This is a genomic window from Leucobacter japonicus (assembly GCF_001273855.1).
Classification (GTDB): Bacteria; Actinomycetota; Actinomycetes; order Actinomycetales; family Microbacteriaceae; genus Leucobacter; species Leucobacter japonicus.
The window spans coordinates 1-57275 of record NZ_JHBX01000081.1 but is presented as its reverse complement, the minus strand read 5'-3'; the positions used below and the strand labels follow the sequence as shown (position 1 = coordinate 57275).

General features: G+C 62.6%; 58 protein-coding genes (1 of these 58 running past the window's edge). 17 read left to right on the top strand and 41 right to left on the bottom strand.

Features of this window, described 5'->3' with window-relative positions:
* From AMS67_RS04330 to AMS67_RS17065, 4 genes are all read left to right on the top strand, one after another.
* On the top strand, positions 1 to 61 hold the 3' end of the coding sequence (locus AMS67_RS04330; protein ID WP_162230815.1) for an HTTM domain-containing protein. The gene continues 1064 nt to the left of window position 1, outside the view; 61 of the gene's 1125 nt are visible here — the last part of the coding sequence; its start codon lies off the left edge, out of view; its stop codon occupies positions 59 to 61.
* The gene (locus AMS67_RS04325; protein ID WP_075201225.1) at positions 58 to 1494 is read left to right on the top strand and encodes a phytoene desaturase family protein; all 1437 of its coding nucleotides are present in this window, start codon (positions 58 to 60) and stop codon (positions 1492 to 1494) included. The genes AMS67_RS04330 and AMS67_RS04325 overlap by 4 nt, the downstream gene beginning before the upstream one ends.
* 175 nt (positions 1495 to 1669) lie before the next feature.
* Positions 1670 to 2671: a glycoside hydrolase family 3 N-terminal domain-containing protein gene (locus AMS67_RS17610; RefSeq protein ID WP_075201224.1), complete on the top strand. Its 1002-nt coding sequence runs from the start codon at positions 1670 to 1672 to the stop codon at positions 2669 to 2671.
* Between the two features lie 357 nt (positions 2672 to 3028).
* On the top strand, positions 3029 to 5587 hold the full coding sequence (locus AMS67_RS17065) for a LuxR C-terminal-related transcriptional regulator (RefSeq protein ID WP_082305284.1): 2559 nt from the start codon (positions 3029 to 3031) through the stop codon (positions 5585 to 5587).
* Positions 5588 to 5746: 159 nt separating this feature from the next.
* Here the strand turns inward: AMS67_RS17065 and AMS67_RS04315 are convergent, their stop codons facing one another.
* Together AMS67_RS04315 and AMS67_RS04310 are read right to left on the bottom strand one after the other, a co-directional pair.
* On the bottom strand, positions 5747 to 7114 hold the full coding sequence (locus tag AMS67_RS04315; RefSeq protein ID WP_075201230.1) for an LCP family protein: 1368 nt from the start codon (positions 7112 to 7114) through the stop codon (positions 5747 to 5749).
* Positions 7115 to 7261: 147 nt separating this feature from the next.
* Positions 7262 to 9559 carry an RCC1 domain-containing protein gene (locus tag AMS67_RS04310; protein ID WP_053386281.1) on the bottom strand — a complete coding sequence of 766 codons (2298 nt, stop codon included), beginning with the start codon at positions 9557 to 9559 and terminating at the stop codon, positions 7262 to 7264.
* A 295-nt stretch (positions 9560 to 9854) separates the two neighbouring features.
* Between AMS67_RS04310 and AMS67_RS04305 the strand changes: the two genes are divergently transcribed.
* From AMS67_RS04305 to AMS67_RS04290, 4 genes are read left to right on the top strand one after another with little or no spacing between them, the layout of a single operon-like run.
* Positions 9855 to 10859, top strand: coding sequence for an ABC transporter substrate-binding protein (locus AMS67_RS04305; RefSeq protein ID WP_053386280.1), 1005 nt, complete (start codon positions 9855 to 9857; stop codon positions 10857 to 10859).
* Positions 10856 to 11890 (top strand): FecCD family ABC transporter permease, encoded by a 1035-nt coding sequence (locus AMS67_RS04300; protein WP_053386279.1) that lies wholly within the window; start codon positions 10856 to 10858, stop codon positions 11888 to 11890. The genes AMS67_RS04305 and AMS67_RS04300 overlap by 4 nt, the downstream gene beginning before the upstream one ends.
* A complete protein-coding gene (locus AMS67_RS04295; RefSeq protein WP_053386278.1) occupies positions 11887 to 12960 on the top strand; it encodes a FecCD family ABC transporter permease in 1074 nt (357 codons plus the stop codon). Before AMS67_RS04300 ends, AMS67_RS04295 begins: the two co-directional genes overlap by 4 nt.
* Entirely contained in the window at positions 12957 to 13793 is an 837-nt protein-coding gene (locus tag AMS67_RS04290; protein ID WP_053386277.1) for an ABC transporter ATP-binding protein, read from the top strand. The genes AMS67_RS04295 and AMS67_RS04290 overlap by 4 nt, the downstream gene beginning before the upstream one ends.
* On the opposite strand, the gene AMS67_RS04285 is transcribed toward AMS67_RS04290, so the two are convergent.
* Positions 13769 to 14182, bottom strand: coding sequence for a DUF1801 domain-containing protein (locus tag AMS67_RS04285; RefSeq protein ID WP_053386276.1), 414 nt, complete (start codon positions 14180 to 14182; stop codon positions 13769 to 13771). The genes AMS67_RS04290 and AMS67_RS04285 overlap by 25 nt on opposite strands.
* A gap of 234 nt (positions 14183 to 14416) precedes the next feature.
* Between AMS67_RS04285 and AMS67_RS04280 the strand changes: the two genes are divergently transcribed.
* A complete protein-coding gene (locus AMS67_RS04280) occupies positions 14417 to 15736 on the top strand; it encodes an MFS transporter (RefSeq protein ID WP_075201222.1) in 1320 nt (439 codons plus the stop codon).
* Complete coding sequence (locus tag AMS67_RS04275) at positions 15733 to 17235, top strand: class I adenylate-forming enzyme family protein (RefSeq protein WP_053386275.1); 1503 nt, start codon at positions 15733 to 15735, stop codon at positions 17233 to 17235. The genes AMS67_RS04280 and AMS67_RS04275 overlap by 4 nt, the downstream gene beginning before the upstream one ends.
* Before the next feature lie 22 nt (positions 17236 to 17257).
* On the opposite strand, the gene AMS67_RS04270 is transcribed toward AMS67_RS04275, so the two are convergent.
* Positions 17258 to 18331 carry an alanine racemase gene (locus AMS67_RS04270; RefSeq protein ID WP_053386274.1) on the bottom strand — a complete coding sequence of 358 codons (1074 nt, stop codon included), beginning with the start codon at positions 18329 to 18331 and terminating at the stop codon, positions 17258 to 17260.
* Positions 18332 to 18390: 59 nt separating this feature from the next.
* On the opposite strand from AMS67_RS04270, the gene AMS67_RS04265 reads away from it, so the two are divergent.
* Together AMS67_RS04265 and AMS67_RS04260 are read left to right on the top strand one after the other, a co-directional pair.
* Complete coding sequence (locus tag AMS67_RS04265; protein ID WP_053386273.1) at positions 18391 to 18831, top strand: MarR family winged helix-turn-helix transcriptional regulator; 441 nt, start codon at positions 18391 to 18393, stop codon at positions 18829 to 18831.
* Positions 18832 to 18999: 168 nt separating this feature from the next.
* On the top strand, positions 19000 to 20466 hold the full coding sequence (locus AMS67_RS04260) for an MATE family efflux transporter (RefSeq protein ID WP_156316532.1): 1467 nt from the start codon (positions 19000 to 19002) through the stop codon (positions 20464 to 20466).
* A gap of 23 nt (positions 20467 to 20489) precedes the next feature.
* On the opposite strand, the gene AMS67_RS04255 is transcribed toward AMS67_RS04260, so the two are convergent.
* On the bottom strand, positions 20490 to 21137 hold the full coding sequence (locus AMS67_RS04255) for a hypothetical protein (protein WP_156316531.1): 648 nt from the start codon (positions 21135 to 21137) through the stop codon (positions 20490 to 20492).
* Positions 21138 to 21389: 252 nt separating this feature from the next.
* On the opposite strand from AMS67_RS04255, the gene AMS67_RS04250 reads away from it, so the two are divergent.
* The 3 genes from AMS67_RS04250 (at position 21390) to AMS67_RS04240 (ending at position 23303) form a co-directional block, all read left to right on the top strand.
* Positions 21390 to 21701, top strand: a complete 312-nt coding sequence (locus AMS67_RS04250) for a DUF2853 family protein (RefSeq protein WP_053386271.1) — start codon at positions 21390 to 21392, stop codon at positions 21699 to 21701.
* Positions 21702 to 21816: 115 nt separating this feature from the next.
* The gene (locus tag AMS67_RS04245) at positions 21817 to 22659 is read left to right on the top strand and encodes an alpha/beta fold hydrolase (RefSeq protein ID WP_162230813.1); all 843 of its coding nucleotides are present in this window, start codon (positions 21817 to 21819) and stop codon (positions 22657 to 22659) included.
* 32 nt (positions 22660 to 22691) lie between these two features.
* Positions 22692 to 23303 (top strand): TetR/AcrR family transcriptional regulator, encoded by a 612-nt coding sequence (locus AMS67_RS04240; protein WP_053386269.1) that lies wholly within the window; start codon positions 22692 to 22694, stop codon positions 23301 to 23303.
* Positions 23304 to 23306: 3 nt separating this feature from the next.
* Here the strand turns inward: AMS67_RS04240 and AMS67_RS04235 are convergent, their stop codons facing one another.
* The 10 genes from AMS67_RS04235 to AMS67_RS04195 form a co-directional block, all read right to left on the bottom strand.
* Entirely contained in the window at positions 23307 to 24932 is a 1626-nt protein-coding gene (locus tag AMS67_RS04235) for an MFS transporter (RefSeq protein WP_241487986.1), read from the bottom strand.
* A complete protein-coding gene (gene glsA, locus AMS67_RS04230; RefSeq protein ID WP_053386268.1) occupies positions 24932 to 25987 on the bottom strand; it encodes a glutaminase A in 1056 nt (351 codons plus the stop codon). Before glsA ends, AMS67_RS04235 begins: the two co-directional genes overlap by 1 nt.
* 143 nt (positions 25988 to 26130) lie before the next feature.
* A complete protein-coding gene (gene arr / locus AMS67_RS04225) occupies positions 26131 to 26553 on the bottom strand; it encodes an NAD(+)--rifampin ADP-ribosyltransferase (RefSeq protein ID WP_053386267.1) in 423 nt (140 codons plus the stop codon).
* A gap of 164 nt (positions 26554 to 26717) precedes the next feature.
* A complete protein-coding gene (locus AMS67_RS17245) occupies positions 26718 to 27086 on the bottom strand; it encodes a hypothetical protein (protein ID WP_156316530.1) in 369 nt (122 codons plus the stop codon).
* Positions 27087 to 27091: 5 nt separating this feature from the next.
* On the bottom strand, positions 27092 to 27325 hold the full coding sequence (locus AMS67_RS18415; protein WP_503100487.1) for an immunity protein CdiI family protein: 234 nt from the start codon (positions 27323 to 27325) through the stop codon (positions 27092 to 27094).
* 308 nt (positions 27326 to 27633) lie between these two features.
* The gene (locus AMS67_RS04220) at positions 27634 to 27981 is read right to left on the bottom strand and encodes an immunity protein CdiI family protein (protein ID WP_156316529.1); all 348 of its coding nucleotides are present in this window, start codon (positions 27979 to 27981) and stop codon (positions 27634 to 27636) included.
* A gap of 8 nt (positions 27982 to 27989) precedes the next feature.
* On the bottom strand, positions 27990 to 28634 hold the full coding sequence (locus tag AMS67_RS17810) for a hypothetical protein (protein ID WP_053386265.1): 645 nt from the start codon (positions 28632 to 28634) through the stop codon (positions 27990 to 27992).
* A gap of 22 nt (positions 28635 to 28656) precedes the next feature.
* Positions 28657 to 29220: a hypothetical protein gene (locus tag AMS67_RS04210; RefSeq protein ID WP_156316528.1), complete on the bottom strand. Its 564-nt coding sequence runs from the start codon at positions 29218 to 29220 to the stop codon at positions 28657 to 28659.
* A 16-nt stretch (positions 29221 to 29236) separates the two neighbouring features.
* Positions 29237 to 31033, bottom strand: coding sequence for an alpha/beta hydrolase (locus AMS67_RS04205; protein WP_082305282.1), 1797 nt, complete (start codon positions 31031 to 31033; stop codon positions 29237 to 29239).
* Positions 31034 to 31327: 294 nt separating this feature from the next.
* Positions 31328 to 31621, bottom strand: coding sequence for a WXG100 family type VII secretion target (locus AMS67_RS04195; RefSeq protein ID WP_053386261.1), 294 nt, complete (start codon positions 31619 to 31621; stop codon positions 31328 to 31330).
* A gap of 184 nt (positions 31622 to 31805) precedes the next feature.
* Here AMS67_RS04195 and AMS67_RS04190 point away from each other — a divergent pair, with 184 nt between their 5' ends.
* Positions 31806 to 34268: a type VII secretion EssC family protein gene (locus tag AMS67_RS04190; protein ID WP_053386260.1), complete on the top strand. Its 2463-nt coding sequence runs from the start codon at positions 31806 to 31808 to the stop codon at positions 34266 to 34268.
* Positions 34269 to 34610: 342 nt separating this feature from the next.
* Positions 34611 to 34997: a hypothetical protein gene (locus AMS67_RS04185; protein ID WP_053386259.1), complete on the top strand. Its 387-nt coding sequence runs from the start codon at positions 34611 to 34613 to the stop codon at positions 34995 to 34997.
* Between the two features lie 36 nt (positions 34998 to 35033).
* Here the strand turns inward: AMS67_RS04185 and AMS67_RS04180 are convergent, their stop codons facing one another.
* The 26 genes from AMS67_RS04180 to AMS67_RS04065 all read right to left on the bottom strand — a co-directional run bounded on the left by AMS67_RS04180 (position 35034) and on the right by AMS67_RS04065 (position 56855).
* Complete coding sequence (locus tag AMS67_RS04180; protein WP_053386258.1) at positions 35034 to 35297, bottom strand: hypothetical protein; 264 nt, start codon at positions 35295 to 35297, stop codon at positions 35034 to 35036.
* A 2-nt stretch (positions 35298 to 35299) separates the two neighbouring features.
* A complete protein-coding gene (locus AMS67_RS04175) occupies positions 35300 to 36019 on the bottom strand; it encodes a collagen-like protein (protein ID WP_053386257.1) in 720 nt (239 codons plus the stop codon).
* Positions 36016 to 36321 carry a hypothetical protein gene (locus AMS67_RS04170; protein ID WP_053386256.1) on the bottom strand — a complete coding sequence of 102 codons (306 nt, stop codon included), beginning with the start codon at positions 36319 to 36321 and terminating at the stop codon, positions 36016 to 36018. The genes AMS67_RS04175 and AMS67_RS04170 overlap by 4 nt, the downstream gene beginning before the upstream one ends.
* Before the next feature lie 153 nt (positions 36322 to 36474).
* Positions 36475 to 37215, bottom strand: coding sequence for a CHAP domain-containing protein (locus AMS67_RS04165; protein WP_053386255.1), 741 nt, complete (start codon positions 37213 to 37215; stop codon positions 36475 to 36477).
* A 33-nt stretch (positions 37216 to 37248) separates the two neighbouring features.
* Positions 37249 to 37527, bottom strand: a complete 279-nt coding sequence (locus tag AMS67_RS17240) for a hypothetical protein (protein WP_156316527.1) — start codon at positions 37525 to 37527, stop codon at positions 37249 to 37251.
* Positions 37528 to 37542: 15 nt separating this feature from the next.
* Positions 37543 to 39444: a hypothetical protein gene (locus AMS67_RS04160; RefSeq protein WP_053386254.1), complete on the bottom strand. Its 1902-nt coding sequence runs from the start codon at positions 39442 to 39444 to the stop codon at positions 37543 to 37545.
* Positions 39445 to 40896 (bottom strand): hypothetical protein, encoded by a 1452-nt coding sequence (locus tag AMS67_RS04155; protein WP_053386253.1) that lies wholly within the window; start codon positions 40894 to 40896, stop codon positions 39445 to 39447.
* 12 nt (positions 40897 to 40908) lie between these two features.
* Positions 40909 to 41619 (bottom strand): hypothetical protein, encoded by a 711-nt coding sequence (locus tag AMS67_RS04150; protein ID WP_156316526.1) that lies wholly within the window; start codon positions 41617 to 41619, stop codon positions 40909 to 40911.
* Positions 41620 to 41959: 340 nt separating this feature from the next.
* Entirely contained in the window at positions 41960 to 42847 is an 888-nt protein-coding gene (locus AMS67_RS04145) for a hypothetical protein (RefSeq protein ID WP_156316525.1), read from the bottom strand.
* A 9-nt stretch (positions 42848 to 42856) separates the two neighbouring features.
* The gene (locus AMS67_RS04140) at positions 42857 to 45007 is read right to left on the bottom strand and encodes a phage tail protein (RefSeq protein WP_053386250.1); all 2151 of its coding nucleotides are present in this window, start codon (positions 45005 to 45007) and stop codon (positions 42857 to 42859) included.
* Between the two features lie 46 nt (positions 45008 to 45053).
* Positions 45054 to 45383 (bottom strand): hypothetical protein, encoded by a 330-nt coding sequence (locus tag AMS67_RS04135; RefSeq protein WP_053386249.1) that lies wholly within the window; start codon positions 45381 to 45383, stop codon positions 45054 to 45056.
* A 47-nt stretch (positions 45384 to 45430) separates the two neighbouring features.
* Positions 45431 to 45772 carry a hypothetical protein gene (locus tag AMS67_RS04130; RefSeq protein WP_053386248.1) on the bottom strand — a complete coding sequence of 114 codons (342 nt, stop codon included), beginning with the start codon at positions 45770 to 45772 and terminating at the stop codon, positions 45431 to 45433.
* 89 nt (positions 45773 to 45861) lie between these two features.
* Complete coding sequence (locus AMS67_RS04125) at positions 45862 to 46449, bottom strand: phage tail tube protein (protein ID WP_053386247.1); 588 nt, start codon at positions 46447 to 46449, stop codon at positions 45862 to 45864.
* A gap of 58 nt (positions 46450 to 46507) precedes the next feature.
* Positions 46508 to 46897: a hypothetical protein gene (locus AMS67_RS04120; RefSeq protein WP_053386246.1), complete on the bottom strand. Its 390-nt coding sequence runs from the start codon at positions 46895 to 46897 to the stop codon at positions 46508 to 46510.
* A 214-nt stretch (positions 46898 to 47111) separates the two neighbouring features.
* Entirely contained in the window at positions 47112 to 47444 is a 333-nt protein-coding gene (locus AMS67_RS17235) for a hypothetical protein (RefSeq protein ID WP_156316524.1), read from the bottom strand.
* Positions 47423 to 47842, bottom strand: a complete 420-nt coding sequence (locus AMS67_RS04115; protein ID WP_053386245.1) for a Gp19/Gp15/Gp42 family protein — start codon at positions 47840 to 47842, stop codon at positions 47423 to 47425. Before AMS67_RS04115 ends, AMS67_RS17235 begins: the two co-directional genes overlap by 22 nt.
* A gap of 167 nt (positions 47843 to 48009) precedes the next feature.
* Positions 48010 to 48912, bottom strand: a complete 903-nt coding sequence (locus AMS67_RS04110) for a phage major capsid protein (RefSeq protein ID WP_053386244.1) — start codon at positions 48910 to 48912, stop codon at positions 48010 to 48012.
* A 28-nt stretch (positions 48913 to 48940) separates the two neighbouring features.
* Entirely contained in the window at positions 48941 to 49423 is a 483-nt protein-coding gene (locus AMS67_RS04105; protein WP_053386243.1) for a hypothetical protein, read from the bottom strand.
* A 90-nt stretch (positions 49424 to 49513) separates the two neighbouring features.
* Positions 49514 to 50254 (bottom strand): VG15 protein, encoded by a 741-nt coding sequence (locus AMS67_RS04100; RefSeq protein ID WP_053386242.1) that lies wholly within the window; start codon positions 50252 to 50254, stop codon positions 49514 to 49516.
* Complete coding sequence (locus tag AMS67_RS04095) at positions 50254 to 51648, bottom strand: phage portal protein (protein ID WP_082305281.1); 1395 nt, start codon at positions 51646 to 51648, stop codon at positions 50254 to 50256. Before AMS67_RS04095 ends, AMS67_RS04100 begins: the two co-directional genes overlap by 1 nt.
* Positions 51645 to 53192, bottom strand: a complete 1548-nt coding sequence (locus tag AMS67_RS04090) for a hypothetical protein (protein ID WP_075201220.1) — start codon at positions 53190 to 53192, stop codon at positions 51645 to 51647. Before AMS67_RS04090 ends, AMS67_RS04095 begins: the two co-directional genes overlap by 4 nt.
* Positions 53146 to 53436 carry a hypothetical protein gene (locus tag AMS67_RS16740; protein ID WP_075201219.1) on the bottom strand — a complete coding sequence of 97 codons (291 nt, stop codon included), beginning with the start codon at positions 53434 to 53436 and terminating at the stop codon, positions 53146 to 53148. The genes AMS67_RS04090 and AMS67_RS16740 overlap by 47 nt, the downstream gene beginning before the upstream one ends.
* Positions 53437 to 53449: 13 nt before the next feature.
* Positions 53450 to 53962 carry a DNA primase gene (locus AMS67_RS17230; protein WP_156316522.1) on the bottom strand — a complete coding sequence of 171 codons (513 nt, stop codon included), beginning with the start codon at positions 53960 to 53962 and terminating at the stop codon, positions 53450 to 53452.
* A 720-nt stretch (positions 53963 to 54682) separates the two neighbouring features.
* Positions 54683 to 55036, bottom strand: coding sequence for a hypothetical protein (locus AMS67_RS04075; protein ID WP_053386238.1), 354 nt, complete (start codon positions 55034 to 55036; stop codon positions 54683 to 54685).
* A 238-nt stretch (positions 55037 to 55274) separates the two neighbouring features.
* Positions 55275 to 55553 carry a hypothetical protein gene (locus tag AMS67_RS04070; protein ID WP_162230811.1) on the bottom strand — a complete coding sequence of 93 codons (279 nt, stop codon included), beginning with the start codon at positions 55551 to 55553 and terminating at the stop codon, positions 55275 to 55277.
* A gap of 42 nt (positions 55554 to 55595) precedes the next feature.
* The gene (locus AMS67_RS04065) at positions 55596 to 56855 is read right to left on the bottom strand and encodes a hypothetical protein (protein ID WP_053386236.1); all 1260 of its coding nucleotides are present in this window, start codon (positions 56853 to 56855) and stop codon (positions 55596 to 55598) included.
* Positions 56856 to 57275 lie beyond the last annotated feature (420 nt).

The window sequence follows — 57275 nt, the reverse complement described above, 5'->3', positions numbered from 1 at the left end:
ACCAGGGGCCAGCCCGTTGCAGTTGCAGCCCGCCGCCAAGGATCTTTTGGAAAACACGTGAGTGTATCAACAGATGTCGTAGTAGTGGGCAGCGGGCCAAACGGGCTTGCTGCAGCTCTCACCGCAGCAATGAACGGGCTTTCAGTCCACATCATCGAGGCAAATCAGAAGCTAGGTGGAAACGCGCGCACTGAAGAGATGGTTGAGGGAGGCTTTATACACGATGTTGGGGCAGCGGTGCACCCGATGGCCGTGGCGTCGCCGTTCTTCAGAAAACTAAATATCGAGCAAAATGTGGAATTCATTTACCCAGAGATCTCGTATGCGCACGCCATGCCAAATGGCCGGGTTGAGTATGCCTATCGGAGCCTCGCTCGAACGCTCGCGGAACTGCCTCCGACCGATCGAAGGGCATGGGCGCGATTGTTTTCTCCACTCATGGCGAATATTGGCACACTCACCGACATGATGCTGTCGCCCCTTCAGACACAGTCGTTGAGCCCGATCCACCTACATTTCGGAGTGGGAGCCGCTCGACGTGCTCTCGGGCGAGAGCTAGGGGCGGGCCTCTCGCGGGCCGGAGCTGGCGCGCTTCTCGCCGGCGTCGAAGCGCACGCGATTGGCGCATCCTCATTTCCAGCTTCTCTGGTGGGTATCGGCCTCGCAGCTCACGCGCATTCAGGTGGATGGCCGATTCCCGTGGGCGGTTCGCAGTCGATCACTGATTTCTTGGTACAACGTCTCGCCGATCTCGGCGCCACATTCGAACTCAACCGGCGGGTCACCAGCCTGGATGAACTCCCCAAGAGTCACATCACGCTTCTCGACGTGACGCCTCACGGTTTCCTCAAGATCGCCGGAACCCGTTTGCCGAGGTCAGATCGAAATCGGCTAAAGCGCTTCACTTATGGCCCGGGAATCGCCAAGCTCGACATGACGCTTCATGAGTCTGTCCCATGGCTTGATTCTCGACTCGGCGAAGCATCAACGGTTCATCTTGCCGGAGACCAACGGTCGCTCATGCGCTCAGAACGTGCAGTCGCAAGAGGAAAAATCCCATTTGAGCCATATGTTCTACTAAGTCAGCCATCCACGTTCGATGCGACTCGGGCGCCAAGGGGGAAACACGTCTTATGGGCCTACATGCATGTTCCGCAATGGAGCAGGTTCGACCCGACTTTGGCAATCTATCAAGCGATCGAACGCCACGCCCCCGGTTTCCGAGATGTCATTCGTTCGAATCAAGTTTCTCTTGCATCCTCCCTGCCAAGAATGAATGCCAATCTGATCGGTGGCGACCTCGGTGCTGGAACCATAAATCTTCGACAAATACTGGCGAGGCCTTCACTCACGAAGTCTCCGTGGCGCACTCCTCTGCCTGGGGTTTATCTCTGCTCAGCTTCTACGACCCCAGGCCCCGGAGTTCATGGAATGGCCGGTTGGTACGCAGCGGAGACCGCCTTGAGTGATCTCATAGCGAGTGGTGACGACTAAGCGTCCATTGAGGCTGCGGCCAAAAGCACACGGTGAACATCGCGCCACATTTCCATCGAGCATCGGCCCGACCCTGCCAGCGCCTACGTCTAGCGCACAGCGATCTCGAGAACAGTAAGTCTCCAAATCGAATCCAGCCCGTGGTACGCGCATCCGCGAAAGGAAATGCACTGAAATGCAGAGTATAGGGATTCCGGAAGAGGATGCGTACGCCGTACTTTTTCCCGCATTTGAAGACCTCAAGGCGCCTCGATGGCTCGGCGCTGCAATTGAGCAAGGCACTCGGTTTTTGCTGCTCGCAGAATCGCGGCTTGAGTATCTCAACCGAGAAATGACACACGCCCGTAGAACACGCGAGAGCGTGTCTACCTTCAGCGCGTTTACGAGCGAACTCCGAAAGTTGAGCCGACATTCACTGGTGCTCGCTGTGGATCAAGAGCCTTGGGGTATTCGACGGCTACACGACCTCGTGCCAAACTACGAGGATCCAAGCAACCTAGAGGCTTTCGAGGAGAGTGTCTGTCACGTGGCCTCCACTGCCTCGTCACTCGGGATCGACTTGTTTCTTTCACCAGTACTTGACAGGCTTCGGGGAGAAAACCCATGGCTAGAATCGCGGAGCCTCGATCGAGGAACCGAGGACATCACCAATTTAGGAGCGGCATACATTCGCCTCACCCAGAAAAATGGTGTCTTTACGGCAGCGAAACACTTCCCTGGATTTCCGAAGCTCAAAGCTGATCCAGCACTCGAAGACACCTCAGTACGTTCGGGCGATTGGGACTTAGAACTTCTCGTCCCGTTCAAAGCCGCAATCGAAAGCGGAGCTCGGATAATAATGCTTGGGCCAGCGGTTGTCGCCGATGTTGACGGTTTCCAACCGGCTTCAACATCGGCGCGTACCGTCGCGGTTTTACGAAACGAACTTCACTTTCGCGGTGTCATTATGAGCGACATTCTGGATTCCCCCGCTACCAGCCGAGGCAGAAGTATTCCAGCCACAGCGATAGATGCGATTGGTGCGGGAGTCAACCTACTACTCGTTCCTGGCGGCGATCAACTTGCCGAAATAGTAGATGCCCTTTCGAAAACTGCTCGCGCAGATTCAGCCTTCAGAAGTCTCCTATTTCACAGCGCTCGAAAGGTTAAACGCCTCGCAGACTCGTCCCGTCATTGAACTTGGGTTGAATGATCGGCTGCCAGCACTTGCTGACGCAGTGATCACCAACACTTTGGTTAGTCCCCCGGAGTCCGAAACGGCTCCCTGAAGTAGTTACGCGGACTTTCCTGCCTGCCGCAGCGCCTGATACAGATCGGCGGCTGAGGCGGTGAATTTCGAACAGAAAATCATAGTCTCAACCCAAGCAAGGCACCAATTGATGACGACTGTATTCGTAATCGAGGCAACTTAGATTCGAGCGCGAGGGTGAAATCCGAGGTGAATGTTCAATATCCTCCACACATTTCCCTCGCATAGACAGGCCGGTCGAAGGAAAATCTGTCGTAAGTCGGATGCGCGCTAATTGGGAGTGTCATGCTGAGCAGAATTGGATTCACTGGCGTACCCCGAGTCTCTCGGTCGTTGCGCCGCGAGAGACTCGAGAGCCTACTCTCTAGGGGTGAAGATGCAGCCCTCGTAACCGTGATCGGTCCTCGCGGATCAGGCAAGACCACCCTGGTATCAACTTGGCTCACTGAAGTTTGGCGGGAGTGCCGCGAAGCCGACGCGACTGGGGTATGGATTTCCCTCGAAAATCTTTCGTTACACATGGAGTTAATTTGGTCGCGCGCGCTTGCTTCCTTGCGAGTTCAGATTCAACATGACGTTGATATCCTTACCCAGCTCAACGACGCACTCGACCTTGCCTCAGACTTCATGCTCGTCATTGATAATTTTGAGTTGATGCTCGACCAGAGTGCCAGCGATCAAATCGAATGGCTGCTGAGCCACAGCCCGCGACTAAGAATTTTGCTATTAACGCGCTCAGCAACTGAACTTGAACACCGCTCACGAATCATTCAAGTTGGAACGTCAGTGATTAGGTTTGAAGATCTGAAATTTACGATCGACGAATGTCAGGATCTATGCAAGTTGCGTGGATGGCCGGGAGGCCATGAAAAAGCTGCATCCATTATTGGTTACACCAACGGGTGGCCCGCCGCAGTGCGAATACTGGCTGGCAGCCGAACCTTAGACGAGTCTCTAGCAAAAGACAAGGTCTTGAAAGCCTTTATCGAGACCATCCTCGATGAGATTCGTTGCGACGAAGAACTCGCCCTGGCCCTTGAGCACGCAAGCGTCGTTTCGCCCTCCGATGTTAGCTCTCTTCGGCAGGTAATGAACGTGCCGCGCCCAACCGCCGACTCAAGCCTCCGGCGAATCGAGCGGAGCGGAACAATTGTGTGGAGAGAAGAGGGTCGAAACACGTTTGAGGTCCTCGGCCTGATTCGAGAGGCAATTTTACGGCACCTGCCGAGTCGAAAGCCCGAATTGTGGCAGAGGATGAATTCCCGGCTCATCCCGATCCTCCGCGAGCGTGGAGACGTCGTGGAAACACTGCGGGCTCTGTTGGAGATCGGGAATGGAGCAGCGATCACGGCGTTCATTGTCGACGAATGGGACTATCTTGCCGGCGCCGAGGACTCCAAGATTGATCGGCTTCTTGAAGGTCGATCGTTTCCACTCATCAGTTACTTGATCATTTTTCGGAATGGTTCTGGGGGTCGTGCGGGTTATCTTCAAGAGCTACTGCACGCACTCGAAATTGAACGCCGCCGTCATCGTGGCAAACCAGAATACAAGCTCTACTCCGCTGTACGTGTCGGGCTACTACGCGAACTAGGGCTCTTCGATGCGGCAGCGACGATCGCCCGTGACGCACTGCGCGACCACGACGTAGACGCCCCAGAAACCATCTTCATCCAGGGCCATTCAGCATGGGCATGGATGCAGCACGCGCTCGCACTTCGAGACGTAGGTCGCACCGAAGATGCGCGCCGCGCGGCGCTCATTTCCATAGATCACAGCGCTGGTACTTCAGGATATGCAGGCGTAGCGAGCCAATCCATCCTCGCCCTTATTCAGCTCGCCTCAGGTCAAGTTGAGCTCAGCAACAATGCGGTAGCCGACACTCGTCGTCGTGTTGAGAGCATGCTTCCGAAACCTGCCTACCATCTGATCGCTGAGCTCGATATTGCTTCAGGCATCGCCGCACTCGAACGATTCGATGTGTCTGGCGCAATAGTTGCCGCGGAGCGAACACGCCACGAGTACCGTTCACTTGAGGTCGTTTGGTTACGGGTGCTGCTCGATGGATGGATCGAGAAATTTCAGCTCCGTGGTTACAGCATGGTGCATAGCGTTTCGGATTTCTTGAAGACGGAAACCCCTGTTCTCCCAGCTCCCCCAGAAGCTCATGCATGGCTGAATGGACTCATTGCAGATGTGCTAATTTCCCTTGGTCGACCTCACGGCGCCGCCCGTCTGTCGGAATCGTTAACGCCGAGAAACGCTCGCGACGCTGGTCCGATGTCTCGTATTCTGCTGTTCTCAGGGGAAGAGCGAAGAGCACTTGAGGTGTGCGAACGATGGCTTTGGCGGACTGAGACCTCCGAACGAACGCGTCTTGAACTCCTTCTCACTAAGACTCTCGTAATCTTTCGAATGGGAGAAAAAGAGTCTGCTCTTGCGGTCTTGAACCTGGCAGTCGGATTGAGTGAGACCCATGGTGTCAAGATGCCCTACCTGCTGTTCCCCCTTGTGGAAATAGAGCAACTAATTCAGGAGATATCCGCACAACGTGCACCCTGGTTATTGGATGTACCAGCAGTTTTCTCGTCGTTTCGTCGTGTGCCCACCCTTACACAGCGGGAACAGATCGTATTAGAACAGCTGCGCGTCAGCTCTCGACTCGAAGAGATCAGCCGCGAGCTGATGGTTTCGCCGAATACCGTCAAAACCCAGATTCGCAGCTTGTACAAAAAGTTGGGCGTTAGCTCGCGGGCGGACGCACTTCAAACTTCTCTGCACATGGGATTGTTCCCAGAACCTTCGAGCGCTGAACACTCTGACGCTCAGATAATAGAAACTTAGCCGACACGACTGTAAGGCGAGCATCAGTGTCAGGTGAGTTCGCGGCACCCACTTGAACTCCCACACAAAAGCCAGCATTTTCATCGCCCATGTCAATCATTAGCCCAATACACGTTCGCTTTCGCCTATGACAGAACACGCAATAATCAACCCGAGCGATCAGAGCACCGTGCGCCCCTGCGAGCAGGTGACGGTGGCGGCGTTCTGGCCGGTGATGCCGTCGCCGCTCGCGGTCGCCGAGGCTTCGGCCGTCACCGAAGCGTCGGCCGCCGCGGAGGCGTCAGCGGTCACCGCCGCGTCGACGCTTGTCGAGGAATCAGCCGTCGCGTCCGCGGCAGTCGCGTCACCGCTCGCATCCGAGGTCGAGTCGGCACCGGCCCCGGCACCGGCATCACTGGCGTCGACGCCGCTCGCGTCGGCGACTCCCCCGGCGTCGGCTGAGCCCACCTGGTCCTCCGTGACGACGCCCTCACCGGTGCCGCCCACCGTGATCGGCGTACCGCTGATGAGCGCTTCGTTCAGCGCAGACGCCTGCGGTTCGAGAGCGACCAGACGCCCTTCGGCGTAGGGGTGTCGAGCTGTGGGGTACTGCACGAAGGTGATGTTCTCGAGTTCGATGTCTTGCATCGTGCCGGCGGCGGCCTGCAAGAAGGGCATCGACTGCATGTTCGACGAGAGCACCATGTTGCTGAGCGCGGCTTTTGCGAGCCCGTAGACCTTCACCGGGTCTGACAGCGTTTCGGCGCTCTTGAGTTTGCGCATGAGCGCCGACATGAAGACCTGCTGATTGCTGATGCGGCTCGTGTCGCCGCCGTCGCCCACGCCGTAGCGGGTGCGCAAGAACTGCAGCGCTTCGGTGCCCTCCAGCGTGATCTGGCCTGCGGGCAGGTCGAGGTCGGTCTTCGGGTCGACGATGGGTTGCGCGAGACAGACCTCGACACCGCCGACGGCGTTCGACATGGCGATCACCCCGTCGAACGAGATCTCACCGGCGTACGGAATATCGAGACCCGTGAGTTCCGAGAGGGTCGCCGCGACGCAGGGAAGCCCGCCGCTGTTCAAGGTCGAATTGAGTTGCTGCTCGCTCATCGCGGAGTAGTAGTCCGGTTCACCATTGGGCCCGGGGCAGCTCGGAATCGGCAGCATCAGGTCTCGCGGAAAACTCACGACCGTCGCACTCTGGTGGTCGGCGGAAATATGCAGCAGTAGATTGACGTCGTTCAGGTTGCCTTCTTCGCCATCGTCGATGCTCTGCCCTGCGCGCGAGTCGGTACCGACCACGAGCACGGTGAGCGGCCCGTCGATGGTGCCCGACGCGATATCGACCGGTTCGGCATCGGGCAGTTCGACAGTATTGATGCTCCCGACGAGACTCCACACGGCGAATGCGCCGACCGCGACCGCGCTGAGCGCAACGGTGAGGATCGTCGCGACGGCGAAACGCGCACCGTTCGCCCACGGATTGGACGCGCGCAACTGCCCGTGTCGAACCTGGTCGGTCATCGGGAGGTCTGAGGTGGGGCGCATGCTGTCCCTTCGCGTGCCGGCGAGCACTGGTCGGTCGATCGCGTGCTCCATGTCTACTTCATGGGGCGGCAGGCCCGGGAGCGCACGCGCCGGGAACGCTCGAACCCTTGGAGTTCGTCGCTCCCGGCACGCGGCAGTCGCATCGGATCACGCGCGGCGTCGACGCCCGATCAGTGCCGCACCGATACCGGTGACTACCAACAGCGCGCCGCCGGCGGCCCAAACCCCGGCGTCGGCCGAGCCGGTCTGCGCGAGGCGCGATGCCGAGGAGCTCGACGCCGTCGACGGGGTGCCGCTGTGCGCGACCCCCGAAACGGCGACCGATCCTTCGGCGTGTGAGCCGTCAGCCGCCGCCGCGGCGGCTCCCGCGCCCGAGCTCCCCGCACCGGCACCGCCATCGGCGCCCGCACCAGCACCGGCGTTAGCTGCTGCAGCTGCCCCGGCTCCGTCCGCGGAACCCTCGGCGTTCACGGCGGCGAGCGCATCGGCTGCGGCCTGATCGTCGCTGCCCGCACCGCCGTCGGCTCCTGTGCCGGCACCGCCGTTGGCATCGCTGGACGCCGCCGCGCCCGCGGCACCGGCATCCGCGGCACCCGACGCATCAGCCGCACCCGACGCATCGGCGTCGACCGCAGCATCGTCGCCCGCCTCGGCCCCGGCGACCGTGCGCGTCACGGTGACGAGCGCGGCCTGCGAGGTCACGGTGTCGATGCAGTTGGTGTAGATCACGCGGTACCAGGTGCTCTGCGACGGCGTAACGTCCAGATCAGGGCTTGTGCCGCCCGCGACGTCCGTCCACGGCCCGCCTTCGCTCAGGGCGCTCTGCCACTGCGCCGTCGGGGTGTCGTCGCCCCGCACTTCGGTGTAGAGCGTGGTCGACGATCCGGGCTCGAGCGCCGTTGACGTGGGGTGCTGCCACATCTCGGGAGCGGTTCCGTAGACGAACCCGTCTGTATAGGTCTGCGTCGAGGCGACGCCGCGAAGCTCGGTGGTGACGGTGACGTCGACCGGCCCGCAGCCGCCCGGGGTGCGCACGGTCCACACGCCGGCCACCTGCTGCAGGTCGGTTCCCGCCACGCCGCCGAAGTCGACCGCGGTGACGCGGGGGTCGCGATTGATCAGCGTCGGCACGCGACGCATGGTCGTCGTGCCGTCACCCACCTGCCCCGAAGTGTTCGCACCCCAGGAGTAGGTGTTGCCGTCGCTGCCCTGCGCCGACGCACCGAGGACGTTCGCCGAGATCGAAGTGAAGGTGATCCCGGCCGGCTGCTGCACGAGGATCGGTGCGGTGCTCGAGCTCGATCCGCCGTTGCCCAATTGTCCGAACCCGTTGTTGCCCCACGCGAAGATGCGGCCGTCGTCGGTGAGCCCGTACGACGCGCTTCCGGCGACGACGAGTTGCGTGATCGTGGCCCCGCCCGGCACGGTCAGCGCGGTCGGAAGGGTGGCATCGGTGCCGGTGGAGCCGACGCCGACCTGCCCGAACCCGTTCGATCCCCAGAGGTAGGCCAGCCCGTCGCTGCCGAGCGCTCCGACGGTCGAGCCACCGGCGCTCATCGCAGTGAAGCTCACGCCGGCTGGCATGGTCACCGGAACCGGCACGTCGCTGTGGGTCGTCGTGCCGTTGCCGAGGGCACCGCTGGAGTTGCCGCCCCAGGTGTAGGCGACCCCATCGGCGGTGAGACCGGCCGAGACCACTTCACCCGCCGTGATGGTGCGGAACGACACCCCCGCAGGCATCACGACGGGCGTCGGGGTCAGCACGTTCGCACCGCTGGTACCGATGCCGAGCCGGCCCTGATCGGAGGCGCCCCAGGCGTAGACGGACCCGTCGATGGCGCGCGCAAGCACGTGGTACTGACCGGCGACCACCTGCGTGATGCTCGGGTCGCCCGGCAGCGTGATCGCCGTGGGCACGTTCGTCTCGGTCGTCGTGCCGTTGCCGAGCTGCCCGTAGGTGTTGCGCCCCCAGGTGTAGACGCGCCCGTCGGAACCGAGGGCCACCGCGTTCGTGTCACCGGCCGAGAGCTGCGTGAAGGTGACGCTCGTCGGCATCTGCACGGGGGTCGGATCGATGCGGTCCGTGTTCGTGCCGTCGCCGAGTTGCCCGAACCCGTTCGATCCCCAGGCGTAGAGCACGCCGTCGGAACCAAGGGCGTAGGTGCTGAGCCCGCCCACGGCCACGCGCATGAAGTCGAGGCCGGTCTGCACGGTGTCGGTCACCTCAGTGCCGCCCGAGGTGGGCCCGGCCTGGGGCCCGGGATCAGCGAAGGCCGCCAGCGGACCGGCCAGGGCGGTGCCGATGGCGAGCGCCAGCGCCGCAGCGCCACCCGCCCATCGTCGTCGCACTGTGGCGGAGCCCGGCCTCGAAGACTCGGTGGCGCGGGCACTCGGGGTCTGCGGGCGAACCGGAGCGCCCGGTTGCCCCTGTCGAATGATGATCATGGTGTTGCTCTCCTTGCGTCATTGCAGTGCGCACCTCGGCGATTGCTGCGGTGCGGTGTGAGCAAGTTCCCCGACGACCCGCGTGCGCGGCCCGACCCCTCACGTTGAATGACACGGCAAATGCGCGGGATCGTGACGCGCGAATTGAAACCATTCATTTTTTGAACCCAAATCCCGCTTCGCACGCGTATGAACCGCGCGGCGACGGGCTCGCGCAACGAACACTGCACCAAAGATCAGATGAAGGTATGCTGATGCTCGCTTTGCCCCGCGATCCACTCTGGAAAGGCCCACCGTGCACCGACGCCCCCGCCTGCTCACCGCTCTCGCCGCCGCCGCGGTTGCCGCAGTCGCCCTCGCTGGCTGCTCCGGCACCGCCACCGCGCAGAGCTCCGACGCCGATGCCGCCTGGAGCTACGATTCGGGAGACGGCAAGACGTACACCGCCGATCACGTGCCGTCGCGCATCATCGCGCACGCCTACGCGGCGAAGGCGCTCATGGAGTTCGGCATCACCCCGATCGCGATCTACGCCGACGGCCCCATCACCGAAGACGTGGGTCTGCAGGGCGCCGAGTTCGACGGCATTCCCGTGATCGGCGAGGAGTGGGGCAAGATCGACGTCGCGAAGGCGGCCGAACTCGAGCCCGACCTCATCGTGGGCGACTGGTGGCCCGCCGAAGACGCGTACTCGGGCTTCGAGGGCGGCGTCGAAGAGGAGAGCAAGAAGCTCGCCGACCTCGCACCGGTCGTCGGCCCGAGCCAGGGCGACTCCGTCGTCGATCTCATCGAGGGGTACGCCGGGCTCGCTGTGACGCTCGGTGCGGATGCGCAGGCGATCGACGACGCCCGGGCCGAGTTCGACGACGCCCGAAAGAACTTCGAGGCCGCCAACGATGAGAACCCGGGAATCTCCGCGCTCGCGATCAGCCCGTGGGATGACAACTACGCCGTCGCCGTGACCGAGTACGCCCCTGAACTGCAGGACTTCGCCAGCTGGGGCCTCAACGTCATCGATCCTGAGACACCCGATCCCGACTTTCCCTACTGGGAAACGCTGAGCATGGAGAAGGCCGACACCTACCAGCCCGACCTCCTGCTCATCGACGATCGCAACGCGAAGTCGGGCGAGCAGATCCTCGCCGACGCGCCGATCTCGAAGAGCATCTCGGCCTACGCCGCCGGGCAGACCACCTTGTGGCCCGCCTACTGGATGCACACCTACAGCGACTACACGGCGCAGCTCAATCGCCTTGCCGACGTCGTGCGCGACACCGATGCCGAGGTCGGCGCCCTGTGACGCTTGCGCTGCCGCGGCGCAGCGCGTCCCTCTCGCGAAACGCGGGGCTCACCGCCGGGTTGCTCCCCGCGGCCGCGGTGCTGGTGCTGCTCGCGGGCGCGAGCATCGCCCTCGGTTCGCGTGATGTCGCGCCGCTCGATGTGTGGCATGCGATGACCGGGGCCGCTACCGGGGCCGATGCGACGGTGATCCGCGAAATGCGCCTGCCGCGCACACTGCTCGCGATCCTCGTCGGTTCCGCGCTCGCGCTCGGCAGCACCATACTGCAGGGCGTCGCCCGCAATCCCCTCGCCGATTCGGGCGTGCTGGGCATCAACGCGGGCGCCGCAGCAGCGGTGGTGCTCGCCGCGCTGGTGTGGGGCGCGATGCCGGCGGGGCGCTCGGTCTGGTTCGCCTTCATCGGGGCTGGCATCGCCACCGTGCTCGTCTACTCCGTCGCCGCCTTCGGGTCGGAGGGCGCCACTCCAGTCAAGCTCGCGCTCGCCGGGGCCGCACTCACCGCGGTGTGCGGATCGGTGACGTCGGCGATCCTGCTCGCGGATCCCGATGCACTGAACGCGCTGCGCATGTGGCAGGTGGGGTCGCTCGCCGGCCGGTACGCGCCGATTCTGCTGCAGCTGCTGCCGTATCTCGCGATCGGCATCGTGATCGCCCTCTTCGTCGGCCGACCGCTCAACCTGCTCGCGCTCGGCGACGACCTGGCGAGCGCGCTCGGGGTGCGCACGGGCCTCACGCGCGCCCTGCTCTTCGCGCTCGTCGCGCTCTTGTGCGGTGGCGCGACCGCAGCCTGCGGCCCGATCGTGTTCGTGGGCCTGATGATCCCGCATCTCGTGCGCCTCTTCACCGGGCCCGACTACCGCTGGATTCTGCCGTACTCGGCGCTGCTCGGGCCGGTGCTCGTGCTCGGGGCCGATGTCGTCGGGCGCCTGCTGCTGCCGGTCGGCGAGGTGCCGGTCGGTGTGGTGATCGGGGTGCTCGGCGCGCCCGTGTTCGTGCTGCTCGTGCGCTTCCGCAAGTCGGTGCAGCTGTGAGCGGCGTCCTGGCTCACAAGGCCGCGGAGGCATCGCCCGAACGCACCGTACGCGAGGAGCTGCGGGCGGCCCATGCGCGTGCGCGGCACCGCATCGTGGTCGTCTGCGTCTCGCTCGCGGTCGTGATCGCGGCACTGTTCATCGCTGCGCTGATGGCGGGCAGTCAGGTGCTCACCCCCGGCGAGGCGGTGGGCGGGATCACCGGAACCGGTGCGCCCTCCACCGTGTTCGTGGTGCGCGAGCTGCGGCTGCCCCGGGCGCTCACCGCCGCACTCGTCGGGCTGGCACTCGGCGCCGCCGGCACGCTCTTCCAACGCGTGCTCGGCAACCCACTCGCCTCGCCCGACTTCCTCGGCGTCAGCGCCGGCGCCGGCACCGTCACCGCCGGGGCGCTCGTGCTCGGCGGCGTCTCGGGGCTCGCACTCCCCGGGTTTGCGCTGCTTGGCGGCTTCGGCTCCGCCGCCCTCATCTACGCGATCGCGTGGCGCCGCGGGGTGTCGGAGTACCGCTTCATTCTGGTCGGCATCGGTGTCGCAACCTTCGCGAGTTCCATCACCTCGTACCTGGTCGCCCGCGCCGAATTCAGCGATGCCCGAGCCGCGCTCACCTGGCTCACCGGGTCGGTGGGCATGGCCACGCCCGAGCTCATCGCACTCCTCGCCGGAGCGCTCGTGCTGTTCGTACCCGTCGGCTGGGCGATCGCGCGCCTGCTGCGGCGCCTCGAGCTCGGCGAGGAGACTGCGCGCATGCTCGGTGCGCGGGTCGAGCGCGACCGCTTCGTGATTCTGGGGGCCGCGGTGGTGCTGGTCTCGATCGCCACGGCTACGGTCGGGCCGATCATGTTTATCGCCATGCTCGCCGGTCCGATCGCGCAGGTGCTGCTCGGCTCCGCGGGACGCAGCATCCTCGCTGCAGCCCTCACCGGTGCCGTGCTCATGCAGAGCGCCGATCTCATCGCGCAGCACGCCCTCCCCTGGCCGATCTCCACCGGAGTCGTCACCGGAGTATTCGGCGCCCCCTACATCGCCGCCATGCTCATCCGCACCGCCCGAAAGGCTCAAATCCGATGACCGTCGACCACACGCTCGAAGCCCGGGAGCTGACGCTCGGCTACGACCAGCGCACCATCGTCGACGGCCTCAACCTCGTCGTGCCGGGCGGCGCCGTCTCCGTGATCATCGGCGCCAATGCCTCGGGCAAATCCACGCTGCTGCGCGGCCTCGCGCGGCTGCTCGCGCCGAGCACGGGCGAGGTACTGCTCGACGGCGCCCCCATCGCACGCGTCCCCTCGCGCGAGCTCGCCCGGGTCATCGGCATGCTGCCTCAGTCACCCGTCGCCCCCGACGGCATCACCGTCTCCGACCTCGTCGGGCGCGGGCGGCACCCCCATCAGGGCTGGTTCCGCAAGTGGTCGACCGCCGATGAAGCGGCGGTGGCCGATGCGCTCACCGCCACGCGCACTGCCGATCTCGCCTCGCGCCAGCTTTCCGAGCTCTCGGGCGGCCAGCGCCAGCGCGTGTGGATCGCGATGGCGCTGGCGCAGGAGACCGACATCTTGCTGCTCGACGAGCCCACCACGTTCCTCGACATCAACCACCAGATCGAGCTGCTCGACCTGCTCACCGAGCTCAACGCCGCCCGAGGCACCACGATCGTCATCGTGCTCCACGAACTCAACCTCGCCGCTCGCTACGCCGACCACCTGATCGCCATGCGGCAGGGGCACATCGTCGCGCAGGGCACCCCGGCCGAGGTCGTGACCGAGCAGACGATTCGCGAGGTATTTGACCTGCCGAGCGAGATCATCGCGGATCCGCAGACCGGGTCCCCGCTCGTCGTCCCCCGGGTGCGCGCTTCAGCTCCAGAAACGGTCCCGGCTCAGCCGAGCACCGGCAGCGCCTGAATCCAGGCGCGCACCGCGCGCTCGAACGACTGCAGTGCATCATCGATCTCCGCGTTCGAAGCGAATGTGATGATCTCGCGGTTGCGGCCCGCTCGGCGTGAACGCCTGCCAACCGGCTCAACCGAGATCTCGGCGATATCGAGGCGCTCCTTCGCGCCCGTGTGCAGAATGACCTGCAGCTGATCGGGGCGTCGCATACTGAACGTCGCGAAGTCGATGGTGTTCCACGTGAAACTGGGCGCCTGCCACTTCACCGATTCGGTCACCCCCGCATCTGCGCTGAGGATCGCACGGCGCACCGAACGAGCACCGTCGGCGAGCGCGTGCGGGTGCGCCGCGAACCAGGCCTCAACTGGCCCTGTCCCTGCACCTGCGCCTTCGTCCACCATGCCTGCCCCACTCCGCGTGAATTGCGACTCCGCCGAACTCACACGAAGCCTACATCTCGCTGAGACGCCCACTTCGTGACCCATCCACCCGGCGCCCCCACCAGGCAACCCGCAGCCCGACGGGCGCTTCTCGCATGACTTTCATTCTGATATTTCGGATTCTAAAAATTCCTGCTACGCTTCAAATGTCGCGTTTTAGTATTTTGTAATATTAGTATTGATGAAAGGTTACCCATGAGCCACACGAAGCCCGCCCCGATGCGCAAGCGAGTTCGCGGACGCGTGCTGTTCATGCTGTGCATCATGTACGGAATCTCGTACATCGATCGCACCAATATCTCTACGGCCTTGCCGTTCATCAAAGAAGACCTCGGCCTCACCGACACCACTGCCGGGTACGTCATTGCCGCGTTCGCGTTGCCATATGCGTTTCTGCAGATCTTCGGCGGCGCGATCGGCGGACGCATCGGACCGCGCAAGATGCTGGCCGCCGTGGCCATCCTCTGGGGCGTCGCGACGGTCCTCACCGGGTTCAGCGTCGGCGTGCTATCGCTGATCGGCGCCCGTCTACTGCTCGGCCTCACCGAGGCCGCTGCCTTCCCCACCGCAACGCAGGCGATGAGCCGCTGGATTCCGCTCTCGCGCAACGGCTTCGCCCAGGGCATCACCCATTCGGCCGCGCGCCTCGGCAATGCACTGGCACCGCTCATCGTCGCTGGGCTCATCGTGCTCGCTGGCTGGCGGGTCTCGTTCTTCGCCGTTGCCGCATTGAGCGTTGTCTGGGCAATCGCGTGGTGGATCATGTTCCGCGACAACCCCGCTGATCACCCGAAGATGACCACGACCGAGCTCACTGAACTCGGCGACCTGCGCACCGATCGCAAGAGCACGGTCAAGGCACCCAAGACACCGTGGAAGCAGCTCGTTCCGCAAATTCTCCCCGTCACACTCGTCGACTTCGGCTACGGCTGGACGCTCTGGGTCTTCCTGACCTGGCTGCCGACCTTCCTCAGCGACTCCTACGGACTCGGCATCGGCGGCTTCGCGCTCTACACCTCCGTGATCTTGCTGGCCGGTGTGGTCGGCGACACGGTAGGCGGTGTGCTGAGCGACCGTGTCGCGGCGCGCGGCGGCGACCTGCGGCATGGACGACGCGTCATCCTCGTCATCGGCCTCGGCGGGGCGCTCATCTGCCTGACTCCGCTGCTCTTTGCGCAGAGCCTGCTGGTGGCAACCGTTGCCCTGACCCTGTCGTTCTTCTTCCTCGAACTGTGCAATGCGAATTTGTGGGCCATCCCCATGGATGTTGCTCCGCAGTGGTCGGGCGCGGCTTCTGGCCTCATGAACACCGGCTTCGGCATCGCGGGCGTCATGTCGCCGATCGTCTTCGGCACCCTGATCGACGCCTCCGGCTGGGTCGCACCGTTCGCCCTCTCGATCGGCCTGCTCGGCCTCTCCATGGCCGTCGCCTGGTTCATGAATCCGAAGCACGTACGGTCGCACGACGGCGTCATCACCGTGACCGATACTCGAAAGCAGGCACAGACCTCATGAGCGAACTCCGCATTGCCGACCTGACCCGTGTACGCGCCGAGCAGTCTCCGGCGCACCCCTACCTCGAAGATGCTCGCTCCGAGCGCAGCATCACCTATGCGGAGATCGATGCCTTGATCTCTCGATGGGTGCATCAGCTCCAACAGTTGCGCGTCGCGCCCGCCGGTGCGGTACTCATCGACGTCCGCGACCCCCTCGCATTCGCCGTCGCGCACCTCTCGGTGATTGCTTCGGGCCGCTGCGCTCTCCCGGTCGACACGAACAAACCGACCACCGAGCTGCACCGTCTCGATGATCTCATCGGCGGCGCTGCGGCGGTAGTGTCCGATGAGCGTTACGCGGCCCTGCCCGATGCGTTGCCCGGAGTTCCCGCGATCCGCGTCGATACGACGACGTTCCTCCCCAGCGCTTCCACACCTGGCGACCGCACGTGCAGCTCCGCACCGGCAGGCGACGAGGGCTCTACCGTCCTCTTCACTTCCGGGTCAACGGGGACGCCGAAGGGCGTCGGCCTCCCTGAGTCGCAGCTGCTCTTCGTAGCGCACGGTGTCGCCGCCCACAATCGGCTCACTCCCGAAGATCGCGGCTTCAACTCTCTGCCGCTCTTCCATGTGAACGCGGAGGTCGTGGGCCTCCTCGCCACGCTGGTGTCGGGGTCGACCCTCGTACTCGATCAAGCGTTCCACCGCACCGGCTTCTGGGAACTTCTCGAGGCTCGGCGCATCACCTGGCTGAACGCCGTCCCCGCGATCCTCTCCGTCCTCGCGAAGACCGGGGCTCTCGAGGTGCCGTCTCGCGTCCGGTTCATCCGATGCGCCTCCGCACCGCTCCCCGAGCCGATCCGTGCCGCTTTCTCGGGCGTGCCGCTCGTCATCAGCTGGGGGATGACCGAGGGTGCGTCGCAGATCGCTGCGACCCCGCTCGACGCCCCGGCACGACCCGGTTCCGTCGGCGTGCCGATCGGTGCGGAGGTGCAGGTCCGAGACGCTGCGGGAACTCGACTTGCCTCCGGCGAGATCGGCGCACTGTGGATCCGCGGTCGCGGCGTGGTCGGCTCCTACCTGTTCGGCCGAGCCGCTGAGCGCTTCGACGCTGAAGGCTGGCTCTGCACCGGTGACATCGGCTTCGTCTCCGCAGACGGTTGGGTCTCGCTCGTCGGTCGCAGCGATGACGTCATCAATCGTGGCGGCGAAAAGCTCTACCCTGCGGAGATAGAGGAGGCCTTGCTGAGCCATGCCGATGCGCTCGAGGTCGTGGTCGTGCCGCGACCCGACGAAGTACTCGGCGCCGTGCCCGTGGCCTACGTCATCATCGATTCCGACTCCGATCTCGATGCCGATGCGCTGCATGGTTCGCTCACCGAGCTCGTCGAGGTCCGCTTGGCACGCACCCACCGCCCGCGCGAGATCTTCATCGTCTCAGACCTGCCGCGGGCCGCGACCGGCAAGATTCAACGCAGCACGGTGCGCGACATGGCGGCGTTGACCGGAATCGCGTGACCAATCGGCCTGGCCGGCATGTTCACGTGTTGCACCCGCGCGCATCGACCGGCCAGGTTTCGACTCGTCCGTCGCCACTGACGCACGCATAGGCGTCGCTGAGGTTCACCGCGACGCACACGTGATTCGGCACCAATCGCACCCGTGTGCCGATGGGTGCATCGAGCCCGGCAATGGTTGCGTGGTGCTCGGAAAGGGCGGTGATGCGCGCTTCGGGGTGATCGAGCACCCGCCCGAATCCGGTCGCGTAGGCTCCGCGATCCGTCGCCAGCATCTTGCTGCCGGCATCCGCGATGACGTGCGCGTCGGTGCGCGAGACCACCGTCGCCAGCACCTGCACGGCGATCTGCGCAGGCTCCATCGCGCCGAGCTCCCACTGCTGGGCGTCGCCGAGTGCGTAGACCCCGGGGCGCAGCTCGGTGAGCACGTCCGCATCGGCGAATGCGGCGGAGGGCGAGGATCCTCCGCTCAGCACCGCGACATCGACGCCCGCGCCGGTCAACGATTCGGCGGCTGCGGCGAGCGCGCGTGCTTCGTCGCGGGCGGCGGCCTGCCGAGCCTCGGGGTGGTAGCTGTGCCCCGGAAAGGTGAAGGCGCCCACAACACGGAGCCCGAGCGTCTGCGCCGCGGCGGCGATCTCGCCCGCGCTCTCGGGGCGCACTCCGCTGCGGTGGTGCCCGGAGTCGACTTCGACGAGCAGCTCGAGGCGATCACGCAGCTCCGCGGGCACCGCCTCGGCGAGCTGCACGGCCGACGCTGCCGAGTCGACGCCGATGCGCACCCGCGCGAGGGTGAGCAATTCGTGCACCATCGGGCGCTTCGCCGCATCGATCCACACGGTGTAGGCGATGCAGAGGTCGTCGAAGCCCGCGCGCGCGAACACGAGCGCCTCAGAGATCGTGGCAACCGTGAGCCCCACGGCACCTGCAGCGATCTGGCGGCGGGCGATCTCGATCGACTTGTGCGTTTTCGCGTGTGGCCTCAGTGCAATGCCCTGGGCACGCGCCCACCCCGCCATGCGGTCGATATTCGCCTGGAGCACGGCCTCATCGAGCAGCAGGGCCGGGGTCGGGAGTGCGTCGAGTGCGGTGTTCATGGCGCCAGCGTAGCAACCATCGGTTGACAGTTTGAGATCTAACGGTTAGTGTTCTAACCATGAACGAACGACCGAGCTTCGATACCCCGCTCCAGCTGATGCGCTGGATCGGATGGGCGCAGCGCAAGGGCGCCGAAGAATGGGTGCGCGAGCGCGAGCTGACCCAGGAGCAGAGCTTCGTGCTCGGGTACCTGCAGCAGCAGCCGGGCGCGATTCAGCGCGACATCGCTGAGATCACGCGCACCAGTGCTGCGAGCGTCTCGAGTCTGCTCCAGGGGCTCGAACGACGCGGGCTCATCGAGCGACGCCCCGACGCCGAGAACGGCCGCACCAAACTCGTCTTCGCGACCCCCGAGGGCGTCGCCCTCATCGCCGGCTTCGCCGACGCCATGCACGCCCTCGACGACGGCTTGCTCGCACCGCTCGACCCGAACGAACGCGAGCAACTGCGACTCCTCCTGACCAAGATCACCGCGGAGCTGCCCGAGCCGACCCGCTAGCGGTCCGCACCCCCCACACCTGCTGAACCCGACCGCGGCGCTCCGAGCGTCAGGGGTCGAATCGGTGCGCCCGCACGAGCGCCCGCACCGCCGGCGCTGCGCCATGCCCGAAACCGGGCGGCGCAGCGCCGCCCGAAACGCACCCGGATCTCACAGATCGGAATCCCCATGACCACCATCGACCCCACCATCGAGCCCGTCGCGCAGACCGCCGAACCCACTCCCGACTCCGCCGCGGCCAAGAATCGCCGCATCCTCTCCTCCGCCCCGATCTTCAGCGCGCTCGTGCACCTCTGCGTGCCGATGGCCGCCGCAATGGTCGTCGGCGCCGTCTACAACGTCATCAACGCCGGCTTCATCGGCGCTCAGCACGACACGAGCCTGCTCGCCGCCATCACGTTCGGCACCCCGCTGCTCGGCCTCATCATGGCGGTCGGCGGCGTCTTCGGTGTCGGCGGCAGCACACTGATGTCGCGCCTGCTCGGCGCTTCCGAGCACGACCCTGCCCGTGCCGCCGACATCAAGCGCGTTGCCGCGTTCGCCCTGTGGGGCGCGGTCATCACGGGCGTGCTGCTCGGCGCGATCGGCCTCCTGCTCCTCGACCCCCTGGTCGCGGCCCTCGGCGCCGACGCGGCGGCGGCCACCGCAACCGCGTCTTACGTCGCCGTGATGCTCGCGTTCATGCCGGTGCTCGTCGCCGCCTTCGCGCTCGAACAGATCGTGCGCTCCGAGGGCGCCGCACGCCAGGCGATGGTCGGCATGATAATCTCGACCGTCGGCAACCTCGTCTTCGACGTCCTCTTCATCCTGGTGCTGCACTGGGGCGTGGCGGGTGCTGCGCTCGCCATCGGTCTCGGCAACGTCGCGAGCATCGTCTACTGGCTCGTCTGGCTGCACCGCAACAGCGCGAATGTCAGCTTCGCGCCCCGCTGGTTCACGCTGCGCGGCGACATCGTGAAGCCGGTGTTCGGCATCGGCGCGAGCGAACTGGTGCAGGCATCGTTCCTCATCGTCACCACGCTCGTGCTCAACCACCTCGCGGCAGCCTACGGCGACGATGCGCTGGCGGCCATGGGCGTCGCGGTGCGCATCGCACAGGTGCCCGAGTTCCTCGTCATGGGCGTCACCATCGGCGTGCTGCCGCTGCTCGCCTACACGTTCGGCAAGGGCGACGGCGCACGCCTGAACGCGGCGCTCCGCGGCGCTGCCCTCACGGTCGGCACCATCGTCCTCGTATTCTCGGGCACCGTCTTCATCTTCCGTGAGCAGGTGTTCACCGCCTTCTCCACCGACCACTCGGTGCTCGCGATCGGCCTGGTGATCCTGACCGCGCAGTTGGTCGCCACCATCGTCAACGGATTCACCGGCCTCCTCACCTCCCTGTTTCAGGCGACCGGCCTCGTCGCGCCGGCGATGGGCATCTCGCTCGCCCAGGGCGTGCTGTTCATTCCAATCGTGCTGCTGGGCAACGCCTGGTTCGGGCTCGGCGGCATCATCTGGGCGCTCACCGTAACCGAGGTGCTCGTGTTCGTCGCGGGCGCCATGCTGTGGCTCGCGAATCGGCGCCGGATCGCCTCGGGTCTCACCGAGGGCAGCCCCGAGCGGGCAGCCGCAGCGCTCGAGCCCGCGGCGTGACCCAGCCCCGGGTGCGTCGCCCCTCAGTTGCCGTACACCTCGGCAAACCCCGCCTCCCACTGCGGGGCGTCGGCCGGGCAGAGAAAGCCGGTGCCGAACACCATGATGCTCGCGACGTTGCGCTCGGCCACCGCCCGCTGATCGTCGGGAAGCGTGTCGGGCACGAGGGCCGGCAGCAGCGGTTCCGTCTGGAAGTGCGAGATGAACGTGTCGGTGTCGACCTCGTGCCCGTTGAGAATCGACGTCTCGCACGCGTCGGCGGCGAGCGCCAGGGCTGCGTGCTCCGCCTCGGGTGTCCAGGTGCCGCCCTGCGACTCGACGTAACTCCGCTGCTGACTGATGAATTCTTGCTGCTGCGGGGTGACCGCGGTCAATAGTGAGCCGTCGAGCGGCAACTGCTGGTCTCGGAAGAACTGCTCGCGCTCCGCGAAGGCGTCGCCGAGATCATCGCCGACGCCGCCACTCACCGCGTCGTCGTCTGCTTCCGGAATGGGCGACGACGCGGTGGGTGCAGGGGTCGCATCGGGGTTCGGTGACTGCGAGGCCTTCGACCCGCCACCACTCGCAAGCGCGATCATGTCGGGGAGCGAGACGCACCCGGTGAGCGCGGTAGCGCCGAGCAGCGTCGCCGCCGCCGCGAGGCCGACACGGAACTTCGGTTTCGCATGCATGCGCGGGTCCATTCTGATCGTCTGGCGGTCGAGGCCGGGTGATCCGGCACCGTTCTGGCAACCTACTCCAGCAACCGCGAACCCACCAGGGGTCGCTCGGCCGCATCCGAGATACGTCGTGCGCCGACCCGAGCCGCAACTGAATATTCACCGTCAGTCTCGCCGCAGTGCACCGAACGCCTCCATACTGATCGCGAGTACCCACTCCAATCGCGCGGCACCGACCGGCGCCGCGCCCAGAAGGGAACACCGATGAGCGCACTCTCAGACATCCGCCTCTACGCCCCCGACGCCGACGAGGCCGTGGTCGCGAAGTTCGAGACCACCTATGCCCTCGCGCTGCAGAACGCCGACGCGCGTCTCGTCGCGTTCAGCGACCCGGCAGAGCTCGCCACGGTGCGCGAGAACTTCGTGCGCGGCAAGCTCGGCGTCACCGCTTCTGACGCAGAGATCGATGCGGCCATCGCAGCCATCGGCGAGCGTGTTCCCGGTCGCCGTCAGCGCCTCACCGTCTACTACCTGCTCGCCGAGCACTACGGCAAGCTCTCCGTCTTCGGCGGCTGAGGCTGCCCGGCGGCTGTATTTGCCAACGGCGCGCCCGTCGTTCAGCACTCTTGCACCGCGGCCCACGGTGACGTGGGTGTCACAAGCGTGTCCGCGCGCGGAGTAGCCTGGAATGATGACCATCGCTCTGGCACTTGATGCACCCGCCGACCGTTCGCCCGCCGACGCCCTGTTGGCCGAGGCACGCTCGGCGCGCGCCGACGACGGCACCGAACTGCGCTGGTTCTCCCACGGCTCCGGTGAGACCGTGCTGCTGCTGCAGGGCCAAGCAACCTCAGCGCTCGGGTGGGAGCCCGTCGCGCGACGCCTCGCCACCGAATTCCGGGTGATCAGACTCGAGCAGCGCGGCATCGCGGGCACCGACCCCGGCGACCCCGATGAACTGAGCACCCGGACTCTCGCCAGCGATGCGCGCGCCGTGCTCGACGCGGCCGGCATTGAGGTCGCGCACGTCGTGGGGCACTCGATGGGCGGCAAGGTCGCTCAGTGGGTCGCGATCGATGCCCCCGAGCGGGTGCAGTCGCTGAGCCTGCTCGCCACGAGCCTTGGAGAGTCCGATGGTGAGGCACGAGATGAGGATGCATTCCGCATCATGTACGGCGGCACCCGCGCCGAACGATCGGCCCTGTTCTTCCACGAGCACTGGGCGAGCGCACATCTCACCGAGGTGCGCCAGTTCTTCACGATCGAGGGGCAGCATCCCACGCTCCGCGCGCTCAAGCGCGCAACTCAGCAGCACGATACGGTGCAGCACGCCGGCCGCATCACCGCGCCGACGATCGTGCTGCACGGCGACGGTGATCGCATCGTGCCGCAGACGTCGGCCGAACTGCTCGCCGACACGATCGCCGGCGCAGACCTGCGCGTCTTCGAAGATCAGCTGCACGGCCTGCACCTCGAGAGCGACGCCGCCATCACGCTGGTGCACGACTTCATCGCCGCAAACGCCACCGACTGAATCACCGGCACCGCCCGGTTTATACTCCGAATATGAGCCCGGAAGCGAATGAGCCGCGGGGTGACGTGCGGCAGACGCTCATCGAAGCGGCACTCGCGGTCGTCTCTGAGGTCGGAATCGCAAAGACCACCACACGTCGCATCGCCGAGGCCGCTGGCTTGCCTCTTGGCAGTCTGCACTACTGGTTCGCGTCGAAAGAAGAGCTGCTCGACGCAGTCGCCGCGCACCTGCTCGACGGCGTCTCGCACACGCTCGCGGCCGACGCGCCCCGCGAGACGCTCGCCGCACAGCTCGACTGGCTGCTCGAGAGTTCGCTCTCCCCACCGGTTGACGCGCACCTCGCGTTCTACGACATCACGGGGTACGCGATCCGTCGCGGCAACGTGCAGCTTACGCAGCGCATGCAGCAGCACATCCGCGAGAACTGTGAGCTCGCGCTCGAACCTTGGCGGCAGGCGCTCGAAGTGCAACGCCCCGGCAGCTTCGAACGATTGATCGTGCTGGTGAAGGGGTACTGCGTCGGAGCCTGGTTCGCCCACGTGACGCAGGATCGCTCGGACCTCGCCGCCAGCCTGCGCTTTCTCGGCGAGCTGCTCGGCGACATCCCGCGCACCGCTACCGCACCTTCTGCGACGGCCGCTTAGCGCTCAGGCCTGCTCCGGGTCCGGGATCTCCTCGGGTCGGTAACGCGGCAGCCGCGACGCGGGCAGCGCCGCGATCGCGCTGATGCCGGCGAGAATCAGGAAGCCGAACTTCAGCGTACGCAGCCGCTGCTCCTCGTTCAACGCAACGGCCGCCTCGACCTGCTCGGGGGTCGCCGTGGTCGAGTCGAGCGCGGCGCGCAACTCGTCGTTGCCGACGAAGTTGACGGTGTCGAGATCCACCTGCGACACGAGTTCGGCTGGCAGCTCCGGGTGATCCTGCACCGATTGCGCGACGCCGGCCGTGAGCAGCGTCACGAGCACCGCACCCATCACCGCGGTGCCCACCGCTGAAGCGAGATTCTGCGTCGTGCCGCGAATCGACCCGACGTCGCCCGCGAGCTCCTTCGGGGCTGCCGTCACGAGCACGTTGAAGACCAGGGTCACGAGCGCGCCCTGCCCGATGCCGAACACGATCAGCCCGACGATCGTCGGCACCGTCTCCCAGTTGTTCGTCACGACGAACGCGAGCCAGAGTAGCGCCGCGGTCGTGAGCGAGAACGAGAACAGCGCGATCGTTCGGGGCGCGAACCGACCGTAGAACCTGACGATGAGCGTGGCCGTGATGAACACCGTGAGATTGAACGGCATCATCGCGAGCGACGTGTCGAACGGGGTGCGGCCCTGCACCACCTGAATGTACGTCGGCAGCGTGAAGTTCACCGCGGCCTCCATCAGCACGATGATGAACATCGCGTAGATCGCCGCGCGCTCCTCGGGCCGATCGAGCACGCTGAGATCGACCAGCGGCGTCTTGCCCGCCCGCATTCGGCGTCGGGTCCAGCGGAAGAAGAGCTGCCCGAACACCACGCCCAGCACGATGAGCAGGGGGGCCGGCGACATGCCGAGCACGGTGAACGGGGCGCTCTCACGAGCGAGCAGGATCCCCCAGCCGTTCAGATTGTTGAAGCCGAGCGTGAGCATCACGATTGCGGCGCCGATCAGCACCGACGCCACCAGGTCGATGCGCACCGATTTGTTGCCCCGATCGGAGCGCAACCCGAAACTCAACAGGAAGACGGCGACCGCGAGGCCCAGCGTGATGAAGAAGATCGGGCGCCAGCCCACCAGCGTGCCCAGCGTGCCGCCGATCAAGAACGCGCTCACGCCCGAGAACGCGCGCGCCGATCCCAACGACCCCACCGCGGTCGCCTGCTGCTCTCCGCGGTAGTTTTCTGCGATGAGCGCCACGAGCGCCGGTACGATGATCGCGGCCGATGCGCCCGCCAGCACTTGGCCGCTGATCGCCCAGCCGATGCTCTGCGAGAAGATCATCAGCAACGACGACCCCGCGAACAGCACCACCACGACACGGAAGATCAGCACCCACCCGACCCGCTGCCCGAGCTTCGCCCCGGTCATCACGAGCGCCGCCACCGCAAGGCCATAGACCACGATCGTCGTGCTCGCCGTCGTCGGCGGCACCCCGAAGTCGGCGACCATGCCGCCCAGCGAGATCGGCAGAGCGGCGACGTTGAACGACATCAACACCTGAGCGAGGAAGAGGCCGATCATCGGCCCCCACGACCGACGCTCGGAGGTGCTCGTGGGGTCGGCGGTCGCAGTGCTCATCATGCCTCCGTGTCGTCGCTGGGGTGTGGTGCTGGGGCCGGGGCTGGGGCTGGGGCTGGCACTGGCGCTGGCTGCGACGCGAACAGGTTCAGGCCGAGCGCCCGCGAGAGGAACGCGCACACCCGCTGCCCGCGCACGCTGTTGCCGGCAGAGTCGAGCGGCGGCGAGAACACGCCGATCGCCCCTTTGCCGGGCGACACTGCGACGATGCCGCCGGCGACCCCCGACTTCGCCGGCACCCCGATTTCGTACAGCCACTCGCCCGAGCGCTCGTACATGCCGCACGATGCCAATACTGCGAGGGTGTCGCGAGCGACCTCGGCCGAGACAACTCGCTCCCCCGTAACGGGGTTCACGCCGCCGTCGGCGAGGGTCGCGCCCATCACGGCGAGATCGTGGGCCGTCACCGTGAGCGCGCACTGCCGCGTGTAGGTGTCGACGACGGCGTCGGGGTCGGTCTCGAGGCGGCCGTAGCCTTCGAGCAGCCGAGCGATGGCGCGGTTGCGCGTGTTGGTGCGCATCTCTGAGCGGTACACCTCGGCGTCGATCTCGAGTTCGCGACCCGCGAATCTGCTGAGCCCGTCGCGCACCCGCGCCCAGCGTTCGTCATGCGATGCCGCCGGCATGAGTGCAGTTGTGGCGATGGCGCCGGCGTTGACCATCGGGTTCATCGGGCAGCCGCCGTTGAGTTCGAGCGCCATGACCGAGTTGAACGGCAGGCCCGTGTTGTTCACCCCGACCCGGTCGTGCACCGCCTGATGCCCGATGGCCTCGCAGACCAGCGCGAAGACGAAGGCTTTCGAGATCGATTGGATCGAGAACGCATGGCCGGCGTCACCGTGCTCGTGCGCGCCGCCAGCAACGTCGACGACCGAAATGCCGAAGAGGTCGGGTGGCGCCTCGGCGAGAATCGGAATGTAATCGGCGACCGAGCCCTCGCGGTGCGATGCGTATCTCGCGTGGGCTTGCCGCACGAGGTCGTCGATGTCGGTTGGGGCCGGCAGCGCTCCGGTGAAGGCGCGCTGCGGCACGCCCTGTAGGTCGACTTCGAACATCCGGCCCTCCCCCGTCGGGTACCGAGATCACGATGTCTTCAGTAAACCTCTCCACGCATAAGAAACGCAATGGTGGGTTTCGGTGCGCGACGGTTCCTGCGGTGAGCCGAGGCTCGCGCGGGGTGGCGCGCGGGCGAGCAGAGTTAGTTCAGGATCTCCCCGCGCTGCTCGGGCGCCACGCTCACGATGCGATCTCGCCAGAACTGCAGGGCTTCTGGGGTCAGCCGTTTCCAGTCGGTGACCTCGCGCACGACTCGCAGCGGCGCGCTGCTGCGGTAGGAGCGGGTCGGGTTGCCGGGAAACTTCTTGTCGGTGACGTTGGGGTCGTCTTCGTATGTGCCTGTGGGCTCGACCTCGTAGACGCGGGGCGTTGCCGTACCGCCCGCGAGCTCGGCGGCGAGTTCTGCCGCGAGGCCCGCGCCATCGGCGACCGCGGTGAAGTAGATGTGCCGCATGATCACCTCGGGCCGGTAGTTCGACGGCCGACCTGCCTCGAGCAGATCACCGGGTTGCACGTCGGCGATCGTGCCGTGAAAGAAGGGGCCGGTTTCGTCTACGAGTGTCATGTAGGTCTCCGTTTCTGACGGGTTCGCCTGTTGCAGATTCGCCACACACGTCAATGGGGATGGGGCATGTCCGGGGTTTACACCCCAGCCTTGACAGCACCCCTCACCTTCGACTCCACAATGAGCGGTTCACTCGCATTGTCCCTCATTCACAAGCGTCGCGATCAAATGTTGTTGGAGCGAGATTCCAGATCCAGCAAGAACTTTTCAGGAAGGCGAAGTCGACAGAAACGGTCTACATCAGAAAACGCTTCCTCAAGGGCTTCAAGATTGTTCTCGATGAAGGTGTGATCTTTGCCACAAAATTCGGTTGTCGATACCGAATCACTCACCTGAAAGAAACAACTCAAGGAAGAAAACTGGGCGCCAGGGAATCCGAACCCGAAAACAAAACTTCCATAGAGAAGAAAACGGACATGACCACTTTCTTCGCCGTGATGCGACTCGTATCGCACCGTGTCCACGTACAAGGCTTTCTGACCGAAGTAGTGTCCTACGGTTTCCCTGTAGTCGAAAAGTCTTTCAATTGTCACGCTATCTACCTCCCTTGGTACGTGGCAAAGCTGGTGTCTGGGTTGAATTCATAACCGTCTTGGAGGAAGTTGTCGGGCAACTTGCTCTTCGCGGGGTCGTCCTGTTCGAACATCGAATCGGCTCGATCTCCCCACGTGAGCAGTTCGTGCACCACGCCAGTACTCAAACCGATTTCGTGACCATCGATGTTTTTAAGACCATACTTTCCCGACAGCCACAAGGCATATTGAGTCCACACTCAGCAATTGAGCGCCATTCGCCTCGCTCGACGCCGCCAATCTGGTATAGGCCCACCCTGACCCAGATACTGAATTCTGCTCACTCCCTCCGAGAGACACCGCAGTCGGCATACTTCGAGAAATACACGGGGGCTGAACCGAACGTTTCGATCAGCTTGTCGCACAACTCGTCAAACTTCATAGTGAGGACCAAGGTTTCAGACTGCGACCGCTACCGAGGTCTACGCCTGTCAGCGACTTTCGCAAAACTGTAACGCCTGCGAGTCGATGGGCGGTTCGCAAGTGTCGGATCCTGGTCCTCGGGGAATCAGCTCTCGAATGGCACGACATACCCATATCCACGAGTGGGGTGCCAGGTAGTGACTATCCATTCGTGGGGCAGCTCAGCACGAACTCGCCGAGCGAGTTCATAGCCATCTTCGAGGAAGTTGTCGGGCAGCTCGCTATTCGCGGGGTCGTCCTGGTCGAAAATCGAATCGGCTCGATCTCCCCACGTGAGCAGTTCGTGCACAAGGCCAGTACTCAGACCGATTTCGTGACCATCGATGTTTTCAAGTCCATACTTTCCCGACAGCCACAAGGCATATTGATTCCACTCGTAATGCACGTCGACCACTGGTGGTTCATCTGGATTCTCTACCTCGAAAGGGATCATGAAACTGTTCATTTTGAGAAGTTAGCCCCCACAATGTACCCGTTGTCACTAATAGTTATAGCAAGCCGCAAAGTCTTGCCCTCAAACTCGAACTCATAGATGGGGCGGTCGCCTTTCTTTCCTTGATTTCCGACAACCTTTCCGCTTTCGACTGCGGTACGAAGTACGTCAGGAATCTGCGCAGCACTGATGTTTCTTTGCGCAAACTCTGATCCATGAGCTTCGACGATGTGCGCGAGCCCGGAGGGGTTCTTTGTGGACGCCGACGTTGTACCCGTCTCAAGCCACACAATTCTGCCTTCCGGTGCCTTCATGATGGTGACAACCTTCTGTGGGCTGATCTTCACTCCATCACGAATGAGCTGATCAATCAGCTTCTGTCGGGTGACCGCAGTCCGCGCCACACTGCGTAAGCTCTTCAGCTTGCCCAATACCCCGAGCCCGCCAGCGAAGGTCAGCGCCACATTGACAGTGACGCGTCCGATGCTTTGCCCGACGTATCCATCCCAGTGATCCGCAGCGATGTCTTCGCGCCACATCACCTCAATCGCACGGGCCGGGTCCATGACAATCGCGTGGATGATGCCACCCCAGACCACGCCCAGCTGCTCCCACCACGGCTTCCCGTCGTGATCGATGAGGTTGTTGATCATGTACGGGATGACTCAACGTGACCTACCAAAGAATCGGGTCGCTCCACTTCGGAAACGGCATGTACACACCAGGCAACGACTCTTCGATCTCAAACGTGGCTTCAGGAATCCGGCCGATTACGGCGTTCAGTAGCTCGCTTTGATCTCCCCAATACGCCGGGCTAGACAAATTCAGCGAGTAAGACCCATTCGGTCGCACCGTATACGTGAAGTAGTAGCCCTCATCGGTTTCAGCACGCACAAGCCAATTTCCGAGCTGGTTTTGATGCACAGAAACAGGCCACCCCTGCGACGTGAAATACGCGACCATCGTGTCGGTATCTCGCTGCTCACCCCGAGCCCCAGGAGGCTGAATGATCTTAGAGACTTTCGTGTAGTAGCTGTTCTGATTATGAGCCCCGGGCATCGAACCCCGCTGCCCGGGCATCGTTGCGACGGGTGCGATACCTTTACTCCCCCAGATCCATATGCCAGTGTTTTGAGCTCGTTGCGCATCAGCCATCAAGTCTTCCAAATGCGCATACCGTTCACCGAACAGATCAAACCGCTGCTCCGGAGTCATGCTCGCCTCTTCTCCTTGCGTCATGCCCGCAGCATCCACGCTACTTCCCCCACTCATAGAACACGCCGTCACGGCCACCGAGCATCCCGCGATCAGCATCACCATCACTATCCGACGAAACCACATACTCATCCGCACCATCATTTCCCGCAACCACACCAGACATAAACGCCAAAGAACTCGTACCATCACTCAGGTAGCCCGTTTCAGAGCCCCAATTCAACAGGCTCCCCGAATGATCTTCAGTGAACATGCTGTGAGCAGTCACCCGGTACTCGCCATCCTCAGAACTGAACTCGGTCACACCCTTGATATCGATGGGATTCAGCTTCTTATCGCCCCAGTAACCGAAATTCGCAGTTTGATCGCCTTCAGCATGCGTCGAGTACATGTGATCAACATGAAGGTCAGAAATCTGCGTCCCGTTCTCGATGCCGGCCGACCCGTATGTCACGTAAGCGTCGACTTGATTCGTGATCAATTTCAGGGCCTGGGTAGCCATCGTTGACCCGTATGAATGAGCCAGCAACGTCATCTGATCGATACCACCATCGCGTGAAGCGTAGATACCGTCGATAAAGTCGGCGAGCCGTGGCGCTCCTGCATTGGCGCGATCCAAGTTCCACACACCGGCGTCACCCAGCGGCGTCCCGGGGGTGTGATACCCGTACCAGGTGACCACGGCATAAGAAGCATCTGGTTTCTCTTCATCGGCGGCTTCAAACAGTGTCTTCGCACCGTCGAGCGCATTGCCGATGCCGTCGACCGTTGACCCGATACCCGGCGCGTTCACTGCGACATTCGACGCCGCATCAACATCACCAAACGAAATAGCAGTCGTGAGCGCCCCATCGTGGTTGCCAAACCCCAGCATCTGCACCACTGGCGAACCTTTAAGGCCCTTCGCCTCTTTCAGTGCATCTTTCAGGGCCGCCTGAAGCGCCAGAGTCTGTGTCTCGAAATCGTCACGCCTCAGGTCACTCCCGTTAAACCCCATCAACTCATAGGCCACTTGCGGGTGCGAAATCGCATACTCCAGCGCCGCCCGAGACGCGATGTTTCTTGCCCATGCTGGCACTCCATCGACGTTCGCGAGCTTGAAAAGATCCTCAATTGGAAGCAGTCGCACGTCATCAGCCGAGAGTCCGAGCGCCTTCCATTGCTGAGCAGCCTCCTCGGGACTCAATCCCGCGGTCGTAAGCTGAGCAATGGCGGTGTCGAGTTCGCTCTTCTGCGATGACCGCACCGCGACCGACACGAGCGTGGCAAGTGAAATGTTGCCCCCCGGCGTGCCTAGCGGTGCGCTGATGGACCGCAGCACACCTGCCTGAGCGTTGATCGCGGCAGCACAACGCTGATCTGCGTGAAGTCGAGCTTGATCGCAATCACTCAGCGCTTGCTCGATAAGCTGCACTTCAGCGCGAGCGTCTGCGGCTTCCATGTTAAGTCGCCGCGCCTGCCACCTCGCATCTGGCGCATCACGGTCAACACTCGTGATCGCGACTGCGGCTGCGCGAACTCGAACTTCAGCGCCTGATTTGCGCACCAGCAATCGGCGGGCTTCGTGCTGAACCTCTTGCACCTCACCCGCGTATGACACGAGCGCACTGCCTACCCTCGTGCGCGCACTCGCAATACTCTGAGCGTACGATGAGATCGGCCTACAAGCTGACATCAGGCTCGTCAGCGCGGCCGCATGACCAGCTGACTGCACCTGAGAAACTCCCGCGTTCAATTGCACCATTGCCGCGTTCATTAGATCCAATTGGGACAATCGGCCACCCACTGCCGCCACAGAGCCCATTTCGCCTTGCAAAGCGATATCACCATTCGACATCAGATCATCTCTTTACACTGTGACCGCCGACGCGATTTCCGCGTCGAGAGCCCTAAATTCGGTGACCGTTGACGATGCCCATAACGCGTTCGTGTTCGACACCTGATTCGTTGCCCCGCACGCGACCCTCAAGGTCAACATGAATGCCTCTACGGCAGCAGCAACACAGTCGGCTCCGAAGTCAGCACCACTCGATACCGTGCCAGCACTCTCAAAGATCTCGCCGGCCCGCTTGAGCGCGACCGATGCACTGCTCAGGCGGGCCGACGAGAGTACAAGTTCAGACACCGCTCACTAATTGATCTTCGAGGCGATCTGCGAGTCGAGATCACGCATCGCGTTCGCCGTCCCCGTCAAGAACTGCTGAATCTCATTCAGCTGCGCAATGAGCGTGTTCGCCGACGTCGTGTACTTCGTGTAGGCGTCATTGAACTTACCCGACGCCTGATCCGTCACGAATCCCGACGACACCAGGCTCTGAATCTGCGACTGCATGCCCTGCAACTTCGTCGTGATCTCCTCACGCCCCGCACCCAACTGCGACGCAGCCGACTCGATCTCCCCGTAACTGACCTTGATATTCGACATGCGATGTTCCTCTCAGATATACGCGGTGCCGCGGCTTCGCGAGCGACCAATTTGGGTGACCAATAGAAAAAGACGATACGATACCCATCAAGTATTTACAAATATGTGTTTCACGAAACTGGGCCCAGTGCGGTGGCGCTTCGTCGTGATCGATGCGCCATCCCGAAAATGACTGTGGGGCCCGATGAAGTTCCGACTCTCCGTTGTCGAGTACCTCGACGATGTGCACCAACGCGTTCGAGACGTGACCCTCACGTGCGACGCCACCTCCACAGTCGGCGAGCTCGCGCGTGACCTCGTGCGCGGTGGCGCCGGTCACCCGCAGCTCGTTCCTTTCGCTGTGCATCGTCAGGCTCCGATGACGCTCCGAATGACGCAGCCCGACGGCACCGTGCTGATACTCGACGCGGGCGATCTCACTGCAAGTTCAGGTCTGATCTCGGGTGCACGTATCGAACCCGTTCTCGAATCTCATCCCGGTGACGGGCGTCGTACCAAGCTCGCGATTGCCGCGCTGACCGTTATGAACGGCTCGCAAGAGCAGGTGGTCTTTCTCCCTGCAGATCGTGCCACGACGATTGGACGTGACCGTGCGAATCGAGTGGAGCTGCACGACCTGAGCGTGTCGCGGCGTCACGCGATCCTTCGTCGCGTCGGTGACGCACTCGAAATCGAGGATCTCGGGTCCGCGAACGGCACGTCACTCATTGACGCGAACGGTGAACGGATCGCATCGGAGACCACGATCATTCGAATCAGCCGTTCGGCGACCGTGGAGTTCGGCACAGTCCGGGTGCAGGTCACCCTCGGACCTCCGGCGACTGCGCCCACTCCATTCGACAGCACGGTGCAGCACGTGCAGTCGCCGCATGTCGATCCGGTCTTCAACCCACCCCGAATCGAGCTGCCAGCGCCTCCCGATGAGGCTGAATCAGCACGATTTCCGCTCATCGCGATGGTGGCTCCCCTCATCATGGGCGGGGTGCTCTACCTCACGACGCATTCGACGATGAGCTTGATCTTCGTCGCACTGTCGCCGCTCATCATGATCGGCTCATGGTTCGACAATCGACTCACTCGGCGCAAGACGACCCGTCGCAAGCTCGATGAGTTCGAGGCGGGCATTACGCAGTGCCAGCAAGAGCTTGAGGCGAACATCACGCGCGAACGCACCAGTCGCGACGCCGAATCGCCGTCCGCTGCGACGCTCGCGAGCTTCGTCGCACAACGAGACCCGCGAGTCTGGTCTCGCCGACCCGAGCATCGCGCGTTTCTCGAGTTGCGGCTCGGCACCGGCACCCTGTCGAGCCGCAAAACTGTGGAGCTGCCGCCTCGCGGCAAGATCGCCGCCGCACAATGGACGCGGCTGACCGAACTCCACGATCGCTACACGACAATCGACGCCGTGCCCGTGCTCGAGCGCTTCGACCGCTGCGGTTCGATCGGCATCGCTGGCCACCCGGCGTGGGCGGCATCGGCGGCCCGGGCGATCCTGATGCAACTCACCGCTCTGCACTCCCCGGCCGACCTGGTCATCACCGCGTTCGCGAACGACGCACAGGCCGACGCGGAGTGGGCCTGGATCAAATGGCTGCCCCACGCCGACTCGGCGTACAGCCCCATTTCGGGAGCCCACCTCGCGGCAGACGAGCGCAGCGGAAATCTGCTGCTCACCGAACTTGAAGGCCTCATCGCCGACCGCACTGCGGGCGCGCATGCCGGGCAAGTGCGCTCGCGCATGTCGGGCAACGCGGCAGACGCCGACGAACGCCTCGCCGCCACGGATCGCGAGCCAATGCACCCCGCCGTGATCGTGCTGGTGCTCGCTGACACACTCGTCGACCGCACCCGGTTGGTCGGCCTCGCCGAAGACGGCGCCGACGTCAGCGTGCACATCTTGTGGATCGCGCGTTCGGTCGGCGAGGTTCCCGCCGCATGCCGCACCGTCATCGAGTCCCATACCGACATCTGGCGCACGCATTTCGTGCGGCAGAGTGAAGTGGTTGAACTGAGCTCGCTCGAGGGTGTCGAGCTCCCGGCGATCCAAACCTACGCACGTGAACTCGCGCCGTTCGTCGATGCGGGCGCGCGCGTGCTCGATGAGAGCGATTTACCGCGAAGCGTTGCACTCGCGCGAATCGTGCCCGGCGACATTCTCGGGTCTGCGGAGGCGATCGAACAGCAGTGGCGCGCGACCGACAGCCTGGTCGCGAACTGGCGACCCGGCGGCGAACGTGCACCGGGCACGCTCGCCGCCGTAGTCGGTCAAGGCAGTGCCGGTCCGGTCGAAATCGATCTCAGAGTGCACGGACCCCACGCGCTCGTCGGCGGCACCACGGGCTCGGGCAAGTCAGAGTTTCTGCAAACCTGGATACTCTCGCTCGCGGCGAACTACGCTCCGGATCGCCTCACCTTTCTGCTCAGCAAGTACCGCAAAGCCGATTCGTCATGCGACGCTGCGCACGCTCAAGATCTGCCACCCTTCGGGCACCTTGGATCGCACGTCGGCAAGGTCCACACCTTCGATCTCGAGCAGCCCGTCGCGCTTCGAGTACGTGCCGGTTGCTTTGATCGCGGTTTGCCCTTTCAGCATGGCGACGGGTGCCGATGTGAGGTCGAACCCTTCCGGCCGATGCTGCTCGAGTAACTCCTGGATCTCGGGGAGTCCTTCACCCGCCACTTCAACGGTCACGGTTTCGAGTTTGCGGATGGTGGCGATGAGCATACTGGCAGGCTACCCTTTCACCCATGTTCATCTGTGTTGCATGCGGTGGCCGTGCGGAACGCTTCGATGACACCGTGCGCTGCAATGATCAGAACTGTGGTGTCGTACGGATATTGCCGGCACTCCCCGAACGATTGCCCTGGGAGCAGCATTAGCTCAACCAGCATTTTCCGGAATGGCTAATGCGCATCACACTTCCGTTCACATCTGTGCACCCTTGTGTCACGCTGTAACCTGTTCGAACATACTTTCGAATGGTGGTGGATGGTGGAACGGTCGAACCTGATTCAGATCGCATCCGATGAATGGGTGGTGATGCGTGAGTTCGCGCAGTACCCGAAAGCCATCATCCGGGGAATGCGTGATGCGTCGGGTGAGGCGCGGTTCATTCTGCTGTCGTGGCATCCGGTCAGGCACAAGCAGCACATGATGGGGCTGTTCGACACGAAAGAAGCCGCCGAGAAAGCAGTGCCGTGGCCGTCACGAAACCCACCCGTACCGCCACGCCCAGAAGACCGGGAAGCAGCCGAAGCCTACCGGCGACAATCCGGCAACGACGGCAACGGTTACCCGCCAGGATCACCCGACCGAGCACGCGCAGACGCACGACGAAAAGCCCCCACCCAACCCGGAGGTCAGATGGGGGCATGAAACAAAATATTGTGTTTCGTTTTGATTCGTTTTGATTCAGGCGGCGTGATCGCCAGTCGACGGCTGGTAGTCGTCGGGAATGCCGCGCGAGATGATGTCAAAGTACGACTGCAGGCCGTTCACGCCAGCGCCGACGATGACGCCAGCGACGCCGACCGCAGCGGCCAGCAGAGCTTCCTGTGTGAACGCCAGCGTGACGCCGGCAGGGATCACGAACGAGGTCGCGAGGGACTGTGCAGCAGTACGGATGAAGCCGCGCTTGGCTGCGAGCTTGGTTTCTGCCGGGATGGTCGAGGTCATGGTTACTCCAATTCGGGGTCGATGATGCGGCACACACCAGCCGATGCGGTAGTGCCGTCTGTGTAGGTGACTTGCCATGTGCCGTTGTCGTCACAGGTCAGGGTTTGGATGCCGCGCCCGTCTTTACCGGGTGCACCATCTATGCCGGGGGTTCCGGCTGGGCCTTGGGGTCCGGTCGCACCGGATTCGCCGGTAGCGCCGGGAACACCTTGCGGGCCTTGCGGTCCGGGGGTGGTGGAGTCAGCACCGGGTGCACCAGTCGCGCCGGGGAGCCCGATTGCACCTTGGCTGCCCGTGGCACCGGTCGCACCGTCTTTACCGGCCGGTCCGACGCACACGATCGGGAGACAGAACGCCGACACTGCAGACGCGATCTGCGAGCTCGACGCGTCACGACCAGCAGGCCCAGACGGACCCACCGGGCCAGGCGGACCAGCAGCACCAGTCGCACCCGCCTCTGGCTCCGGCGCTTCACTCGCGACCTGTGCAGGGTCAGGGGCTGCAGGCTCCTCCCCCGTCTCCTTCGTGAACTCGTCATACAGTTCCACATAACGGTCCTGCCACGACATCGACTGCTCATGCCACGCCTCACGGCCGATCCACGCCGAAGTCCAGCCAGTACCGAACACCAGCGCAGTCACAACGAGCGCGATCGAGAACACGACCACGATGCGCCGGCGCTCCTTCTGTGCCGCCTTCAACAGTTCGTCTGGATTGCTCACTGGTCACTCCTCAACGCTTCAGGCAGCTCCGGCCACGGCGGAATCGTGCCCGTCTCCACACCGTGCTGGATCATCGCGTAATGACGCGCCCAAGCAATGTCACGCTTCTGATACTTCGTCAGGTTCAGCTCGATCATGTCGATCCGCTCCGCCTGCTTATTGCCCCGCTCCCGCTCCGCTGCGAGGTCTTCCTGCAACTGATCCAGGCGGGTGTTCTCGATCGTTCCCTTGCGCGGTAGGAGGGCGATCAGGGCGACGACAATAGCGAGACCCCAACCGCCGATCGTGGGTATCAAATCCATACAGCTCTCCTACATTCGAGGCCACCAACCCGGGTCGGGCGGGAACGGGTCAGTCATCGCGACGCTTGCTCAGCCACGCCCCGAACGCGATGACAACGGCGAGAATCACTAGCGCCGCGCAGCACACCCCGAGCAGTGGGACGATCGTCGGCATCATTCCCGCCCGGCGCGTACCGCAGCGCAGGCGCTCTTCACCGCGTTGTAGTGCGAGACTCCAACAATCGATGACGGAGCGGCGACGCCGAACGTGCGGAGGATGTTCGTGTTGTACTTGCCGTCGGCGGATTCGAACTCGTGAAAGAATCCGCTCTCGGTATTGAAGATCGCATTGATCTGCTTCCCGCCGGTCTGGACTGCGATGAAGCCGTTTGCGTTGGCCATGAGGTTCTCCTTCTGGGATTGTGTGAGTGTGGGGGTCTTGCCTGCGTCGACGCTGCCAACGGTGAGGGCTCGCGGCCGCAGGTAGCCGATGAGCCCGTTGGTGATGAGGTCCGCGATCTGCACGGCCCCCGGGTTCTGGGTGAGGCAGCGCAGCATGCGCCCGCCGGGGAGCGCCTCGAGCACGGTCGCGACGTGCGACCACGGGTACCAGACGGTCCCGTAGTCCCAGAACGCGACGTCGCCAGGACGCGGCGTCGCCGATGCCGGCAGGATCTCGAACCACTGCTCGAGGCCGGCAGCGCGGGCATTGTGGAACACGTTGCACGCGTACCCCGAGTGCGGGTTGCTGCCGCCGGCGTCCGCCCACGTCGTGAGCGATGGCACGCCGATGAAGTTTGTTGCGTAGTGAGACCACTGGTCCCAGCACTGTGCACCGAACCAGCCGTCGACGTCGATGTATTGCGAGCGCACCGAGCTGACGTACTGCCCGAGCGTCGCGAGAGTGGGCGCCATGCGTTCCCCTTTCGTGGGAATGAGAAAGCCCCGCTACTCGGCGGGGCTCGGTGGGGTTTCGGTGGTTGGTTCGGGTGGAGACGCTTCAGCGGTGCGCAGCGCTTCGACCGCGGCGAGAATCATCGCGTCAGTGATCCCGTCGGTATTGCTAGTGGCGTACTTCTGCACCCACTCGGGCAACGCTGACAACACCCACATCTGGCTTGCCGCCCACTGCACCGGATTCCCTTCCCCAAGTGATGCTGCACACGCCGTCACACGACGCAGAATCGACTCATCATTGGCAAGCTGCCACTGAACCAAATACGACACCAGTACCTCCTAAATTCACTTGCCCCAACGCCCGGACCCGGCGAACCGTGCGAGCGCTGCGGAATGGTTGTTGCGGAGCGTCAAGAACCCTGAAGTGGTTACGACGCCCGTCGCAGGAAGAGAAGCCCATCCGTTGCACAGGAACGGTTGAGCGGTGGCGGGGTACGCCCATGACGGGAGCTGCACGAAGTTCACGCGCTCCGCCCCCGCCGCTACGTTCGTGGAGAAGGTGAGGTCGTATTCCATGACGATCTCGCCGTTCGTCTGCCGGATACGCAACGACCCTGCAGTGATCCCAGGAACCGTGACCGTCACCCAATCGCGGTCACCAGAGAACTCGACTGCCGCCTGGAACTTGATCGGCCCTTTTACTTCGACCCGATCTCGGAAAAAGACAATCGCGTTCTGCCCGTTCCCGTTGACGCCGCCAATAAAATATGACTCGTCATCCAGGTTCGGAACAATATCGAAGTAGAAGTCTGACGAAGCAGCGCTCTTACGAGACAAGAGGTTTAGCTGCCCACCGTCCTGCGAGCTCGCCACCACGAACCCGCGCGCAGCGCCGCTAGCTGAGAAAGCTGATCGAACTCGCATGTAGGAGCCTCGAGCCTCGACCGTCCCGTACGGGGCCACCCCAGTCATCTCTCTGTCGTAGTGCGCGATTCCGCTCAGGTCTGTGGCGTGCACGAGATAGCGCCCGACACCCGCTGATCGAATCCCAGTCGAGTTAACCCACCCATAGTTGAAGCTGCCATCATTCAACGAGAGGCCACCGTTGAGTGTGAGTTGACCGCCCGAGGAATTCAGCGAAGCGACCATTACGCCTAGGGTGTTGAACGCTTTAAGGCCGTCCACATCGAACTGCAGGCGCTGCCCGGTCGCAGCAGTTCGGATCACTGACCCCGTGATTGTCATGCCGTCGATTGCTGTCGCAGCAAGCTTCGCCGTCGTGATTGCGCCGGCCGCGATCTTGTCAGCCACGACCGCCCCGACCGCGAGCTTCTCTGCAGTGACTGCGAGCGCCGCCAGCTTGTCCGTCGCGATCGCACCAGCAAGGATCTTTTCAGCCGTCACAGCGTCCGCGGCGATCTTCACCGCCGTCACCGCGTCAGCTGCGATCTTCCCGGCAGTGATCGTAAGCGCCGCTATCTGCCCAGCCGTCACCGACTCCGCCACCAAACGTGAACCCGCCAACGTGCCATACGTGCCCGACCCGATCGACACCACCGGAATCACCGACTCCGACAACGGACGCTGCACCCATCCCAACGCCGTGAGCTCCCACACCTGCGTGACCTGACCCGAACCATTCCGCACGTACCAGATCGCACCAATTGGACGCCCCGAAGCATCACCAGCAACCGGGGCAACGGTTGCCCACTTGTTCACCCCGTTCGCGAGGTTCTGAGCCGCCAACGCATCCTCAATCGCTTGCGTCGCATCCGACACCGCATCCGCGGCATCCGACACCGCCTGAGCCGCCTCAGAACGAGCCAGACCCGCCTCAGTGAGTGCCGTATGCGCATCCGCGAGCGCTTGATCAAGTTCGAGTTTCGCGGCCGCCAGATCCGCGTCCAGCTCGGCCGCGAACTCAGCCGCCCAATCCGCACCATCCGCAGCGATCTGCCCAACGTCTTCCGCTTCCCAAGCGTCTTCCGTCATTTCCGGAAGAACGTCGACCACATCATCGGAGATGTCGCGGGAATCCGTGATCTCGCCATCCTGCAGTTCGACCGACTCGGCAGTGTCCGAAGCACCCACCAGCAACGAATCGACAAACACTTCATCGTCACCAACAGTGACCGTGCTCCGGGACACCTGGCCCGTACGAGCCAACTGCTGAGTGCCTCGCACCGCCCGAGCCGACAACCCGAAATCAGCGCGCGTATTCATCTTCCGACGCAGGCTCTGAACCATCTACGCATCCCCCAACATCAAGTCGATCAGGTCTTCCCCAACCCACTCCAACTCCTCAATGCGCTGCCACAACCGTTGCCGCCCAGCCCACCCAGAATCCGCGTCCACGAGGATCGTGTCACCCACCTCGAACGTACCAAACTCAGCGTTCGGGTGGTTCACGACCCGCACCGCAGCAACCTTCAACGGGCGCGACCGCACCGCAAGTTCTGCCTGAGCGAGTTTCTGCAGCACCGACTTCTTGGTGACGTTCTTCGCATCAACGACATGCACTTTGCGGCGGCGAGCAGACTTCACGGCAACGGTGACCTCGAGAGAGTCTTTTCCCTCACCAGCCCCGATCGCTTTCACCACGTTCGCATACTCGTTCGAGTCAGCCTCAATCGCGACCGTCTCAACGATGTTGTCGCCCTCAACGAACGCGAGCGCCGTCTGCTTCTTCCCTACTCGGGGAACTGCGCGGATCTCTTTCAGGATCTTCGACCGGTCAGCATTCCAGCCCGACCACTCACCCCACTCGTATCCGACCTCGTCGAGCGCCTCCTGGATGGCTTGCATGCAATCCGGGGTATCCCACCACAAGATCTTCCACGCGCCACCGTCGTCGCTCTGCTTCTCTTTCTCCGCTTTCAGCTTCTCACTGGCAGTCTTCAGCGTAGCGTCAGCAGTCTTGATCTGTTCTCGGAGCGCGACCAGTGCGGAGTCGATCGGGGCAAGCGCGACTTTCTTTGCCGACTGCGCATTCTTCACCGCTTGCACTGCAGCGTTACGGAGGTTCTGCGCCGCCGTCACCTCTTCCGGGGTTGGCTTCGGGTCGCGCTTTCGCAACGCCTGCAACTCCGTCAGACGCATCTTCGACACCGCCTGCAGCCCCTTGATCGTCACATCATGAGACTTCGTGACCTGCTGCTTCTCCTTCGTCTTCACAGTGCGAGCATCGGTGAGTAGCTTCTTCACCCGCTTCGCTTCACGCGCCGCCTCATTTGCATCATCCACCTTCTCGTCTGAGTCCGTGCCCACACGAACCGTCGAAGACCCCGTGAGCGTCACCCCGATAGACGCGCCAGCGAACGACTGCGCATGCGTGACCACATGCCGTGCTACGGCAACAGGGTCAACCTGCACGCCCCGATACTCGCCCTCATACGGGCGGTCAGCGAAGTAATCCGAGAACCCCGCACCATCAACCCGCCACACCGCGCCCTCAAACTCAGCACGCGTGACCAGCCAAGTACCACGAATCACACCATCAGATTCCTCATGAATGAACGTCGCATACGGGTCAATCAGCTTGTCCGTACCAGCCCACTCATACGCGGCCACTACCGGAACAATCTGCCCCGAAAACGAGCCCGCACCATTCAGACGACGCCCCGCACCAGAAACAACAATGGGGAGTTCCAAATCGAGGAACACCCCATCCGAAATGCGTTCAACAATGTAGCGAAGCATCAAGCCCCCTAATTAGACCGCTGTCTCGTAGAACTCGATATCGAGCACCAATGACGAACCCGCATCCAAGATCGGTGCAGCGGAGGCGGTCGAGCTCGCAGTGCGGTACGCCTTCGGCAAGAACTTCTTCGACGTACCACGCAGCCCTGACGGGATCGCGACATCACATGCCGCCGCCATCATGTCTTTCCCGACCGTCGTAGAGTTCGGGGTTTCGTACACCGTGTTCGGGCAGTTCACCCGGTTCGGGTCACTGTTCAACCCGATCTGAACCCAGGTCGCACCCAACGAGCGGCCGGCGGGAATCTTCACCCCAGCCCACGTCATGATGATGCGTGCACGCTGCGCCCACGACGGAATATCGATAGCACCGACCACGTCGTCAACGAACTCAGACGGCCACCAATCACCACCAGTAGGCCACGGGTCCACGTTCGTGATCTGGCTCGAGAACCCAGACGGTGAAGCCCACGTACGGAGAATGCGGACACTCCGTGGAGACTGCACCACACGCAAATCCTCAATCATCGCGTTCGTGATCGTCCCCGTCGACACCGGCCAGTTAATCGCCGCCAACGTCACACCCGTCACATTCGCGTACGGGCCGGTCGTGATCTGATCCAACGACTTCACCCCAGCAGCAACCCCCGGGATCACCGTCACCCGAACAAAATTGTTGCCGTCCTGCCACTCCTCCGGAGTCGTCGGAGCCGGATACGTCACCGACCCCATCTCCGGATCAGTGACCTCCAAAATCACCAAATCCCGACGCCCACCAGACGACCCCGTACCAGGCACATCCAACACCGTCACCTGAGCATCATTAATCGGTCCATACGACTCCCGAGAAGCAGCATCCGAATCACGCGACTGCGCAACACCACCACCCGGAGCGACCCGAAACCCAGTACCAGGCACCGCCAACGCCGACACCTTCAAATCACCAGGACGAGAAACACCAGAACCCTCACCAACCTGCTGCTGATAAGCGCGCCGAAACAACCGAGCCGAATGCTGCGCACCATTAATAACCCAAGGCACCAACCAAGCCATAACCCACTCCTCAAAAACTCGTAAAAGCCGGGTTACGGATAACCCCAAGCTCAGCAGAACCAGTCGGGTCATACCCGCGCAGAACCACCGTGTGAACACCCGGACGCAACGACACATCCGACAACCGCGAACCAGACGGCGACAACGCCCCCGGAAACGGAGACAACACATCCGGAGAACCCAAATAGCCGCGCTGCACCCACCGCGCCCACGGCCGCGTATCCACCCGCAAAAACTGGTCATACGCCAGCGTCGTCCGGAAGACCAGGCGCCCAACACCAACGATCTCGATCTCCGGATTCGTGACCGGCCCGAACACCTCAAACACCGGCCACGTCGCAACATCACCACCAACAACCACCGAACTATTCCGCTCAGCCGGCCCCGAATCAAACGTGAACGGAGCCTCAGCCGGGAACGTCAAACCACCCGACACAGGCGGCACAAACCGGACCCGCGTCAACTCCTCCGGGCCATACCAAAGATCATCAGCCGCCTGGAACTTGGCGGACACTTTCGCATACCCCGACTCCACACGCTGCGCGTCAGATTCAAACTCGCGTGGCCGGCCAAACATGAACCGGCCTCGCGGATGCTGCAAAGTCGCCATCGAACCACTACGGAGTCGGTCACCATCGTTTCGCCAAGCAGCAGCCAGTTCCGAAAGCCCCTCGAGAGTTCTTTCTTCCGAGCCACCATTCACCCATAGCGAGAAGGAAAGTGACGCGGGAGGTCGAAAATCCTGCCCGAATCGCGTGCTGTCGCTTCTTGGGATGTCCCGGTCATCGACGCGGAGCTTCCCTGATTCAACCGCCCACGAGTCAACGACGAACAAGTTTTCATCATCACCGAATTCGACCTGACCAGTGCTCGAAGCAAGTTTCCAGTTCCACACCATGAAGACCTCCTAGAAGCCAGTCCGACGACGTTCCGATGCTCGCTGCCCTGAGTAGACGTCGATCTCCTCGTTTGCGACCACGCGGGCGCGCGTCAAAATCGACCCATCAGCATCAACCAGCGTCACTGCAGATGGGAATGCCGAAGACCGCGCATCGCTAGGAACAGAGACCAGGTGACTCACTGCGGTATCAATCCGCCCAGCAATCGTGCTGTCAGCAACACCTTCAAGCAGACCAAGCCCGACCATCTTCCCGACCTCGTCACGGAACACCCGTGAAGGCGAGTGGATTCCAAGGAACTCCTTGACTCCATCGAGCATCGCCCCGCCCACGTTTCGAACTGCGGAGACCGCATTCCCGATCATTGAGCCAACGCCATTAATCAGGCCTTGGATCATTTGCTGCCCGACCGAGAAAAGCAACGACCCCAGCCCAGAAAGAGTGGAGAGGATCTGACCCGGCAACGTGCGCACCGTCGAGACGACGTTGAGAACACCCTGAGCCACGGCTGTTACCGCCGACTGCCAAGCCATCTGCGCAACAGCGGAAATCTGGCTCCACATCGGATTCCAGACGGCAGCCACCGCCTGCATACCTTGGCTGACCGCGGCAACAATTCGCTGCGAGTCGCCAGTCACGAGACCGACAATGAACCGGAAGGCCGACTGGACAATGTCACCGGCAGCCTTCCAACCCAATGAAAAGTAGGAGACGACCTGTGCAATGAAAGTCGATACTGCGGCAACGATCTTGTTCCCGGCATCTTGGACTTGAGCGATGAAGAAGCCGACGACGAGGCCTGTGTACCAAATTGCTTGCCACATCTCAGCGATCGGCCCTTGCAGTTCCCGAAGGCTGTCTGCAAATCCAGTCACATCAGCGCTGCCCGTGAACAGGTCCAACAAAGCAGTCATTCCGCCTAGCAGATCTGTGATGTACGGCGTCAATTCTTGAATAAGATCCGCAAGCACTGGCGAAAGCTCGGCCAGCAGGTTCGTGATCGCAGGGATCAACGGAAGGATCGCCACAAGCAGATCCGCGAACGCAGGCGCAAGCTCAACCACCGCATCAGCAAGGGACTGTGCGATCTCCGGAAGACGCGGCCCAATCGCTTCACCCAGCTCACGGAACGCCTGCCCCAGAGCACCCCCGATTAATGACGCTGCTTCACCAATGACAGGCATGATTGGTGCCAACGTGTTGAGAAGCTGAGGTATTGGGCCGTTCTTGACGGCTTCCGTGATCTTGTCGAACGACTCGAGGAATCGGTCGCCCATCCCGTCGATATTGAACAGTTCGGAGAGACGTGCGTTGATGCTGTCCACCCAGGGCCGAAAGCGTTCTGCAAGCCCATCCAAGATGACGGTGACCTCATTGAAGAACGTCTTAGCTCCCCCAAGACCGTCCTCAACAAACACGAGCCCCAGGCGTGAAAGAGCAGCCCGCATATTTGCAAACGCGCCCCGAGTGGTATTGCCCGACTCGAGCGCAGCCCCACCGACGTTGTCTTCAAGCGCTTTCCTGAAACGCTCGGCATCAACCTCGCCCTTCGTGACCATCTTCGACATCTCTTCAGCAGTCACGCCGTACTCATCTGCAAGCATCTGAAGAATCGGGATGCCGCGCTCCGTCAGACGGTTCAGATCCTCGGTCTGGGCTTTGCCCTTCGCCTGGACCTTGTTAATGATGTCGCCCATCTCCTCCATGGAGACGCCGGCGATAGTTGCTGCGTCGGCGGTGAGACGGAGATACTTTTCGAGTTCCTGACCTGGCTTGATGCCAGATGCAACCGCAGAAGCTGCCGTGGTCGCGGCGGCATCCAACCCAAACGCTGTCCCCTTGACCGACGCCAGCGCATTCGACATGATCGTCTCGACAGACTTCGTGTCATGCCCCAAGCCCTTGAGCTTGGCCTGCGCATCCTCGATATTCAGGGCACGGGAAATGCCGCCACCGACCGCGAGAGCTCCGACCGTTCCGGCGAGTGCAGCGACACCCAAACCGACCCGCTTGATGCCAGTCCCGACCTTTGCGAAGAAGCCATCAGTTTTCTTCTCCGACTTGCCCATAGCTGAATCGATCTGGCCTTCGACAGACTTGCCGAAGCCGCGTCCAGAGGGCAGCAACGTGACATAGGCAACACCAACCTCTTGCGCCATAAACACCTCCGAGGTGGGTCATGAGCAACCGGTCAATGTGAAGTTCTTAGAGCCCCAAGCGCTCGTTGAGGCGCTCACGGCGAGCACGCGACTCGCTGTCGTTCCGAGGGAGCACAGCCTTCGGTTTGCCTCGCTCCCACGGCCGGTCGACGGGCTGGGGCATGGGCTGGTTCTTGCCGCGATTCATGACGAGCTTTACGTCGAGATCGTTGTAAAAAGCGACCTCATCGGGTGACGGCACATAAGACCATCCGGCCAACGACGCGAAGGTGTGAGACGTGTGATCGTTCAGAATTCCGTCAACGAGAGCCATCATCTGCTCCCACGAAAGTTCCTGGCGGTCGATCCGGTCCACGCCGAAACCGACCCGCGTCATCAAGTCATACTCGAGCGCGGGCCGGTGATGGGCGTAGACGACGACCGCTAGGAGTGCGCTTTTGGGTCGTAGCCCGTGACCTCCGCAGACTGGCGCAGCCATTCCGTCATCACAAGCTGCAAGTTGTCTTCATCGAGTCCCGCAATGTGACGGGTGGCGTCGGGGAACGCATCAGCGAGCGTTTGGATGAAGAACGACCACGCTGAAGCAACCTCAGCCTCAGACATCTTGCGGCCCGACTGCAGCTTGTCCCAGAAGATCGCGAACGCGGACATGACGCCCATCGGTACGCCCCTCTGCCCAAGCACAGGCAGACGAAACAGCACCTTGCCGTCACGCCCGAAATCGACCATCTCTACCGTCTCAGCGTTCTTGCCAAGTTCAATCATTGGAGCAACCCTTCAAAGAATGTGAGCAACCATTACGGGGAGAACCCGTGGGCAGGCGGTTGCAAGTACCTGCCCACGGGAGATTTGGGCTACTCGCCGTCTTCCTCTTCCTCGGCAACAAACCCCCATGCCTTGAAGTGGTACGGGGATGCAGCAGCCCCTCGGAAGGTGCGGAACGTTGCGGCGAGCGCGAGCAGCGTCGTGCGGTTGAACGTGATTCCCTCACGCTCGGAGATCTGCACGTTCGGGTAGTGGACCAGTACGAGGCGTTCCTTCTGGTCAAGCCCAACTGTGACTATGTCGTACCGCTTCGACGCCGCAGCGGTCGTCACGGTGATCGAGCCGTCAGTCGCGACCGTCGTGTCGAAGTACGCCTCAGCCGTGGTCTTGTTGCCCTCGAGCCCAGCAAACGCGACCGTCCAGAACCCTGGATCAGACTCGGCAACCAGAACGTCACCGTTGTGTCCGGTGAGCTCGGTAGTGTCGCCGGCGTTAGGTGCCAGCGTGAAACCGTCGTCGGAGTAGTAGCCGATCTGGGTTGCGGCGTTCGTTGGCGTCCAGTCAGGTCCAGTCGGAACATCAGTGGTGCCAGCTTCACGAATGAAGATCGCACCATCCTTAATGAGACGCGCGAGATTCGGGTCGACCCCCGACGTCAGGTATGCAGGTTTAGCCATCACGGCCCCTTTCAACAGAAAAGCCCCGCACTAGGCGGGGCGAGAACAGGAGTATCGGTTAGGTAGCAACCTCGAGCAGCACAGTCATGTACTGGTACTCGATGCGCGTCACCTCATCAGCGACACGGAGCGGGCCGGACTGGATCTCGGCGGACAGGATCACTTGGGAGGTGGCAGGAGCAGATTCGAGCGCAGCGCCGGCAGCGGCGCAAAGATCGAATGCGTCACCAAGATCCGCGCTGCCATCTTTGCGGACCGACCAAGCTTGCACACCGACCCTGCAATACCGAGACAGTGGCGTGACGCGCTGTTGAAGATCGGCACGGGACACAAGCACTCGGTATGGTTTCGCCTTCTCCGGCTTCACCAATTCCACCTGTTCAACCGATCCGAGCACATCGAGTATGGCCGCATCGATATCAGGAGTGTTCGTAACGAATCCTGGCATCAGACACCACCAAGTCTGCGGGAGAGGGTGCCGTTCTTTGCCTCATCGCTCATGCGCCCATAAGCGCGAGCGCGGGCTCGAACTCCGTCTGAGGCGATATCAGTTTCTACATCCCCACCGAGCGTCTCTCGCAGAAGTGCCGCTGTCTCCGCACCCATCAAGACTTGTTCGCGAAAGTTCTTGCGGTTGAGAACAAACTTCACTCTCTTCGCCATTAAGGAACCCCTTCGAACGAATCTTTCAACACAACAACAAGACCACCGGCACCATGCCCCCGCCACTCAGCAGCTTCGGCGTTGACCTCATACTCGCGCCCCCGAACACGCAGCAGATCATCTGCAGACACGTCCGGCCATAGATTCGGCCAGTACAACGTCGGTTCCACCACTGATGGCTGCCGCCCGACCTCGACAGCAGGGATCACGTGCCGCGGGGCGTAGAGCGCCTTCGGCAAGTCAGATTCCGTGGTGTCGTAGATCGGTTGGTTGTAACGATCCCGCCCGGTCTCGACGCGGCGGATACGAGTTACAGGGTCGATTCCGTCCATGGCAACACCCCCGAACCAGGCGGCGCGGTGTCGATCATGAACGCCTTCTGCTTGCCGCACCCGAGAAGCTTCCGGTCAGACTTCGTGATGTAGAGATCACCCATTGGGTTCTGGAAGGACCGCTGCTGTGAGAAAGGGCCGGCCGTCCCCATGATCGAAGACACCCCGCTCAGATCCCCCGAGTCGCCTTCACCGCTCGCGATCATCGCGCGCTTCACCATCTCGCACGACACGATCTTCCGAGACGCAAGCTGAGCCTCAGTGGGCGGGTCAGCCGGGGAACACTCAGCATCCAAACGAACCTGAGCATCCCCCAGCAAAACCCCCGCACGGGTCTTCTCCGTGGCCGAGAGGGTGCGCCACCGCGCCTCTAGATCAGTGACCGTCGCATACGCCATGACGCACCCCCATCACTCGGTTTTCCTCGGGCGGCCAGGCTTCCGCTTAACGGGAGCCTGCTTGGGATCCGGCTTTCCCGGAACCCGCCACCCCTTTTGGAGAAGCACGTCAGCTAGCGGCTGGTCGACGGTCGCCACAGTTCCCGAAGGAGAAACGACCGCCACCATCACGCGCCCTCGGTGTACTTCACGAATGCCTCGGTGTCATGCACAAGCCAACCGAACTCGGCCTCCGCGCGAACTGCAACCAAGTTGTGCTCCCACAGCGAAACGAGTTCGCCGTCGAGCGTGACCGTTGCCTGGGTCGACACGTCGTAGGAGATGCCACCAACGACACCCCAGACAGCCTTGCTCCAGTCGCCGCCGAAACCGACGATGCTGCCCGCAGCGACGCCGTCGCCAATGAACGACGGGCGGCCCAGAAGACGACCCTGACGCACAGTTGCAGCATTCTCGACAGTGGGGCTGTCAATGAACAGCGGGCGGCCATTGGCGTCCACAGCGCCGTTGAACACGGGCTCCGCGATGGAATCCCATGCGCTGCCAGTGAATCGCTTCTTGTCATTGACTAGAAGCGCCAGGCCTGCATTCACGTCAGCGAAGATGCTGCCTGCAGCAGTAGCAGCCGTGCCGAGCTCCACAGCCTTCGTCGTTGCAGCGATGTTGTTGCCCGTGCCGAAAGGGCTTGCGGTCCCGTGCAGGGCTGCGGCATCGAACGCCACCGCGAACGCTTCCGCAATGTCGGATCGCAGATCCTGGATGTAATTCGCCGGGTTCGCACGGACGACCTCAGCCGACACGACGGAGATCGCGGCGATCTTGTGCGGCTTGATGGTCTTGAGGGTCTTCCCGCCAGCGGTGGTGGGTTTCTGCCCGCCCTCAGCGACCCAGCCCGCGGTGGGCTTCGAGGTCGTTACGGGGATCTCCTGGCCATTGATGCCGAGCGGCACCTGGCGTACAAGCTGCTGCACGACGGACTGCTTGCGTGCCTCATCGAAATAGGCCTGCGCCTGGTCGGGCTTAAGGAACCCAGCGAACTCGCTGGTCTTGGTGGGTGCGGTCTGAGCCATCACCATCTCCATTCAGTAAGTGGCACCTTTAGATGCCGAGTACGTTTTTCAATGCGTTTTCGATCCCGTCGCCGTTGAGCGCCGTGTTCGGGCTCTTACCTTCTTCGGGATCGAACGGAGCCCATGCGCCCTTGCGCTGCGGCTCCTCGGTAGTCGGGGTCGTGATGAGCTTCGCGAGCTTCTCTGCCTTCGCCTCGAGCTCGGCTTCGTCTGCGCCCGTCAGCAGGTCAAGGTGGTCCTCACCAATCCCATGCTTCGCTGCGATCCGGAGCCGTGCAGCCTCGTGCTTAGACGCCGCAAGCTCGCGCTGCGCAGCCTCGGCTGCCTCCGTCGCTCGCTGCAGCTCGCTCTTCTCGGCGTCCTTCAGCTTCTGCAGTTCCTCAACTGCGCTGAAGTTCTCCTTCGCGCGGCCCTCCCACTTTCGGGCTTCGGCCTTCCAGTCGGTCTTGTCCTCCTGCGCGCCCTGCGGCTCCACAGCCGGCTGCTCGACCGGCTCGGTTACTTCGCTCATCGCTTGTTCCTTCCGTGCGGAATCGACCACCAGCCCCGTGCGGGGCAGAAAGTCATTTGTTATGGGTTACCCGCCATGCGGCGGGGAGATTTAGAGGGGCGGGAACACCCCATCTGTGTACGAGTCAGGAAACATCCGTCGCATCTCTGAAGCGATCAACTTCATGTCGCCCGAACCAGTCGCCTGACGCGCAGCCATGTATTGGTCGTAGAGAGCGTCGGGGTCATACCCATCGATATGCGCCGCGTCCTTGTCGAACTCAGCCACCACTTGGCAATCGCAGTCATCGTGATAGTGTTCGCGCGCGATGCCGGCAGTTTCACGCGTGAGATAAACGAACCCGCGGCTTGCGAGCATCGAGCACCATGCGCACGTCTTCGCACCAGTCGGCACCCGTGCGAAACGCGGCCGTGCCCTATCTCGGCCAGCGTTCCTGGCGATAGTGTCGCGTGAGCCGTAAAGCACGAACCTCTGCAGAGATCCAGACAACAATGCGAGAGTCTGTGCGGGATCGTCACCGAACAGGCTCCCTGATGCATAGCGAACGGAACCCTCAACCTGAGTGTGACCGACCGCATCGCCAAGCACGGCAGCATACCTGCCGCCAACCTGCGATGCCCGCTGCGCTTCGTACCACTCAGCAGCCGCAGTTGCAGCCGCGTCTCCGTACTCTTGCGCGAGCATCGGCATGAACTCGAGCAAAGCGTCACGAGCCAGCTCAGGCCGCGTTAAATCGAGCCCGAAAAAGAATGCCTCAAGCTCAGCACGTGCGAGCTCGACCACACGGGACCCCAACGCGGCAAGCTCGTTGAGATCCCGTCGAGTAGTCATCAGACCTCCTGCGGGTCAGCCACCACACCCTGAGTAAGCAACTGCCGCGCTGAAGCCCGACGTCGGGTGGCCTGCATCGAGTCGATCTGCTGCCGGTCATAACCCAACATCTCAAGCGCTTCATCGGTTTCCGCAAGCCACGGGAACGACGACACCTGCTTCGTCACCGCGTCAGACGCAGACACCACAGACGGCAAAGCCGGGTTGCGGAAGTGCGGGCGAATCTGCCGGTACACCTCACGAGCCGCCGGCGAGTCATCGTGAATGCGCAGAGCACCCACCACGAGACGCTTCCAAGCGGGAGACACCGTGTCCGTGAACTCCTTCGCGTCCAGGACGAGGTCTTCCTTCGCCTCGATGATCGCGTCCGCAGACTCCGGGTTGTCCTGCACAATGCCGAACGAACGCGGCGTCATGTTGAACTCAGACGACACCAACGATGCAAGCTGTCGGATCTGCGCGAAATGCGGTTCGAAGGACTGCTGCGAGAACTGACCCACCGATGGTAAATCACCGTTCTCGTCACGACCAACTGCGAACATACGGCCAATGACAGCCTGCCATGCGGGGATGGGCTTGCCGTCTGGCCCGATGAACGTATCCTCATCAACGCCAAGCGCGTACCGCTGGGGGGCCGAGAAGAACTCCGCCGACACCTCGGAACGCAACAGGGTACGAACTCCGGAATCCGTGAGCGCCATCACGGCGCGAGAGATTCGAGACTTTCCAAAGGGTCGCGACAGCGAGGGCTTGTGAGGCAGAACCTCAACCGGCATCCCGAGATCGTGCCGCATTCCCTGCACATCCCATCCTTCAGCTGTTCTGCGAAAGGCCACTACCTCGCCATAGCGATACAGGTTGAACCGCGACACTTGCCCGGCATCATCAGCGTCAATGACAGATAGCGCCGATGAGAGACCGCGGCGTCGGGCATCCCACTTTCCGGTAGCCCATTCCGCAGACTTCAAAGAAATCACGGCTTCGGGTTCGCCCGCATCAGCGTCACCCGCCTGCACAAAACCGAAAACGCAAGACGCCACAGCAGCATCCGTATGAGCCATACGCGACTCAACACCAAGCCGGTTGTCATCCCAAACCGCAGAGAGGCCGATCGACTCAGCATCAACACCGGCCGGCGTAGTGAACCCATCCAGGACGGACCGCTTCACCAGCCCCTCGATGCCCTTCGCCGACCAACCGATCACCGTTTCGATATTCCGAAGCTGCGGCGGGATCGCGATACCGAGATCCTTCAGCCCAGCCTTGTAATCGAAGTACCGACGCCTAACTAGGTTCCGGTACTGCTTCTTCTGCAACTGACTGAACAGCACAGCAAGCTCATCCCGATACTCATCCGGAAGACCAGACACGAATGGCATAGAAGAAACCATCATCGCAACACCACCGCCCTTGCCTTCCGCCCCGGACGACGCTTTGTCGTCAACGCAGCCCAAACCGCCACAGAAACCGCCTCAATCGGCGTTTCATCACCACCGGGAACAGTCACATCCCAACTCCACGAACCAGCCGTGCCGCGCAGTTTCTTGTCACACACAGCAACCGACCGATCCAGGAGATCCTGGTTCGCCGACTCATCCGCCGAATGCGTCACGGACTTGTCACGCATCCCCGTCTCGTACATCGAGCACGCCGTGAAATACTCAGGCGAGTTCAAGATGTGCACCGCCTTCCGCGGCACACCCAGCTCAATGAGCTTCCGAGACAGCACCTCAGCATGAGAACGACCAGAAATCGCATACAACGCCGTCTTCTCACGCCGGTTTTCCTCCGCGAGCCACGCTGCCAGCGCATCAAGCCCGGAAGACATGTGACCAGAGAACCCGTCCACAACCTCCGCGTGCGCCCCGTCAGCATGTTTCATTCCGCCAGCAACCGCAACACGCTTACCATCGAGCGAGAACGTCACTCCAAACGTGCGCACCTGCTCAGCAGAGCGCAACGCAGCTACCTGCTCAGAGTCACGCCCCTGGCGCTCCCACAGTTCAGCAGAGATCAGACGCGAACCGGAATCATCCGAATCCCAGATGCCCATCGCCTCACGCAGCCACGACTCGACCGACGGCAGATTCTTGCGAAGACGCAACATGGAACGCAGCGGAGTGCGGTGAGGAAATGACGGGTTCGCCTTCTCCCACTGCTTCCGGTCGTCCGGGTCCGCATCCCGGTCGGCCGAACACTCAATGTAGACCGCATCGCACTCTACGTTGGGATCTTCCTTGCGCAGCGCTTCAAGCTCAAGTGCCTCACGCCTGCGAGCCTTGAACGCCTCGCCAGGGTCAATCGGGCGTGGTGGCGTGCCCATGAAGAAGAGCAGTGCTCCATGCTCGTGCCGCGACTGGTTCGTCGCGGCAACCATGTCCTCGAGAGCCTTCTCGGTGAGAATCTGCGCCTCATCGAACACTTCAACGTCGACCTCATCGAAACCTCTACCAAAGCCCTGCTCTCGAGCACCGAACATGATGATCGAACCGTTGGTGAAGTGAATCTCCTGCTCGCCATTGACGGTGCGGATCTTCTCAACGAACGGCGCGACACTCTTCTTCTTCGCGAACCCCTGCAGAGAAGCAAACGTCTTCGATGTCGTGCGCGTCCGGTGCGCAGTCCACAACACCGTGAAATTCGGGAAGATCGTGCACAGCGCGAACACGATGCGGCCGATCATGTACGTCTTCGCAACCTGGCGCGGGATACTCAACGTAATCCCACCCACGGTCGCCGCATACTCGCCTGACGGCCGCTTACCCAACATCAACTTGCCAGCACCCTGCTGCCACTCATCGAACGAGTCACCGAACTCACGAATCCTGGCATACACCGCCGGCCAACCCGTCGAAACAATCCCAGACGGCATCACCACATGCCGAGCAACCTCAGATAGCTTGCGAGTCGAACGCTTCGTCTGCGGTGTCGGCTGCATCAGTGGCCTCCTCCGCCTGCTGGCGCTTCAAAGCTTCGATCTCCTTAGAGATCTCGATCTGCCGTCGCGTCAATGCCGCCAAATCCCGCGCCGAAGTGTTCTCGTTATCGATTGCGCGGGCAATCACCCGACGCATCTGCACTAACTCGTCCACCCGTGAACCCTCATCAGCAGCCTCAAGTACCGACCGGATTGGCTTCTTCGCGGTATCCCCTGGCTCCACCGCACGCAATTTCGTACCCATGCGGCATCACCACCTACAACGAGATACGGTTTCCTGTGGTCAAAATGAAACGCTGACGCGTGTAACGCTCGTGGCGACCCTGCCACTTTTTCGATCCTGCTGACTCTTCAGAAGCAACAAAGACGTGAACGCCGTTGCCCGACACTGACCTCTCCACGAACAAGACCCGCTCAGGAATCAGCGAGATCAAATCACGCGCCTCATCATCAGTCACCTTGTCGAAGTCGTAGCAGCCGAGCCCGCCACCCAGCATCACGCCAAATCCATTACCAGCGGATGAAAGGCGAACGTCAGCGAAATAAGACCAAGTGCTCGAGTCGTTCGACTTCGCCGGCGAACCATCCACCGCGATCGGCCGCTTCCCATCAGCACGAACCCAGCGACGCCCCGAAGTGAGCTCGCTAGGAAACCCAAGAGACTTCTTCTCCCGCCGATTGCCAGCAACACGGCAACGAGTCGAGCAGAAGCGCGCATCAATACGAACAGTGACCATCGTCCCGCCGCAATTCGCGCACCGCTTATCCATGCATCAAGGATACCATTTGTTACGGATAAATGGCGGATTTTCAATGAATTTGAAGCGCGTGAATGACGCGCCAATCCAGACGCCCGCCTACCGCATCGAGGGGTAAAAAGACCCCACCCGACACGCGAAAACCCGCCACAGCCGATCACAGTGACAGCCAGAGCGCACCAGCACCGTGTGGAAAAAATGACGGGGAGAGATAGCCCTATGCACCTGGGGAGGGCTGGAAGGGGGCAGGGAGGGGGTCTGGGGCACGTGTGGTTTTGCCAGCCGATCCGTTCAAGAGATCTCCTATTTCGCCGTTTACCAGTCAATGAGTGTCGTCGTTGACACGATCGAACGGTTGCGGTTGTCTCGGCTCAGCTCGTCAGGTGTGCGGTTACCTACCCACTGGTTGCATGCTCGATGTGTGAGTGTGGTGTTGCTGAGCTCGTAGGGTGATCCTCCGCGCGATACGGGGATGATTTCGTGGATCTCTGGGCTCTGGGGTAGGCGTGGTGGGAGTGTTTTGTCGACGGGGGTGTGGCACAACCAGCATGTGGTGTCGCGTGCGTACACCCTCGCCTGTGTTTGGTTGCGTCGGTGCCCGTTTTGTCGGCGTGGGTTGCTCTTGTGGGGGTGCCCCATGTTTGTTGACACCCCCTGCGCTTTTAAAGGGTCGGGGCCATGCAAAAGCCCCCGGCACCTTGTGGGTGCTCGGGGGCCGCTCTAGCTCTCTGGCTAGGGTGCTGTGCTGCTTGCTCCGCCTGCGATCATGGCGATGATCCAGAAGAGGGTGACGGCTGCGATGATCGCGAGCGTGGTGTATCCGAGCACAAGTCCGGTGATTGCCTGCCCCTTACCTACTCCGACCTTGGCGACCGCGTTCTGGCCTACGTGCCCGAAGATGACTGCGAGCAGTGCGGGAAGGAACCCGAAGAACGCTGCTGCGATACCAACGATGGGCAGTGGCGCCCAAATCCCGATAACGAGGGCGATGATGCCGAGCACCAGCGCGGTGACGGCCATGCCGTTGGACGGCGGCTTGACTACCTGCTGGTAGACGTACTGCTGCTGCGGCTGCTGATAGGTCATACCTGAATGCTACCTGTGCGCTTACCTACGCACTAGTCGCACGAGCGGCTGTATGCCTTGTCGTCGTCTTGGCAGTATGCGTCTGCCGCACTGGGTGACTCGTATGGTCGCCTGCAGTAGGTGCACTCAGTCACAGTCGGCCCCAATGTCCTCAGCGTCTTCGAGCAGCCAGGCACCCTCGTCTTCGGGTGGTGCTTGCTGGTTGAGCATCCGGATCAGGGTTTGCATCAGTGCCTCCCTATTCCTTGGGCCAGTTGGCCGAGTTGAACGGGCTCGTCTTCCAGGCTTCCTGATGCCACCTGCGCCTGCGAGTGATCTGGTCATGCACCTGCTTGGCAACCCATACGCGCCAGTTGATCCGTGAACCGGCTTCGATGTCGAGCCAGCATCCGTCCACGAGGCAGTCGGTGCCGTGGTCCCAAGCGAAGACTCGCGGCAGGAGAGCACAGAGCCCGATAGCAGCGAGGATCATTCCCCAACCGGATACAACACCGATCCAAAACACGACCGCCTCCATACCCAAGGTTGTGCGCCTACCCTTGGGTAAGCGCTGGTCTGGTTACAGGATGGTGAGTGATCCGAGGTCGAATCCGTCTGGTGTGATGTCGAAGATGAGTACGCCGGGGTCGGAGTCTCGTCCTGCGGTGTTGCGGTACCAGTCGGAGCCGTTGTCGAGTGTGGGTGCGCCCATGCACCACCGCTGCTTGCCGGTCGTGGGGTTTCGCCCAGCGACGTTCATCGAGAAGCTGTGGTAGTGGCCGTGGACCAGTACATCTGCGGTAGCGACGGCTTGTGCGCCGAACGTTTGCTTCTCCCACCATGTGACTGCTTGTCCGGGTCCGAACTGGTTTCCGTGGACGAGGCCGACGCGGGTTCCGTCGATGTCGATCGCAGCGGATTCGTCGTACTCGGTTGAGGCATGGAATGTGACGTCGTGGCCGGCCGCTTGGGTGATCTTTGCTACCTGCTGGTGCATGAACAGTCCGAGGTCGTCGCCTGGGTTTCCGAGGTTCTGCTTCCCGTTGCGCCACGCAGCGTGGTTGCTGGGCACTGCGAGAACATCAACGTGTCCGTGCGGGAGCATGACTTTCAGCCATTCCATGAGCTCGGTGCCGTAGAGGTCGAGCTGTTTCGTCAACGAGAGGTCGTTGGTGAACATGGGGTTGCCGCCGGATTCGAACCCTTCGATGCCGTCGCCGCCGTCGAGAAGTACGCACGCTTTCGGGTTGCGCTGCTCGAGTGCTTGGGTGAGCTTCTGCCGCTTCTCGATGCTGCGTGCAATGAGTTCTGGTGTGCCGCCGCGGCTCGCTGTCTTCCCCACTTGGGGGTCGCTCCACACGACAACCGTAGTCCGGTCCGTGCGCGCGTGCTCTGCGGCTTCTACGATCTCGTGTGCGGCCGCGTACAGTGCGGGCAGGTCGAGGTAGTCGATCTCTTGCTTGCGTTGGAAGCGTGCACCATACGAGTACAGCGTCACCGTTGAACGGGTGCCATCCTCGAGGCCTTTCGACTGCTGCCACGCCTTCATCGTGACGCTGTCGTCAACGATGACGAAGTCATCAGGGTCACGATTGAACAGGCGGAACACGTCACTGAAGTCAGTGAGTGGTGTTTCGCTCTGGTAGCCGGTGAAGCTTCCCGTGTCTCCCGTGATTTGGAACTCAGTCGCTCCGGTGGTGGGTGTCTGCTCGTGGTTCGCTTTCGCGGCCGATGCTGTCACACGCAAACGTTTACGCGCTCGCCGCACTGATGCTTCGTTGCATCCGAGTTCACCCGCGATGGCGACGTTCGACCATCCGGCGGCGGCGAGTTCCTGCACGCGTGTGTCATCGATTTGTCCAGGATGGTTCGCCAATGAGTCCTCCTGAGAGTGTTGGGTATCCGCGCTACTCGACCGCGTGTGCGTCTGATTGCGCTTGTGTGCTCCGGTGGTGGGCGGATACTCAAGATGTGAGGGCGGCGGCACTCGGCCCCGTCGTGGGGCGGGTGACACTTGACAGCGCCTGACGCCGCCCAGCGAATGCGCCAGGACTCGAACCTGGAACCTCCGGTTTTGGAGACCGGTGCTCTAGCCAATTGAGCTACGCAGACATTTGCGTGCCTCGCATCGTCATACAGCACGCTCTCCCATGTACGGGAAGCTCGGGGCGGGTCACTGTGCTGCAACCCGCCCCAGAAACACGAAAGGCCCCGATCTTGTGATCTGGAGCCTTGTTGCAGGGACACTTCTCCCTGACCT

Coding starts and splice junctions, on each gene's coding strand:
- AMS67_RS04160 (WP_053386254.1), bottom strand. CDS start 39,444: ATGGTTCAGAGCCTGCGTCGGAAGATGAATACGCGCGCTGATTTCGGG.
- AMS67_RS04110 (WP_053386244.1), bottom strand. CDS start 48,912: ATGGCTCAGACCGCACCCACCAAGACCAGCGAGTTCGCTGGGTTCCTT.
- AMS67_RS04205 (WP_082305282.1), bottom strand. CDS start 31,033: ATGTCGAATGGTGATATCGCTTTGCAAGGCGAAATGGGCTCTGTGGCG.
- AMS67_RS17610 (WP_075201224.1), top strand. CDS start 1,670: ATGCAGAGTATAGGGATTCCGGAAGAGGATGCGTACGCCGTACTTTTT.
- AMS67_RS04260 (WP_156316532.1), top strand. CDS start 19,000: ATGACCACCATCGACCCCACCATCGAGCCCGTCGCGCAGACCGCCGAA.
- AMS67_RS04155 (WP_053386253.1), bottom strand. CDS start 40,896: ATGCTTCGCTACATTGTTGAACGCATTTCGGATGGGGTGTTCCTCGAT.
- AMS67_RS04075 (WP_053386238.1), bottom strand. CDS start 55,036: ATGACCTATCAGCAGCCGCAGCAGCAGTACGTCTACCAGCAGGTAGTC.
- AMS67_RS04115 (WP_053386245.1), bottom strand. CDS start 47,842: ATGGCGTATGCGACGGTCACTGATCTAGAGGCGCGGTGGCGCACCCTC.
- AMS67_RS04280 (WP_075201222.1), top strand. CDS start 14,417: ATGAGCCACACGAAGCCCGCCCCGATGCGCAAGCGAGTTCGCGGACGC.
- AMS67_RS04135 (WP_053386249.1), bottom strand. CDS start 45,383: ATGACGCGGGTCGGTTTCGGCGTGGACCGGATCGACCGCCAGGAACTT.
- AMS67_RS04290 (WP_053386277.1), top strand. CDS start 12,957: ATGACCGTCGACCACACGCTCGAAGCCCGGGAGCTGACGCTCGGCTAC.
- AMS67_RS16740 (WP_075201219.1), bottom strand. CDS start 53,436: ATGGGTACGAAATTGCGTGCGGTGGAGCCAGGGGATACCGCGAAGAAG.
- AMS67_RS04210 (WP_156316528.1), bottom strand. CDS start 29,220: ATGACGCAAGGAGAAGAGGCGAGCATGACTCCGGAGCAGCGGTTTGAT.
- AMS67_RS04165 (WP_053386255.1), bottom strand. CDS start 37,215: ATGGCGCCCACTCTCGCGACGCTCGGGCAGTACGTCAGCTCGGTGCGC.
- AMS67_RS04240 (WP_053386269.1), top strand. CDS start 22,692: ATGAGCCCGGAAGCGAATGAGCCGCGGGGTGACGTGCGGCAGACGCTC.
- AMS67_RS04130 (WP_053386248.1), bottom strand. CDS start 45,772: ATGATTGAACTTGGCAAGAACGCTGAGACGGTAGAGATGGTCGATTTC.
- AMS67_RS04190 (WP_053386260.1), top strand. CDS start 31,806: ATGAAGTTCCGACTCTCCGTTGTCGAGTACCTCGACGATGTGCACCAA.
- AMS67_RS04100 (WP_053386242.1), bottom strand. CDS start 50,254: ATGACTACTCGACGGGATCTCAACGAGCTTGCCGCGTTGGGGTCCCGT.
- AMS67_RS04070 (WP_162230811.1), bottom strand. CDS start 55,553: ATGGAGGCGGTCGTGTTTTGGATCGGTGTTGTATCCGGTTGGGGAATG.
- glsA (WP_053386268.1), bottom strand. CDS start 25,987: ATGTTCGAAGTCGACCTACAGGGCGTGCCGCAGCGCGCCTTCACCGGA.
- AMS67_RS04105 (WP_053386243.1), bottom strand. CDS start 49,423: ATGAGCGAAGTAACCGAGCCGGTCGAGCAGCCGGCTGTGGAGCCGCAG.
- AMS67_RS04120 (WP_053386246.1), bottom strand. CDS start 46,897: ATGCCAGGATTCGTTACGAACACTCCTGATATCGATGCGGCCATACTC.
- AMS67_RS04315 (WP_075201230.1), bottom strand. CDS start 7,114: ATGCGCCCCACCTCAGACCTCCCGATGACCGACCAGGTTCGACACGGG.
- AMS67_RS04285 (WP_053386276.1), bottom strand. CDS start 14,182: ATGGTGGACGAAGGCGCAGGTGCAGGGACAGGGCCAGTTGAGGCCTGG.
- AMS67_RS04265 (WP_053386273.1), top strand. CDS start 18,391: ATGAACGAACGACCGAGCTTCGATACCCCGCTCCAGCTGATGCGCTGG.
- AMS67_RS04255 (WP_156316531.1), bottom strand. CDS start 21,137: ATGCATGCGAAACCGAAGTTCCGTGTCGGCCTCGCGGCGGCGGCGACG.
- AMS67_RS04180 (WP_053386258.1), bottom strand. CDS start 35,297: ATGACCTCGACCATCCCGGCAGAAACCAAGCTCGCAGCCAAGCGCGGC.
- AMS67_RS04140 (WP_053386250.1), bottom strand. CDS start 45,007: ATGGCGCAAGAGGTTGGTGTTGCCTATGTCACGTTGCTGCCCTCTGGA.
- AMS67_RS17065 (WP_082305284.1), top strand. CDS start 3,029: ATGCTGAGCAGAATTGGATTCACTGGCGTACCCCGAGTCTCTCGGTCG.
- AMS67_RS04170 (WP_053386256.1), bottom strand. CDS start 36,321: ATGGATTTGATACCCACGATCGGCGGTTGGGGTCTCGCTATTGTCGTC.
- AMS67_RS04090 (WP_075201220.1), bottom strand. CDS start 53,192: ATGCAGCCGACACCGCAGACGAAGCGTTCGACTCGCAAGCTATCTGAG.
- AMS67_RS17810 (WP_053386265.1), bottom strand. CDS start 28,634: ATGATCAACAACCTCATCGATCACGACGGGAAGCCGTGGTGGGAGCAG.
- AMS67_RS04235 (WP_241487986.1), bottom strand. CDS start 24,932: ATGAGCACTGCGACCGCCGACCCCACGAGCACCTCCGAGCGTCGGTCG.
- AMS67_RS17235 (WP_156316524.1), bottom strand. CDS start 47,444: ATGGACGGAATCGACCCTGTAACTCGTATCCGCCGCGTCGAGACCGGG.
- AMS67_RS04250 (WP_053386271.1), top strand. CDS start 21,390: ATGAGCGCACTCTCAGACATCCGCCTCTACGCCCCCGACGCCGACGAG.
- AMS67_RS04095 (WP_082305281.1), bottom strand. CDS start 51,648: ATGATGGTTTCTTCTATGCCATTCGTGTCTGGTCTTCCGGATGAGTAT.
- AMS67_RS04245 (WP_162230813.1), top strand. CDS start 21,817: ATGACCATCGCTCTGGCACTTGATGCACCCGCCGACCGTTCGCCCGCC.
- arr (WP_053386267.1), bottom strand. CDS start 26,553: ATGACACTCGTAGACGAAACCGGCCCCTTCTTTCACGGCACGATCGCC.
- AMS67_RS04125 (WP_053386247.1), bottom strand. CDS start 46,449: ATGGCTAAACCTGCATACCTGACGTCGGGGGTCGACCCGAATCTCGCG.
- AMS67_RS04275 (WP_053386275.1), top strand. CDS start 15,733: ATGAGCGAACTCCGCATTGCCGACCTGACCCGTGTACGCGCCGAGCAG.
- AMS67_RS04195 (WP_053386261.1), bottom strand. CDS start 31,621: ATGTCGAATATCAAGGTCAGTTACGGGGAGATCGAGTCGGCTGCGTCG.
- AMS67_RS04220 (WP_156316529.1), bottom strand. CDS start 27,981: ATGATCCCTTTCGAGGTAGAGAATCCAGATGAACCACCAGTGGTCGAC.
- AMS67_RS04185 (WP_053386259.1), top strand. CDS start 34,611: ATGGTGGAACGGTCGAACCTGATTCAGATCGCATCCGATGAATGGGTG.
- AMS67_RS04310 (WP_053386281.1), bottom strand. CDS start 9,559: ATGATCATCATTCGACAGGGGCAACCGGGCGCTCCGGTTCGCCCGCAG.
- AMS67_RS17230 (WP_156316522.1), bottom strand. CDS start 53,962: ATGGATAAGCGGTGCGCGAATTGCGGCGGGACGATGGTCACTGTTCGT.
- AMS67_RS04270 (WP_053386274.1), bottom strand. CDS start 18,331: ATGAACACCGCACTCGACGCACTCCCGACCCCGGCCCTGCTGCTCGAT.
- AMS67_RS04145 (WP_156316525.1), bottom strand. CDS start 42,847: ATGGTGTGGAACTGGAAACTTGCTTCGAGCACTGGTCAGGTCGAATTC.